53 protein-coding genes and 2 tRNA genes (1 of these 55 running past the window's edge) are annotated in these 57,671 nt (G+C 50.9%); 26 read left to right on the forward strand and 29 right to left on the reverse strand.

The window, feature by feature from the left end:
• Nucleotides 1–92: 92 nt before the first annotated feature.
• From FC43_RS02440 to yycF, 8 genes are all read right to left on the reverse strand, one after another.
• Nucleotides 93–1,265 carry an iron-containing alcohol dehydrogenase gene (locus tag FC43_RS02440; RefSeq protein ID WP_056953815.1) on the reverse strand — a complete coding sequence of 391 codons (1,173 nt, stop codon included), beginning with the start codon at nt 1,263–1,265 and terminating at the stop codon, nt 93–95.
• A gap of 183 nt (nt 1,266–1,448) precedes the next feature.
• On the reverse strand, nt 1,449–1,928 hold the full coding sequence (gene rlmH, locus FC43_RS02445) for a 23S rRNA (pseudouridine(1915)-N(3))-methyltransferase RlmH (RefSeq protein ID WP_056953818.1): 480 nt from the start codon (nt 1,926–1,928) through the stop codon (nt 1,449–1,451).
• Between the two features lie 396 nt (nt 1,929–2,324).
• Nucleotides 2,325–3,512 (reverse strand): S1C family serine protease, encoded by a 1,188-nt coding sequence (locus FC43_RS02450; RefSeq protein WP_056953820.1) that lies wholly within the window; start codon nt 3,510–3,512, stop codon nt 2,325–2,327.
• 96 nt (nt 3,513–3,608) lie between these two features.
• The gene (locus FC43_RS02455) at nt 3,609–4,418 is read right to left on the reverse strand and encodes an MBL fold metallo-hydrolase (RefSeq protein ID WP_056953822.1); all 810 of its coding nucleotides are present in this window, start codon (nt 4,416–4,418) and stop codon (nt 3,609–3,611) included.
• 32 nt (nt 4,419–4,450) lie between these two features.
• A complete protein-coding gene (locus tag FC43_RS02460; RefSeq protein ID WP_056953825.1) occupies nt 4,451–5,254 on the reverse strand; it encodes a two-component system regulatory protein YycI in 804 nt (267 codons plus the stop codon).
• On the reverse strand, nt 5,251–6,558 hold the full coding sequence (yycH, locus tag FC43_RS02465; RefSeq protein WP_056953826.1) for a two-component system activity regulator YycH: 1,308 nt from the start codon (nt 6,556–6,558) through the stop codon (nt 5,251–5,253). The genes FC43_RS02460 and yycH overlap by 4 nt, the downstream gene beginning before the upstream one ends.
• The gene (walK, locus tag FC43_RS02470; RefSeq protein WP_019206248.1) at nt 6,536–8,410 is read right to left on the reverse strand and encodes a cell wall metabolism sensor histidine kinase WalK; all 1,875 of its coding nucleotides are present in this window, start codon (nt 8,408–8,410) and stop codon (nt 6,536–6,538) included. Before walK ends, yycH begins: the two co-directional genes overlap by 23 nt.
• A 12-nt stretch (nt 8,411–8,422) precedes the next feature.
• A complete protein-coding gene (yycF, locus tag FC43_RS02475) occupies nt 8,423–9,127 on the reverse strand; it encodes a response regulator YycF (protein ID WP_019206249.1) in 705 nt (234 codons plus the stop codon).
• Between the two features lie 199 nt (nt 9,128–9,326).
• On the opposite strand from yycF, the gene FC43_RS02480 reads away from it, so the two are divergent.
• The 3 genes from FC43_RS02480 to FC43_RS02490 all read left to right on the forward strand — a co-directional run bounded on the left by FC43_RS02480 (nt 9,327) and on the right by FC43_RS02490 (nt 10,167).
• Nucleotides 9,327–9,399 (forward strand) — tRNA-Lys (locus tag FC43_RS02480).
• A gap of 112 nt (nt 9,400–9,511) precedes the next feature.
• On the forward strand, nt 9,512–10,027 hold the full coding sequence (locus FC43_RS02485; protein ID WP_056953828.1) for an SA1002 family membrane protein: 516 nt from the start codon (nt 9,512–9,514) through the stop codon (nt 10,025–10,027).
• A gap of 67 nt (nt 10,028–10,094) precedes the next feature.
• A tRNA-Lys gene (locus FC43_RS02490) sits at nt 10,095–10,167 on the forward strand.
• A gap of 153 nt (nt 10,168–10,320) precedes the next feature.
• On the opposite strand, the gene FC43_RS02495 is transcribed toward FC43_RS02490, so the two are convergent.
• From FC43_RS02495 to dnaA, 14 genes are all read right to left on the reverse strand, one after another.
• Nucleotides 10,321–10,641 carry a hypothetical protein gene (locus tag FC43_RS02495; RefSeq protein WP_056953830.1) on the reverse strand — a complete coding sequence of 107 codons (321 nt, stop codon included), beginning with the start codon at nt 10,639–10,641 and terminating at the stop codon, nt 10,321–10,323.
• Nucleotides 10,642–10,653: 12 nt separating this feature from the next.
• Nucleotides 10,654–11,835, reverse strand: a complete 1,182-nt coding sequence (locus FC43_RS02500; RefSeq protein ID WP_056953833.1) for an MDR family MFS transporter — start codon at nt 11,833–11,835, stop codon at nt 10,654–10,656.
• Nucleotides 11,836–11,953: 118 nt separating this feature from the next.
• Nucleotides 11,954–13,354, reverse strand: a complete 1,401-nt coding sequence (gene dnaB, locus FC43_RS02505) for a replicative DNA helicase (RefSeq protein ID WP_056953835.1) — start codon at nt 13,352–13,354, stop codon at nt 11,954–11,956.
• A 24-nt stretch (nt 13,355–13,378) separates the two neighbouring features.
• Nucleotides 13,379–13,831: a 50S ribosomal protein L9 gene (gene rplI / locus FC43_RS02510; protein WP_019206254.1), complete on the reverse strand. Its 453-nt coding sequence runs from the start codon at nt 13,829–13,831 to the stop codon at nt 13,379–13,381.
• 7 nt (nt 13,832–13,838) lie between these two features.
• Nucleotides 13,839–15,818, reverse strand: coding sequence for a DHH family phosphoesterase (locus FC43_RS02515; RefSeq protein ID WP_051014614.1), 1,980 nt, complete (start codon nt 15,816–15,818; stop codon nt 13,839–13,841).
• A gap of 154 nt (nt 15,819–15,972) precedes the next feature.
• A complete protein-coding gene (rpsR, locus tag FC43_RS02520; RefSeq protein ID WP_003682305.1) occupies nt 15,973–16,209 on the reverse strand; it encodes a 30S ribosomal protein S18 in 237 nt (78 codons plus the stop codon).
• Nucleotides 16,210–16,261: 52 nt separating this feature from the next.
• A complete protein-coding gene (ssb, locus tag FC43_RS02525) occupies nt 16,262–16,912 on the reverse strand; it encodes a single-stranded DNA-binding protein (protein ID WP_019206256.1) in 651 nt (216 codons plus the stop codon).
• 40 nt (nt 16,913–16,952) lie between these two features.
• The gene (rpsF, locus tag FC43_RS02530; RefSeq protein WP_019206257.1) at nt 16,953–17,243 is read right to left on the reverse strand and encodes a 30S ribosomal protein S6; all 291 of its coding nucleotides are present in this window, start codon (nt 17,241–17,243) and stop codon (nt 16,953–16,955) included.
• 312 nt (nt 17,244–17,555) lie between these two features.
• Nucleotides 17,556–20,045 carry a DNA gyrase subunit A gene (gyrA, locus tag FC43_RS02535; RefSeq protein ID WP_056953837.1) on the reverse strand — a complete coding sequence of 830 codons (2,490 nt, stop codon included), beginning with the start codon at nt 20,043–20,045 and terminating at the stop codon, nt 17,556–17,558.
• A gap of 38 nt (nt 20,046–20,083) precedes the next feature.
• On the reverse strand, nt 20,084–22,000 hold the full coding sequence (gene gyrB / locus FC43_RS02540; RefSeq protein ID WP_056953917.1) for a DNA topoisomerase (ATP-hydrolyzing) subunit B: 1,917 nt from the start codon (nt 21,998–22,000) through the stop codon (nt 20,084–20,086).
• Between the two features lie 55 nt (nt 22,001–22,055).
• The gene (gene recF, locus FC43_RS02545) at nt 22,056–23,174 is read right to left on the reverse strand and encodes a DNA replication/repair protein RecF (protein WP_056953839.1); all 1,119 of its coding nucleotides are present in this window, start codon (nt 23,172–23,174) and stop codon (nt 22,056–22,058) included.
• Between the two features lie 2 nt (nt 23,175–23,176).
• The gene (yaaA, locus tag FC43_RS02550) at nt 23,177–23,398 is read right to left on the reverse strand and encodes a S4 domain-containing protein YaaA (RefSeq protein ID WP_019206261.1); all 222 of its coding nucleotides are present in this window, start codon (nt 23,396–23,398) and stop codon (nt 23,177–23,179) included.
• Nucleotides 23,399–23,630: 232 nt separating this feature from the next.
• Entirely contained in the window at nt 23,631–24,770 is a 1,140-nt protein-coding gene (gene dnaN, locus FC43_RS02555) for a DNA polymerase III subunit beta (protein WP_056953841.1), read from the reverse strand.
• A gap of 172 nt (nt 24,771–24,942) precedes the next feature.
• Entirely contained in the window at nt 24,943–26,277 is a 1,335-nt protein-coding gene (dnaA, locus tag FC43_RS02560; RefSeq protein ID WP_056953843.1) for a chromosomal replication initiator protein DnaA, read from the reverse strand.
• Nucleotides 26,278–26,782: 505 nt separating this feature from the next.
• On the opposite strand from dnaA, the gene rpmH reads away from it, so the two are divergent.
• From rpmH to lepB, 9 genes are all read left to right on the forward strand, one after another.
• Nucleotides 26,783–26,917 (forward strand): 50S ribosomal protein L34, encoded by a 135-nt coding sequence (gene rpmH / locus FC43_RS10755; RefSeq protein ID WP_006917488.1) that lies wholly within the window; start codon nt 26,783–26,785, stop codon nt 26,915–26,917.
• Nucleotides 26,918–27,043: 126 nt separating this feature from the next.
• A complete protein-coding gene (rnpA, locus tag FC43_RS02565) occupies nt 27,044–27,400 on the forward strand; it encodes a ribonuclease P protein component (RefSeq protein ID WP_019206264.1) in 357 nt (118 codons plus the stop codon).
• 32 nt (nt 27,401–27,432) lie between these two features.
• Nucleotides 27,433–28,266, forward strand: a complete 834-nt coding sequence (locus FC43_RS02570) for a YidC/Oxa1 family membrane protein insertase (protein WP_019206265.1) — start codon at nt 27,433–27,435, stop codon at nt 28,264–28,266.
• Between the two features lies 1 nt (nt 28,267).
• The gene (gene jag, locus FC43_RS02575; RefSeq protein WP_056953845.1) at nt 28,268–29,044 is read left to right on the forward strand and encodes an RNA-binding cell elongation regulator Jag/EloR; all 777 of its coding nucleotides are present in this window, start codon (nt 28,268–28,270) and stop codon (nt 29,042–29,044) included.
• Nucleotides 29,045–29,205: 161 nt separating this feature from the next.
• Nucleotides 29,206–30,594: a tRNA uridine-5-carboxymethylaminomethyl(34) synthesis GTPase MnmE gene (gene mnmE / locus FC43_RS02580; RefSeq protein WP_056953847.1), complete on the forward strand. Its 1,389-nt coding sequence runs from the start codon at nt 29,206–29,208 to the stop codon at nt 30,592–30,594.
• Between the two features lie 7 nt (nt 30,595–30,601).
• A complete protein-coding gene (mnmG, locus tag FC43_RS02585; RefSeq protein ID WP_019206268.1) occupies nt 30,602–32,500 on the forward strand; it encodes a tRNA uridine-5-carboxymethylaminomethyl(34) synthesis enzyme MnmG in 1,899 nt (632 codons plus the stop codon).
• Between the two features lie 138 nt (nt 32,501–32,638).
• Nucleotides 32,639–34,552 (forward strand): asparagine synthase (glutamine-hydrolyzing), encoded by a 1,914-nt coding sequence (gene asnB / locus FC43_RS02590; protein ID WP_056953849.1) that lies wholly within the window; start codon nt 32,639–32,641, stop codon nt 34,550–34,552.
• 164 nt (nt 34,553–34,716) lie between these two features.
• Entirely contained in the window at nt 34,717–36,255 is a 1,539-nt protein-coding gene (locus FC43_RS02595) for a UDP-N-acetylmuramoyl-L-alanyl-D-glutamate--2,6-diaminopimelate ligase (RefSeq protein WP_056953851.1), read from the forward strand.
• A 65-nt stretch (nt 36,256–36,320) separates the two neighbouring features.
• Nucleotides 36,321–36,923, forward strand: coding sequence for a signal peptidase I (lepB, locus tag FC43_RS02600; RefSeq protein WP_056953854.1), 603 nt, complete (start codon nt 36,321–36,323; stop codon nt 36,921–36,923).
• Nucleotides 36,924–37,078: 155 nt separating this feature from the next.
• Here the strand turns inward: lepB and thrS are convergent, their stop codons facing one another.
• The 3 genes from thrS to FC43_RS02615 all read right to left on the reverse strand — a co-directional run bounded on the left by thrS (nt 37,079) and on the right by FC43_RS02615 (nt 41,724).
• On the reverse strand, nt 37,079–38,887 hold the full coding sequence (thrS, locus tag FC43_RS02605; RefSeq protein ID WP_056953856.1) for a threonine--tRNA ligase: 1,809 nt from the start codon (nt 38,885–38,887) through the stop codon (nt 37,079–37,081).
• A 319-nt stretch (nt 38,888–39,206) separates the two neighbouring features.
• Nucleotides 39,207–40,001, reverse strand: a complete 795-nt coding sequence (locus FC43_RS02610; RefSeq protein WP_056953857.1) for a hypothetical protein — start codon at nt 39,999–40,001, stop codon at nt 39,207–39,209.
• Nucleotides 40,002–40,146: 145 nt separating this feature from the next.
• Nucleotides 40,147–41,724 (reverse strand): Nramp family divalent metal transporter, encoded by a 1,578-nt coding sequence (locus tag FC43_RS02615; RefSeq protein WP_019206275.1) that lies wholly within the window; start codon nt 41,722–41,724, stop codon nt 40,147–40,149.
• A 400-nt stretch (nt 41,725–42,124) separates the two neighbouring features.
• On the opposite strand from FC43_RS02615, the gene FC43_RS02620 reads away from it, so the two are divergent.
• The 6 genes from FC43_RS02620 (at nt 42,125) to FC43_RS02645 (ending at nt 48,246) form a co-directional block, all read left to right on the forward strand.
• Nucleotides 42,125–43,135 carry a zinc-dependent alcohol dehydrogenase family protein gene (locus FC43_RS02620; protein ID WP_056953859.1) on the forward strand — a complete coding sequence of 337 codons (1,011 nt, stop codon included), beginning with the start codon at nt 42,125–42,127 and terminating at the stop codon, nt 43,133–43,135.
• Between the two features lie 217 nt (nt 43,136–43,352).
• Nucleotides 43,353–43,895, forward strand: coding sequence for a TetR/AcrR family transcriptional regulator (locus tag FC43_RS02625; RefSeq protein ID WP_056953861.1), 543 nt, complete (start codon nt 43,353–43,355; stop codon nt 43,893–43,895).
• Complete coding sequence (locus tag FC43_RS02630; protein WP_056953863.1) at nt 43,879–44,931, forward strand: ABC transporter permease; 1,053 nt, start codon at nt 43,879–43,881, stop codon at nt 44,929–44,931. Before FC43_RS02625 ends, FC43_RS02630 begins: the two co-directional genes overlap by 17 nt.
• Before the next feature lie 21 nt (nt 44,932–44,952).
• Nucleotides 44,953–45,624: an ABC transporter ATP-binding protein gene (locus tag FC43_RS02635; RefSeq protein WP_056953865.1), complete on the forward strand. Its 672-nt coding sequence runs from the start codon at nt 44,953–44,955 to the stop codon at nt 45,622–45,624.
• A 96-nt stretch (nt 45,625–45,720) separates the two neighbouring features.
• Complete coding sequence (locus tag FC43_RS02640; protein WP_056953867.1) at nt 45,721–47,694, forward strand: ABC transporter ATP-binding protein/permease; 1,974 nt, start codon at nt 45,721–45,723, stop codon at nt 47,692–47,694.
• A gap of 93 nt (nt 47,695–47,787) precedes the next feature.
• Nucleotides 47,788–48,246 (forward strand): arginine repressor, encoded by a 459-nt coding sequence (locus FC43_RS02645; protein ID WP_056953868.1) that lies wholly within the window; start codon nt 47,788–47,790, stop codon nt 48,244–48,246.
• A gap of 55 nt (nt 48,247–48,301) precedes the next feature.
• On the opposite strand, the gene FC43_RS02650 is transcribed toward FC43_RS02645, so the two are convergent.
• Nucleotides 48,302–48,604 carry an ArsR/SmtB family transcription factor gene (locus tag FC43_RS02650; RefSeq protein ID WP_019206282.1) on the reverse strand — a complete coding sequence of 101 codons (303 nt, stop codon included), beginning with the start codon at nt 48,602–48,604 and terminating at the stop codon, nt 48,302–48,304.
• Nucleotides 48,605–48,687: 83 nt separating this feature from the next.
• Nucleotides 48,688–50,661: a LysM peptidoglycan-binding domain-containing protein gene (locus tag FC43_RS02655; protein WP_056953871.1), complete on the reverse strand. Its 1,974-nt coding sequence runs from the start codon at nt 50,659–50,661 to the stop codon at nt 48,688–48,690.
• A gap of 397 nt (nt 50,662–51,058) precedes the next feature.
• On the opposite strand from FC43_RS02655, the gene FC43_RS02660 reads away from it, so the two are divergent.
• The gene (locus FC43_RS02660) at nt 51,059–52,009 is read left to right on the forward strand and encodes a LacI family DNA-binding transcriptional regulator (RefSeq protein ID WP_056953873.1); all 951 of its coding nucleotides are present in this window, start codon (nt 51,059–51,061) and stop codon (nt 52,007–52,009) included.
• Nucleotides 52,010–52,061: 52 nt separating this feature from the next.
• Here the strand turns inward: FC43_RS02660 and FC43_RS02665 are convergent, their stop codons facing one another.
• Nucleotides 52,062–52,250 carry an LBP_cg2779 family protein gene (locus FC43_RS02665; protein ID WP_019206285.1) on the reverse strand — a complete coding sequence of 63 codons (189 nt, stop codon included), beginning with the start codon at nt 52,248–52,250 and terminating at the stop codon, nt 52,062–52,064.
• 153 nt (nt 52,251–52,403) lie between these two features.
• On the opposite strand from FC43_RS02665, the gene FC43_RS02670 reads away from it, so the two are divergent.
• Together FC43_RS02670 and efp are read left to right on the forward strand one after the other, a co-directional pair.
• The gene (locus FC43_RS02670; RefSeq protein ID WP_056953874.1) at nt 52,404–53,024 is read left to right on the forward strand and encodes an LVIS_2131 family protein; all 621 of its coding nucleotides are present in this window, start codon (nt 52,404–52,406) and stop codon (nt 53,022–53,024) included.
• A 126-nt stretch (nt 53,025–53,150) separates the two neighbouring features.
• Entirely contained in the window at nt 53,151–53,708 is a 558-nt protein-coding gene (gene efp, locus FC43_RS02675; protein ID WP_019206287.1) for an elongation factor P, read from the forward strand.
• Between the two features lie 56 nt (nt 53,709–53,764).
• Here efp and FC43_RS02680 read toward each other — a convergent pair whose 3' ends face one another.
• On the reverse strand, nt 53,765–54,400 hold the full coding sequence (locus tag FC43_RS02680) for an NAD(P)H-hydrate epimerase (protein WP_155818327.1): 636 nt from the start codon (nt 54,398–54,400) through the stop codon (nt 53,765–53,767).
• Between the two features lie 134 nt (nt 54,401–54,534).
• On the opposite strand from FC43_RS02680, the gene FC43_RS02685 reads away from it, so the two are divergent.
• The 5 genes from FC43_RS02685 to FC43_RS02700 form a co-directional block, all read left to right on the forward strand.
• Nucleotides 54,535–54,861: a DUF7671 family protein gene (locus FC43_RS02685; protein WP_056953876.1), complete on the forward strand. Its 327-nt coding sequence runs from the start codon at nt 54,535–54,537 to the stop codon at nt 54,859–54,861.
• Nucleotides 54,858–55,541 (forward strand): NAD(P)H-dependent oxidoreductase, encoded by a 684-nt coding sequence (locus FC43_RS02690; RefSeq protein WP_056953878.1) that lies wholly within the window; start codon nt 54,858–54,860, stop codon nt 55,539–55,541. The genes FC43_RS02685 and FC43_RS02690 overlap by 4 nt, the downstream gene beginning before the upstream one ends.
• The gene (locus FC43_RS11225) at nt 55,541–55,714 is read left to right on the forward strand and encodes a hypothetical protein (protein ID WP_164478918.1); all 174 of its coding nucleotides are present in this window, start codon (nt 55,541–55,543) and stop codon (nt 55,712–55,714) included. The genes FC43_RS02690 and FC43_RS11225 overlap by 1 nt, the downstream gene beginning before the upstream one ends.
• Before the next feature lie 162 nt (nt 55,715–55,876).
• Nucleotides 55,877–57,187, forward strand: a complete 1,311-nt coding sequence (locus FC43_RS02695) for an NCS2 family permease (RefSeq protein ID WP_056953880.1) — start codon at nt 55,877–55,879, stop codon at nt 57,185–57,187.
• A gap of 122 nt (nt 57,188–57,309) precedes the next feature.
• A protein-coding gene (locus tag FC43_RS02700) for a M13 family metallopeptidase (protein WP_056953882.1) crosses the window boundary here: on the forward strand, nt 57,310–57,671 show its 5' end (the start). The gene runs 1,534 nt beyond the window's last position; the window shows 362 of its 1,896 coding nt (coding positions 1–362); the start codon lies at nt 57,310–57,312; its stop codon lies off the right edge, out of view.

A 57,671-nucleotide genomic window follows, 5' to 3' on the forward strand; every position in this document is an offset into this window, starting at 1 on the left:
TCAGGTGAGATCGAATTTTACATAATTCGTTTCTCCACCTAAAAGGGAGCATATCATAATTGGTGCTCTTTTTTTGTCGGATTGAAACGGGGTTAGTAAATCCCGTCGTAAGCCTTTTGGTATAAGGCCACCACTTCTTCTTTGGTCCCCTTGCGTGGGTTGGAGAAGGCATTTCCGTCCTTTAAGGCATTTTCGGCCATTAATTCAAAGTCTGCTGGTTTGGCCCCAATTTCTTTAATCGAAGCCGGAATCCCTACGGCCTTGCACATTTCCCGCATTCCTTCGATCGCCAGGTGGGCCGCTTCAAAGGTCGTCTTGCCGGTCGTGTCGTAGCCCATGATTTGCGCTAATTCAGCAAAGCGATCTGGGCAGGCAATCAAGTTGTACTCTTCGACCGTCGTCAACAGCAAGGCACAGCAAATGCCGTGTGGCGCATCATACTGGCCGCCCAGTTGGTGGGCCATCGCGTGAACATAACCCAGGTTGGCGTTGTTAAAGGCCATCCCAGCCAACATTTCGGCTTCCACCATCTTGGTCCGGGCGGCCACGTTTTGTCCATTGGCCACCGCCTTAGGCAGAGCATCTTGAATCAATTGAATGGCTTCCTTACACTGACTGTCCGTAATTGGGTTGTGATCAACCGAAACATATGGTTCGATCGCTTGCACGAAGGCGTCCATCCCCGTGGCTGCGGTAATGGCTTGGGGAATCCCCAACATCAACATCGGATCGTTAAAGGAAACCAACGGAATGTTCCGCCAGGAAACTACCACAAACTTCAGGTGGGTTTCTTCATTGCTGATCACGGCGTGACGGGTTAATTCGGAGCCGGTCCCGGCGGTCGTATTAACGGCCATCAGTGGTGGCAGGGGCTTGCTTAAGGTTTCAATCCCGGCCAACTTGGTAATGTCATCGCCGTTGGTCAGAATAATCCCGATCCCCTTCCCACAGTCATGGGAGGAGCCCCCACCAACCGTGATGATCGAATCACAACCTTGGGCTAAGTACAGTTCCTTACCGGCTTTGATGTTGCGAATCTTCGGGTTTGGTTCCACCCCATCAAAGACCACGTAGTCAACCCCAGCTGCTTCCAAGGAAGCCAAGGTTTGTGCCACCGGCCCATTCGCTAACTTGGTCAGGCCCTTTTCGGTAACCACTAAAACCTTGGTCATGTTTAACATCTTGGCCCGCTCCCCGATCTTGGCGATGACCCCTGGCCCGAAGAAATTAACACTTGGCATTAAGAAATCAAATTGACGTTCCATTTTTTCACCCTCCAATTTTTCGGAAACGTTTTCATCGATCATTTTGTGCTTTTAATCACGAAAAATCAAGGGAATATCTTTACGTATTTTAAAAAACGGCCCCCATTCCTTGGCGCCGTTGCGTTCACAAAATTGAACTAATTTGTGATAATTGCCTTTTTTGCTAATTTTTTACGTTTCCCCTTATTTATGGTAAGGCAAGCCATTGATAATCGTAAAGGCCCGGTAAACCTGCTCACTTAAGACGACCCGCATCAGTTGGTGGGGCAGGGTGAAGCGCCCAAACGAAATTTGCTGGTTGGCCCGTTGCAGCACCGCCGGGCTCAACCCCAAGGAACCCCCAATCACAAAGGTAACGTCGCTGTTGCCATAGGTGGCTAATTGATTCAGTTCTGCCGCAAAATCTTCTGACGTCCGTTCCTTACCCTTGATAGCCAAGGCATAAACGTACTCTTTCTCCTTAATTTTAGCCAGGATCCGGGCCCCCTCTTTTTCCATCACCGCCGCCATTTGTGCGGGACTTAAATTTTCGGGTGCTTTTTCATCCGGGACTTCGACCACCTCAAATTTGCAATACCGGCCCAGCCGCTTCGCGTATTCGGCGATCGCCGCCCGATAAAACTTTTCTTTGATTTTGCCAACCCCGATAATCTTAATGTTCATAACTTCCTCCTTTTCAACAGGTTATCCACAACTTATCCCCAAGCCAGGGCCGATAGGGCCGAATCATTTTCCTTGAAACCTTTTTCATTCATCTGTTCCACGCAGAGTTATCCACAATTGTCCACACCAACAGCCGTTCGCCTCCGCTGCTCTCAACCCGCGTCATGACTAGGTTTCGAGTTCTTTAGTTCCTTTTTTATCCACTTATCCACGAATTTCCCGCCACGTTGTGGATAACTTTTCCCACCGTACTAAGCCAGTTTTAGCGCCATTCACAGCTTGTGGATAAGTCTGGGGATAAGTTCTCCACACCCCAGGGCTTTTGCCGCGCGCCCCTGGCGCAAAAAAACGCATGGCCGATCTGTTGGGATCCCTTCCATGCGCCCTATGTTCCGGTTAATTCGTTAATTTCGCCGTTGTGGTCCGTAATTGACCATCCCGATAGTAACTGATCTTGACGGTGTCGCCAACCTTAGCCTTGTACAGTTGGGTCTTTAATGCCCCAACGTTGGCTACCTTATGGTCATTAATCGCGACGACTACATCGTATTGTTGGAGCCCGGCGGCCGCGGCCGTCCCGCCATTTTCCGTTTCCATTACCACGACCCCGGTCGTTACCTTGGTTGGCAATTTCAGGACTGATTGACGTTGGGTCGGTTCCACCCGGCTTAAATTCAGGGCACTGACCCCCAGTGACGGCCGCTCAATCTTCCCGTTTTTCACCAGCTGGTTGATGATGGTCACTACTTCATTGCTTGGAATTGAAAAGCCAATCCCTTCCACACTGGTCCCGGAGCCATCCGACGACAGCTTCATCGAGTTGATCCCGATCACCTGCCCGGCCATGTTCACCAAGGGCCCCCCGGAATTGCCGGAGTTAATGGCCGCATCGGTTTGGATAACGTTGGTCGTGACCGCGTTGCTGGAGGCTTTTACGGCCCGGTTCGTGGCTGAAATGATCCCCTTGGTAACCGTGTTGGCATACTTGGTCCCCATCGGTGAACCGACCGCTAAAACATCCTGGCCGTCCTGCAGCTGACTGGAATTACCGAAGCTGGCCACGGTCGTCACGTTGGCCGCATTAATCTTTAAGACCGCTAAATCCGTCGTGGCGTCCTTGCCGACCAAGCTGGCACTGACCTTCTTACCGTTGCTTAACATCACCTTAATTTGCTTGGCCCCGGCGACGACGTGGTTGTTGGTCACCACATAAGCGGCTTGCCCGCTCTTTTTATAGATGACCCCGGATCCTTCGCTGGCTTCTGTTAAGCTGTCTTGCTTGGTTGCACTGTTCTGGTTGAACAAGTCGAGGGTCTGACTGCCCCCGGCTGATTCATACGTAATAATCGAAACCACCGCGTCTTTAACCTTAGCGTAGGCCTTCGTAGCTTGCGTGCTGTCCGGGGCCGCATTCTCTTTGACCTTGGCACTGCCACTCTGGTTTGACCCGGTTGGCACTTGGGTACTGGTATTTTCCCGCCACGCTTGCCAACCATGCGCAATGCCAAGGGTCGCTCCACCGCCAATCAGCCCCGCGGCCAGGCCCACCCCAGCTACTTTCAGCCAAAATTGATCCAATTTCATTAGCGTTCCTCCCACTATGTTAGTTGCTAACCCTAAAATCTTAGTCCTATTTTAACAAGTTTGCGTCCCCGCCCCTACTCAGCGGCTGAAATCTTATCAAAGGCTTAACAGTGCCGTCGGTTCGTCTTGGTCCGTATCTTGGAGGGTAAAATCGTGATCCACCCCGTAATCTTGGGCGCTTAACATCGAGGCGACCGTCAAATGAGCCAAGGACTTTGTGTTGTTTTCGTGACTGCGGTGCCCCAAAAAAACCGTCTTGGTCCGCACACCGATGACATCCATCAAGGCATTGGCCCCGTCTTCGTTTGACAGGTGGCCTTCCGTCCCTAAAATCCGTTGCTTTAACGGCCAGGAATAACGTTGCCCCGCTAACAGCATCTCGGGATCATGGTTGCATTCCATTAAGTAGGCATCCGCATTCCGCACCGTGCCGGCAATTTTATCCGACACATAGCCCGTATCGGTCAGAATACACAGGGCCTGCTGATCATGGTGCAACTGGTAAAACTGCGGCTGGGCCGCATCATGTGACACCGCAAAGCTTTCTACCTGTAGATCGCCAAAATCTTTGACCGCCCCGGGGGCCAAGAGATACTTTTGTTCCGGAGCAATTTTACCCAGTTTCGGGGCCATTGCCTGCCACGTCCCCTGGTTGGCATACACCGCCAAACCATAGCGACGTGCCAAGACCCCGACGCCATGAATGTGGTCACTATGCTCGTGCGTCACAAAGATGGCTTCCACGTCCGCAAGGGACCGGTTAAGCTTGGCCATCCGCGCCTCTAATTGCTTGCCACTCAAGCCGGCATCAATTAAGATCCGGTGCTTTGGCGTTTCAATGTACGTCGCATTGCCCCGACTGCCGCTGGCTAAAATACTGTATCGAAGTGAATCCCGTCCTTGCACTTCCCTGTCGTCCTTTCTTCATTGCTGTTATTTTACGGCACCTTAATCAGGTTTTCCCGAAAGGCGTTGACCCGCAACAGGTGCCCCGCACCTGATGTTTGATTTTTGACTTCTGCGACCCAAGCGGGAACGTAAATCAATTGGTCATCACTGCACTGCAGCTTGGTATACCCGAGCTTAACCCAACGCACCTTGCTGTTATTGGCGAGTTGATTATTCTTATACAACCAGTTCACGGCTTCGAGCTGCGAAATGGTTGGTTGCCGTGACCGTAACAACTTGCTGTTACTTAGCCGTCCCTGGGTATAGCCAGTAATCGCCCCACTGGCATTGCGAAAAATGCGCAACTCCCCCGCGCTGTCCAAAAGCGGCCGGCCTTGCAGTTCCTGACTGTATACCAGGGTTTTACTGGTCGACAAGTCGGGGTGATAGAGATAGTGATTCCCGGCCACCAGCCGTTTTTGATGGGTTAGTTCGGGGGCGACCTTCGCTGGGGCGGTCGTCTTTGAATTCAGGACCACCGGTTTGTCATAGGTCACCGTCACCAGGTTTTCATTCTCTTGAATCGTAGCATTCTTTAAAGGCGCCAAATTCTGCGTTTGCTTGACCAAGTTTTGGTCCGGCGTCACCAACACGTAATAACCACTTTGGCGCTGATCGCTCAGCAAGGGCAATTTAATGTCATCAGCGCGCATCTGCCGGCGCAAGGCCACCTGCTGATTTTGGTGGGAATTAGTGACCATGGGTTGACTGCCCCAGGCATAAGAAGCCAACAAGAAGAGATCCAAAATCACAAAGGCCACAATAAAGATGGTCTGAATCCGTTTAAAGTTCATGCTGGCTGGCCCCCTTCATGCATTAACGTTTGGTAGGGCACCCATTCCCCCTTGTACTTGACTAAGTAAGTCGGCCGGACGGTGACTTCCTTGGCGGTTGGGTCGCTATGCCACCAATACCCCAGCCGTAAACCTTGGACATCCTTTAGTTTGCCCACCGCTTGCAGGCCATTGAAGACCACCGCGGTCGCTGGTAAGGTCAGGGCGGATTGCTTGGTCGGCAACGGCGTCGTTAAACTATAGCAAGAAAACCGCAGCGATTCGACCCCGGTCTCACTTTCCCGTAACCGGACGGTTCCATAATTGTCTTCATTGTATACCGGAAAACCTTCGACCGTAGTCCGGTAGGTGATCTGCTGCTTGGCATGATCAAAGGTGTCAAATTGCAGTTGATCCTGGATAATCCCCGTCTGCTGCAAACGCCGGAAAAAATGGGCATACACCGTTTGCAAGCTGTAACGGGTCGGTTGACTCAGGTAATTTTCAAACGTCAACGTTCCTTGCGCTTGGTCGTACACCAAGCGCTTATCACTCCCGTTGTGATAGATCCGTTGGTTGCCTTCCACCCGTTGGGCCAGCCGCTTACCCTTGGCCGAATTTAACAGCGTTTGGGCCAGACTGTCCACGTTTTGCTGCTCAATTGCCGCCCGGTAGGTGGGCAAAGTAATCGCGTGGGGGTAGGTTAACACCAATTGATTGTTCAGCCACCGGTATTCGACTGGTAGCCGTCGGCCCCCCAGGAGTGAGGCTTTTAGCTTCGTTAAGCGTTGCGCGTTGACTTGATAACGATACACAACCGTCCCTTGGTCACGCAACAAATAGATCCGCGCTTGGCCCGTCAAGGGAATCACGATGCGATTCACCAAGGTTAAATCCTTGGCTGACAACTTCTGGTTAAAGGTCGTATTAAACGTCGCGATCGCCACGGCGCTAGGATAAGACAAGACCAAGGCATTGCTTTGCCGGAGATATTCCCGGTAAGCCGTCGGATTGTCCGCACTGACCTGCTTTCCCTTTTGCAAGGTCCATTTCCGAAGGCTCTCGCGCGCCGTCAACACCACATTTTGGGGTTGATTAAACAAGAGGTGCTGTTCGCGGTCCGGGCCCGTCTTCACCACCATAGTCGGCACGTATAGGTTTTCTTGCGCCATAGTTGCGACTGAAGTCACCCGGGGCGCGGTGGCTTCATTCGGGTGTTCATAGCGGTAGGGCATGACCCACACCAGACCAGATAAAATGACGCTGATCACAAGGACGACTGACAAAAGGCCGATCCGCCAATTAGCCCGTAATTTCTTGCTCATCGCTCCAGTCATCCCCTTCATATGGTACGTACGGCAGGGAAATGTAGAAGGTCGAACCCCGCCCTTCAATGCTATCGACCCAAATTTGGCCGCCTAAGAGATTCACCACTTCTTTTGAAATCGCTAGGCCCAGCCCGGTCCCCCCTTGCTTGCGGGAACGCGCCTTGTCCACCCGGAAGAAGCGATCAAAAATGTGGCCCAAATCCTTGCGCGGAATCCCCAGGCCCTGATCGGCAATGCTTAAAATCACGTGGTTGTGCGTTTCAAGCAAACGGGCCGTAATAATGCCGCCGTCCGGCGAGTACTTAATCGCATTGTTCATAATGTTATCAATTACCTGGGTGAATTTGTCAGTATCAATTTCCACCCATAAGTCCCGCTTGGTAAAATGGCGTTCAATCGAATACTTCTTCTTGGTGGGATCATCCGCTTCTTTTTGGATAATCATGTCAAACCGGTCCAGAATATAGCTAAACAATTCATTGATGTTAACATACTCCAAATTGAGCTTCACGGTCCCGGAGTCCATCCGCGACAAACTTAACAGGTCGTTGATCATCCGGATCATGCGCTCCGTCTCATCTTCGACCACCTTGAGAAATTGGGGGGCGACCTCCGGATTTTGCCAGGCCCCATCCGCCAACGCTTCCACGTAGGACTTCACACTGGTCAGCGGCGTTCTTAATTCATGAGAGACGTTGGAAACAAATTCTTTTTGTTCGCGTTCTTCTTTTTGTTGGCTGGTTACATCATGCAAGACACACACCAACCCGGAGACAAAGCCGGATTCTCGTTGAATTGGCGAGAAAAAGACACTCAAAATCGGCGCGGTTTGGTCCGCTTGGTTATCCAAGATCAAGTGATCCAACTCATTGTCCACCAACTGTCGCACCGTGTATTTGCGCCGCAATCCCAACACGTCCAGAATCGAAGTGTTGAGAATTTCGTCTTCACTTTCGATCCCCAACAATTGGAGGGCCATACTGTTAACGGTCACCAAGTTGCCCCGGCGATCGGTCGCCAAGACCCCATCTGACATGTGGGATAAAACGCTGTTCAACCGCCGCCGTTCCGCGGCCGAAGATTCTTGGCTTTCTTCAATCCGCACTGACAGGTTGTTCACCGCCCCGGCCAGTTGCCCCAACTCATCATTGCCCGCGACTTCCAGCCGCCCGGAATAATCCCCCCGGGCAATCTGCAGGGTCTTTTTGCGCATCTCTTCAATTGGCCGGGTAATTTCACGGGCAATTAAGATCGCGAGACCCAACCCAAAGATGATCGTCAACAGGGCCGAAGCAAAGTAGATCAACGAAATATTGTTGATACTGGTATAGACCCCCTCGAGGTTCGCTTTTAAATACGCAACCCCCACAACTTCATTGGCGTTATTAGGGTTGACGAGCGGAACGACGTTCACAAAGTAGCGATCATGGGTATTGTTGTCATACAAGTGCTCCGTATGAGCGCGGTTGGTAGCCAGGGTCGCCTTGATCGTTTTATCCGTCGTTCGCTGGCCCACGCTGCCTTGGGTATTGGCCAGACTGGTCCCCCGAATTACGCCCTTCCCGTCGATCACCCGGATCTCCGTAATCGTATTGTTATTGATCGAAGCTAAGATCGCCTTGATTTGCTTATTGGCTTGGGACTCATTGGGCTTGGTCAGCTGGCTGGCCAAGGAATTGTTGACGTAGGTCGGCAGTTCGACTTGTTGTTTGAACGTCGTCATATTCTGGCGTTCCAACTGCCGGACGAAGACGGCGCCGACCACCTCTAAAGTCAACATCAGCATTAAGGCAAAGACCAAGGCGATTTTAAATTGAATCGACTGATAGAATTTAATCTTCGAATTCACGGTGTCAGATCCTTACTCTTGGTTCGGGTTGGCTAAGTAGTAACCTACCCCCCGCCGGGTGACCAGCCATTCGGGGTGACTCGGGTTGTCTTCAATTTTTTCCCGCAACCGCCGGACCGTCACGTCAACCGTCCGGACGTCGCCGAAGTAATCATACCCCCACACCGTTTGTAAGAGGTGTTCACGGTTGATTACTTGGCCTAAGTGGCGTGCTAAGTAGTGTAACAGTTCAAACTCCCGGTGGGTCAGGTTGATGTTTTCGCCCCGCTTGGTCACCGTGTAAGCATCCGGGTGGATCGTCAAGTCGCCGACCTTAATGTCCGCCTTCCGGTTGTCCGCCGCCGTCGTCACTGCCTCTTGGCGCCGTAAGTTAGCCTTGACCCGCGCCACTAATTCCCGGTTTGAGAAGGGCTTGGTGACGTAATCATCGGCCCCCAGTTCCAAGCCTAAGACCTTATCTAATTCCGAATCCTTGGCCGTAACCATAATGATCGGGGTACTGTGCTTGACCCGGACCCGCTTGGCCACCTCTAACCCGTCAATTTTAGGCAACATCAAATCCAAAATGATCAGATCAGGATCATCCGCTTCAACCCGGGCCAAGGCTTCTTCGCCGTCGTAGGCGATCAGCACTTCATAGCCTTCCTTCTCTAAATTAAATTTGATGATATCAGAAATTGGTTTTTCGTCATCGACGACCAATACTTTCTTTGCCATATTTTTCACCTATCCTCAGGATTTTTCTTTTACTGAATTTATTTGATAACTTTGGAAACTGCCGTAATTATACCACACTGCCACGCCGCCCGTTGCCAGCCCGCTTAACGCCGGCTGCGCAAAAAAATTTAAGTTTTTTCCGAAAAAAGCTTGCCTTCCCCCGGGGTTCTTGTTATTATTATAAACGTCGTCAAGACATGGGCAGTTAGCTCAGCTGGCAGAGCAACGGACTCTTAATCCGTGGGTCCAGGGTTCGATCCCCTGACTGCCCATCAGAGGTTTACACAGTCGCGAGATTTCTCGCGGCTGTTTTTTTTGTTTAAAATTGACCCGCCCTGGGATCGTGCGTAAACTAAAAGCAGCAAGCAATTTGGGAGGATTGTCATGACAATTACGTGGCTGTTGTTGGTGATTATGGTGGCCGTTGGCATCATTGCCGAACGGCGCAAAAAGGAACGCTTTGCCTTCTTCAAAGCCTTGTTACTCTTAGCCTTTTTGGTCGTTTTGAGCACGCTGTTCTTCATAATTGCTATTATTTTGTTCTACTTCTTTAGCACGGCGGTCCTAAAAATGGCGATGGGGTCGTTATTTGTCTTGTACGGGTTGATTATTATCCTCGCCGGCATCTTTTTATTCGTGGTCCTCAAAGGCGTCGCCCGGTGGCAGCCCTTGTCCAATACCGTGCTAACCCTGATTGAATACTATATTCAATGGAGTCTGATCTATGCAACGATCTATCAGCTCATCTTTGACAACTTATTAAAAACCCTCCAGATTGTCAAAAACGTCTCCGCCCTCACCACGATTAGTTCCAACGTGGTCTTGGTCGCGGTCCTGTCATCGTTCATCGCTTCGTGGCTGGGGATTATCCTTTACAAATTTACCAAGGAAAAAATTTGATTTTTCTGCCCGAAGGGGTTGTCTTTCCCCCGCATTCTTGGTAAGATAATACCTGTTGTTAAGACATGGGCAGTTAGCTCAGCTGGCAGAGCAACGGACTCTTAATCCGTGGGTCCAGGGTTCGATCCCCTGACTGCCCATTTTCACCATCGCTTTGGCGGTGGTTTTTTTGTTCCTGTTGTCGGGCGGCTGGAAAAGGCTTTAAAACTTAAAAGGGTGCTAGAAACTACGTCAGAAACGTGGCTTCCAGCACCCTTTTTGTTATTGTCGTCCTCGAATTACCAGCCGCACAGTTAGTTGGCTTGCGGGCGTAAATCCGTCGGTTGGGGCACTCGTTTACCAGCTTTCAAGGCACTATTGACGCCTTCGCGGCCGACGTTGACAACGAACTCGTCGACGGCCCCACAATGCAAGCACGCGACTACAATTTGATAGCGTTGCGAATGATCAGCGTTGGTCGCCATCCAATTGCGCTCCGCGATTACCAGCGGTTTTTGCTGACATTTCGCACATGCGAGGTCCAATTGACGCTCCTCACGAAAGGGATCGCCCACTTGGCCAACCAGCCCCCAGCGGTCTTCGCCATGAACGTTATCGTAATTATTGTAAAACATTGCCCTTCCCTCCTAAAAGTGTTGCACGGCCCCCTTCTTTTCTTGGGTGACAATGCCGACAACTGCCGTAATCACCAAAGCCACGGCTAGGCACAGCACAAACAGTAACCGGTACCCCAGGGCTTCAATTACCAGACCGCCGGCTAAGGGCCCCAATGCCTTGCCCACGGCAATCATCGCATTTAATAAGCCCTGGTACTTGCCTTTGGCCTCGAGGGGGGTCAATTGGTTGACTAAGGCCGGAATCATCGGAAAGGCCGTTGTTTCCCCGAGGGTTAGGACCACCATCCCCAAAACAAACCAGACGTAGTTGTTGGCGACCAATAAAATTGCAAAGGATAAAGCAATCGTGGCTAACCCAAAGTAAACATAATGATAATCATTCTTGATCCACTTATTGAGCCAGTTGATCACGAGCTGGAAGGTGATCACCAATAGCCCGTTGATCGTCCATAACAAGCTGTATAAGGTCAACGAAACCCCCTTGCTGGTAATGTAGACCGACATATTACTCGACCACTGGGCATACACCAACCAGGTCAGCATCAACCCTAAGCACAAAGTCCAAATTACCTGGGCGTTGACCCGGGGTAAAGCCACCGCTGGGCGGTCGGCTGACGCATGCTGACTTGGCGTGACCGGCAAGCGGTAGTAACGGATCACGACTAAAATAAAAATGGCGTACAGGCTGGCCGTAATGATAAACAGCGGCCCGACTTGATTCTGCGCCAGTTCATAGATGGGCCCGGCAATCGTTGTCCCAAAGACCATTCCCAGATTATTGAAAAAATAAATCATATTAAAGATAAACCGCCCGTCATGGCCCCGCAAGCGGGTCCCAAAGGAGTTCAACAAGGTTAACAGCCAGCCGTTGAAAAAGCCAATGATCGTCAACAACAAGGGATAGGCTGGCCACTGGTTCCAAGCCACCATCGCCAGCATCGTCAAAATGGCTCCCAACAGCCCGGCTACCATCAACCGTTGGGGTCGCACCCGGTCAAAAAACATGCCGGCCAAGACACTGCCTAAGACATTGGCCCCGGAGAAAAACATCAGGACCAACCCCGCCACCGTTAGCGATTGATGTAACTGGTCGTGGATATATACCGTGGTCAACGGCCAAACAAAACTGTTGCCAAAGCTGGTCAAAAACGCCCCCAACAACAGCCACTGTAATTTCAATTCTCTTTGCATCTCCCCATGCCACCTTTCATTAATTTAATTAATCAGCACCTTTCGTTTTACCCACAAAGAAAGAGCTGTGATCAAGTTCGCACTTGCTCGCAGCTTTACGTCGTTTTTCATTTAATTCTTAGCCTTCATGCTCATAGTCAATCGAGGCAAATTTGTTATAGGTCTTATTAAACAGTAACCGGACCGTCCCCCGGGGACCACTCCGGTTTTTTTCGATGATGACTTCAACCTCACTCAAGCTCGGCAGCTCTTCATTGGCTTGGGCTGGGGCCCCATTGCCGGGCCCGGCATCTTGTTCTTGGCCCTGTTCGCGGGTGTAGTAATCATCCCGGTATAAGAAACTAACGATGTCGGCGTCTTGTTCAATTGACCCGGATTCCCGGATGTCAGAAAGGACGGGCCGCTTATCTTGGCGTTGCTCGACCCCCCGCGACAGTTGGGACAAGGCAATCACCGGGCAAGCCAGTTCCTTGGCAAGCTTCTTGAGTTGCCGCGAAATCTCTGACACTTCTTGTTGGCGGCTTTCTGCATTGCCCCCTTCGATCAGTTGCAAATAATCAATCACAATCAGCCCCAAATGCCCGGTTTTCTTAGCAAGCCGCCGGCACTTGGCCCGGATCTCCGCTACCCGAATCCCGGGGGTATCGTCAATATAGATATCAGCTTTGGAAAGGGACTCTGTGGCAACCCACAGGCTTTGCCATTCGTCACTGCTAAGGTTCCCGGTCCGGACGTGGTTGGCATTGATACTGCCCTCGGCACACAACATCCGGTTAACCAGGGACTCCGCCCCCATTTCCAGGCTAAAAATGGCGACCGTAGTGTCATTTTTCACCGCCACGTTTTGGGCAATATTCAGGGCAAAGGCGGTCTTCCCCATCGCCGGCCGGGCCGCTAAGATCACTAATTCGTCGGGGTGCAGCCCCGTTGTCATCTTATCCAGCTGCGGATAGCCCATCGCCAAGCCGGTTACCGCCGTCGACTGCTTGGACAGCTCATCGATGTGGGACGTAGCGTCGTAAAGCAAATCCCTCATCAGCTTCATTTCCGACTGGTTATTGCTGTCCGCTACGCTTAAGATTGAGCGTTCAGCCTCATCCAATAAATTGGTCAGGTCTTCGCTGTCCTCATAGCCTTTCCCCGCAATCGTCGTTGCCGTATCGATTAACCGCCGGGCGACGGCCTTATCCTTGACCAGCTTAGCATACGAGGCCACATCCGCTGCCGTTGGGGGAGCAGCTGCTAATTTGGCCAGGTACTCAATCCCCCCAATGTTGGCCGTTTGCTTTTCTTTATCCAGCTCGTTTTTCATCGAAACAATGTCGATGGGGACATCCTGGTCATTGAGCTTGAGCATCGCCGCAAAAATAATCTGGTGGGCGCGGGTATAAAAATCCTCCGGCTGGACATACTCCATCGCCGTGACAATCGCATCCTTAGCCAAAAATACGGCCCCTAAAACCGCCTGTTCCGCTTCTAAGTTCCGCGGTGGGGTCCGGTTGATTGGTGTATTTTCCATCAAATTTACCCCCGCTGTTGGTCGCTACTTTTCCGCCACGTGAACGCGCATCTTGGCTTCCACTTCATGGTGTAATTTTACCGTGACCGTGACGTAACCCAACGCCTTAATGGGGGCCGCTAATTCAAGTTTGCGCTTGTTTAGCTTGATTTGGTATTGGTCAGCCAACGCCGTGGCGATTTGCTTCGTCGAAATCGAACCAAACATCCGCCCGTCGCTACCGGCCTTCCCCTTCAATTCAACCACGGTGTCATCAGCTTCCAAAACGGCCTTGATCCGCTTGGCTTCGGCCAATTCTTCGGCTTCGTGCTTTTCTTTGGAACGTTCTTGGCCCGCTAACTCACTGAGGGCTTTTTTCGTGGCTTGCTTAGCCAGCCCCCGGGGAATTAAAAAGTTTTGCGCGTAACCATCGGGGACATTCTTGACTTCCCCACGCTTACCACGGCCTTTTACATCTTGAACAAAGATTACTTGCATTCGTAAATCACTCCTTTGGTACACTATCCGGCTGTGCCGGTTGAATAATTGACTTTAGCTGAGCGGCCACTTGCGTTACGCTGACGTCCGTCAATTGAACGGCCGCGTTGTTTAAGTGACCGCCACCCCCCATTTTTTCCATGATTAATTGGACATTAAACTCACCTTGTGACCGAGCAGAGACCCCGACGACTTCATTACTTCGCCGGGCAATGACAAACGAGGCCACAATGCCTTCCACGCCTAAGAGCATATCTGCTGCTTGCGCGACCGTGACCGGATCGTAGTTGCGATCATCTTCACCGACACACAAGGCTATTTTATCATCAACATAGCTGACATTTGAAATTAAGTGATTGCGCTCCATAAAATCCGTCCGATTTTCTTTCATGAAGGCTTCAATCAATTCACTATCCGCTCCGGCCGAGCGCAAGTACGAAGCCGCATCAAAGGTCCGCGTCCCGGCGTTGCGCGTAAAGGACTTGGTATCAATTTGAATCCCCGTCAGCATAACAGTAGCTTCCAACTTATTGAGGGCCTTGCTTTCCCGGGGCTGGTATTCAAACATCTCCGCAATCAATTCACAGGTTGACGAAGCATAGGGTTCGATGTAAACCAGGAGCGGATTTTCCGGAAATTCTTCCCCCCGCCGGTGGTGATCAATGATGACCGTCCGGTTCTTCAAGCGTTGATAAAGTTGCGGCGCCATGGACATTGAGACCTTGGAATGATCAACCAAGACCAGCAAACTCTGCGGCGTCGCCAATTCCAGCGCCTGCGCCGGTGTAATCATATGCTCAGCAATGCTTTGGTAATCTTGGACTTGCGTCAGCAACCGGGCAATATCCGTGTGGACCCGTTCTTGATCAAACACCACGTAACACTTCTGGCTGTTCATCTCACTGATCCGCCGAATCCCTAAGCAAGCCCCCATCGAATCCATATCGGGCTTCGCGTGGCCCACGACAAAGACTTGGTCCGCGCCAACCATCAGTTCCTGCAGGGCCTGCGCAATCATCCGGGCCCGGACCCGGGTCCGCTTTTCCATTGGGTTGGTCTTGCCCCCGTAGAAACGCGCCGGTTGGTCCTGCGCCTTGACGACGACTTGATCGCCCCCCCGGCCGAGGGCCAAATCCAAGTTGCGTTGTGCCATATCAGCCAACTTAATCAAATCGGCTTGGCCATCCGCAATCCCCACACTTAACGTCACGGGGGAATTCAATTTGGAAGTGTTTTCCCGAATGACATCTAAAACTTGGAATTTTTCGGCTTCCAGCTGCGCTAAGGCGTGTTGGTGCCCCAACAATAAGTAGTTATCGTCATCAATCACCTTTAGCAGCAATTCATGCGCGCTCGCCCACTTGCTGAGCTCCGACGTGACGTAATTATGCAAATTCGAAACATCCGGGTCACTCATTCCTTGGGTCAATTCAATATAATTATCCAGGTAGATATTCCCGATAAAAAGCCGTTCGTTTAAGTAGCGCTGGTTAATTTGTTCATAGTCCGTTACGTCCAATAAGTACAGGGTATGATAACGCGCTTGATAACGAAACTCAAATTGCCGCTTTTGCCAAGTCACCACCACCGGGGCTTCTTCATTGGCATGGGCGGTCACTAATTGGGCCAAGGTTTCATCAACCTCTGCCAACGGTTGGCCCACTACTAAGCGCATCAAAAAATACTTTGCCATGTACGGATTGATCCACTTAATGATGCCATGCTCATCCAACATCACCAAGCCAATTGGCATTTCCAGCAGCGCTTCTTGCTGGCCCCGTTGGATCTGATAGGCCAAGTCATTGATGTAGCTCTCCGTGTCGGCTACTAAATTTTGCAACTGGTATATGCTGACCAAAAAAGCCGCGACCGAAAGGACCAAGGCCCCCAGCCCCCACCGCCAGTCAACAATAAAGGCCGAGCTCACCCCCAACAAGACGACAAAGGTCACCGCCGCAAACGTCCAAGCGACCCGCCGGTGTTGCATGAACTGGGATAGTTTTAAGTATTTTGTCCACCGCAAGCTTTCACCTCCCTAATTGCCATTATTATGTCTATCTTAACTTAAACCCAACGGTCATGAAAGCACAAAAAAATCGCTTCGCACATCTACGAAGCGATTTTTGACTGAGCCAACCAGCTTAGTCTTCGGCAACGAATGGCAAAAGCCCCATGATCCGGGCCCGCTTGATCGCAATCGTTAACCGACGTTGGTTCTTAGCGCTCGTCCCCGTTACCCGACGTGGTAAAATCTTACCCCGTTCAGAGATGAAACGACGCAATAAGTCAGTATCTTTGTAGTCAATGTATTCGATGTGGTTTGCGGCGATGAAGTCGACCTTACGACGACGACGGCCACCACGACGTTGTTGAGCCATGAAATTACCTCCTTAATAAACTTCCTGTTTTAACCAGCAAGTGTGATGTAGATTAAAATGGAACATCGTCAATTGACGGATGGTCCCCCTGGTCATCCGCGCTGGATGCCGGTTGATTTTGATTGGCGCTCATCGCGCTTTGATCGTTGATGTTAACGTTGGCCTGGCTGCTGTCCGCGGATTCGCTAGCAAACGGCAAGGAGTTAAGATCAACATTATTATCGCTTTCAAACACCCGGTTTTCATTGCCAAAGGCATTGTTAGCGGGCTGTTGAGGAGCGGCGCCGCCAAAGTTGGCGTTGCTAAAAGCATTGTTATTAAAGGCCTGGTTGTTGTTAAACCCAGCATTTTGGTTAAAGTTACCTTGGTTATTCGGGTTGGCACTGCGCGGCTCTAAGAGCGCAAAGTTATCAACCGTCACTTCCGTAACGTAAACCCGTTGTCCTTGGTTGTTTTCGTAATTACGCGTTGACAGCCGCCCATCAATGCCGACCATCGCCCCTTTGTGGGTAAAGTTGGCAAAGTTTTCAGCGGACTTGCGCCAAATTACACAGTTGATAAAGTCAGCATCCCGGTTCCCTTGTTGGTTCCGGAATTGCCGGTCAACTGCCACCGTAAAAGAACAAACTGCCGTGCCGCTTCCAGTGTACCGCAACTCTGGATCCCGAGTAAGTCGTCCAGTCAATACTACACGATTTAACATGGGCTATCGCACTCCTCTCAATAAACAAACGTTAAGCTGATTAGCGCTTAACGATCATGTGACGCAGAATGTCGTCGCTGAACTTAGCCAGCCGGCTGAATTCGTTCAAAGCTTCATCAGAATCCGCTTCGACGTTTACCACGTGGTAAGTACCTTCCGTGTACTTAGCAATTGGGTAAGCAAAACGCCGCGTGTCCCAATCCTTTGAGTCAACGACCGTTGCACCATTGTCCGCTAAAATCTTGTCGAAGCGAGCAACCAATTCTGCCTTAGCTGATTCTTCGAGATCAGGACGAATGATGTAAGTAATTTCATATTTGCGTGTTTCCATGAATGTTACACCTCCTTATGGACTCTGGTCCCTTCCCACCTAAAATTTCGAAGGGACAAGGAGAGTAGACGATTTACGTATACTCACAAGCAAACATGTTAGCACAATTTTCAACAAATCACAAGTTCTAAATTCTTGGTCTGATCCGACCAGGTTAATTTTGACCCTCGTGATCCAGGGTTGCGGTCCCTACTTTATATATACGCGTTTTTAGCCCAAATGCACTTTTTTTCTAAAAAAATTTGCGCCGGAACCAAAAAACACCGCTCACCCCAGCGTGTGAACGGCGTTTCGGCCTTAAGAACCATTTAACTAGTCTAAGGTTGGCAATGGGGCCTGCTCGGCGGCGGTTGCCATTTCATCTGTTTCTTTAGCAACGGTTGCCATCGTGGCGACCTTGGAGTCAGCGGCCATCTTAATCAGCCGGACGCCCATCGCGCTGCGGCCGGTCGTTGAAACCGTCTCAGCCCCAAAGCGAATAATGACCCCCTTATCGGTCACCAGCATGATGTCTTCATCGCCGTCAACCGTGGTTAAGCCCACCAAAGGTCCGTTCTTCGCTGTGACATTAACCGTCTTGATCCCCATGGTTCCCCGGCCCTTAATTGGGTATTCGGCGGCTGGAGTTTGCTTGCCATAACCATTTTCACTTAAGACCAGGACCTGACTGTCAGCGTTTAGTGGCGCTGCCCCGATCAGGTAGTCCCCCGGCCGCAAGCGCGCGCCCCGGACCCCGGCCGCGGTCCGGCCCATCGCCCGGACGGCCGTCGCTGGGAAACTGACCGCATACCCCAGGTGGGTCCCCAGGATCATGTTTTGATCGTGATCAATAATGTCCACGGCAATCAATTCATCGTGGTCGTGCAGATTGATCGCTTTCAGGCCGTTACTGCGAATGTTGGCAAATTCGCTGACCGCCGTGCGCTTGACTACCCCCAGCTTGGTGGCAAAGAACAAGTCTTGGTCGTGGTGATCTTGACTGCGTTGAACGTTGATTACGGCACTGATCTTTTCGTGGCTGTCAATCCCCAGCAGGTTGATCACTGGAATCCCTTGAGCCGACCGACCATATTCGGGTACCTCATACCCCTTCATCGCAAAGACCTTCCCGGTATTGGTGAAGAAGAGCAGTTCATCGTGCGTCGAGCTGGTAATGAGGTGCTCAATAAAGTCGTCACTGTGCACGCCCATCCCCTTAATGCCCCGGCCACCCCGGTGTTGGGACTTGAACTCATCGACCGGCAAGCGTTTGATGTAACCGTTATGGGTCAGGGTCACGACGATCTCTTCTTCTTCGATGAGATCTTCATCCTCTAAGTTGGTAATGTCGCCCACTTGCAACTCTGTCCGCCGGGCATCGCCAAAGCGCTTTTGCAATTCCAGCAGTTCTTCATAAATAATCGCTTGGATGCGTTCCGTGTGCGCCAAAATGTCCTTAAAGTCGGCAATTGCGGCCACCAGCTTTTCGTATTCGGCTTCGATCTTTTCCCGTTCCAAGCCGGTTAACCGTACCAAGCGCATATCCAAGATCGCTTGGGCCTGGCGATCCGACAGCCCGTAGCCCTTCATCAATTCTTCCTTGGCCAATTCACTCGTCGCTGACTGGCGGATAATCTTGATAATGGCATCAATGTGATCTAAGGCGACGCGCAACCCTTCCACAATGTGGAGGCGACTTTGCGCCTTTTTCAAATCAAATTCAGTCCGCCGCCGCACCACTTCTTCTTGGTGGGCCAGGTAGTGTTGCAGAATTTGCTTTAAGCTCAAGACCTTCGGCGCCCCGTTGACAATCGCCAACATGTTGAAGTTGAAGGTAGTTTGCATCAAAGTCAACTTGTAGAGGTTATTTAAAATGACTTCCGCACTGGCGTCCCGACGAACGTCAATGACGATCCGCATCCCTTCGCGGTCCGTTTCATCATTGACATCGGTGATGCCATCAATTTCCTTTTCCCGGGCCAAGTTGGCAATCCGTTCAATTAACTTCGCCTTGTTGACCATGTAAGGAATTTCGTGCACGACGATTTTTTGCCGCCCATTCTTGGCAGTTTCAATTTCAACCTTGGCCCGCACGACAATTGAGCCTTGGCCCGTTTCGTAAGCCTTCCGAATGCCGGCCTTGCCCATGACAACCCCACCCGTTGGGAAGTCTGGGCCCGGCAGAACCTTCATCAACTCTTCGGTCGTCGCGGCCGGATTATCCATCAAAACGTGCAAAGCGGCAATGACTTCCCCTAGGTTGTGGGTGGGAATATTCGTTGCCATCCCCACCGCGATCCCTGCGGCCCCGTTAACCAACAGGTTGGGGAAACGCGATGGCAATACCTGGGGTTCTTTTTCCGTTCCATCGTAATTATCTTGGAAATCGACCGTATTCTTGTTGATATCACGCAACATTTCCACGGCAATTTTGCTCATCTTGGCTTCGGTATACCGCATGGCGGCCGCGCCGTCCCCGTCGACCGAACCAAAGTTACCGTGACCATCGACCAGCATGTAACGATAGGAGAAATCCTGGGCCATTCGAACTAACCCTTCGTAAATCGACGAGTCCCCGTGCGGGTGAAACTTCCCCATGACATCCCCGACAATCCGGGCCGATTTCTTGTACGGCTTATCGGGAGTGACCCCTAATTCATTCATCCCGTACAAAATCCGGCGTTGAACTGGCTTAAGCCCGTCGCGCACATCTGGCAGTGCCCGGGAAACGATGACGCTCATCGCATAATCCAAAAACGAATTCCGCATTTGACTGGTCAAATTGACCTCCGTAATGCGACTTGGCAATTCTTCTTGTGCCACAGTTTTTCCTCCTTGCTATTGTCCCCTTTGCTGGTTGCCTACAGGTCCAAATTCTTAACGAACGTCGCGTTTTCTTCGATAAATTCGCGCCGCGGACCGACCTTCGTCCCCATCAACATCTGGAAAATCGCGTCTGCTTCCTTGGCATCATCCAACTTAACGCGTAATAACCGGCGCCGCTCTGGATCCATGGTGGTTTCCCAAAGCTGTTCGGCGTCCATTTCCCCGAGCCCCTTGTAACGTTGAATAACCGGTTTGGGACTTGGTTGCAGTGAATTAACCACTTGTTCTAATTCTTCGTCAGAATCAATGTACTTCACAAATTTACCTTGGCGAACTTGATACAGTGGTGGTTGGGCGATGTAGACGTACCCCTTTTCGATCATCGGCCGCATGAAGCGGTAGAACAAGGTTAATAACAGGGTGCGAATATGGGCCCCGTCGACATCGGCATCCGTCATAATAATCAACTTGTGGTAATTAGCTTTTTCAACGTCAAAATCATCGCCAAAGCCCGTCCCCAAGGCCGTAAAGAGGGAGCGAATTTCATCGTTGGCTAACACCCTATTCAGACTCGCCTTTTCGACGTTCAAAATCTTCCCCCGGATTGGCAAGATCGCTTGGGTCAAGCGGGAGCGCCCTTGCTTGGCACTCCCCCCGGCGGAATCCCCTTCGACGATAAATAATTCCGAAATGCTAGGATCCTTACTGGTATTATCAGCTAATTTCCCCGGCAGGTTGGAAATTTCCAGCCCGCTCTTTTTCCGGGTCACTTCCCGGGCCCGCTTGGCGGCCACCCGGGCCTTGGAAGCCAATAACCCCTTATCAACGATCTTGTGGGCCACTTCCGGATTTTCCATCATAAACCGGGTCAATGTTTCACTAAAGATCCGGTCCGTGGCCGTCCGTGCGTCGGAATTGCTGAGCTTGGTCTTGGTTTGGCCTTCAAATTGCGGATTGGGGTGTTTGATGGAAACGACCGCCGTCAGCCCTTCGCGGACGTCATCCCCGGATAAGGTCGCATTGTTGCCCTTGAGCTGCCCAGACTTTTTCCCATAATCATTGATCACCCGGGTCAAAGCCGTCTTAAAGCCCGTCTCGTGGCTGCCCCCTTCATAGGTGTGAATATTATTGGTAAACGTCAAGAGGTTGCTGCGGTAGTCATCCGTGTATTGCAAGGAGACTTCCACGGTAATCCCGTTATGCGTCCCTTCAACGTAAATCGGCGGATCAAACAAGGCATCGTGCCCTTCATCCAAGTATTCAACGTAGTGACGAATCCCCCCTTCATAGTGGAAAGATTCCTTGGTTGGCACTTCGGGCCGGCGGTCTTCGATCGTGATCTTTAAGCCCTTGTTCAAAAAGGCCAGTTCCCGAATCCGGTCGGTCAAAGTTTTAATATTGTAAACCGTCGTTTCGGTAAAGACATCCGGATCGGGTTTGAAGTGGACCACGGTCCCGTGTTCCGTCGTTGGCAAACCGTCCGCCACTTCTTGCATCGCTTGGGCGACGTGCCCCCGGTTAAACTGCATCGTGTAACGCTTGCCTTGCCGCGTCACCGTTACGTCCAATTCCGTTGACAGGGCGTTCACCACCGACGCCCCCACCCCGTGGAGCCCCCCAGAAACTTTGTAACCACCGTTGCCAAACTTCCCGCCGGCGTGCAGCACGGTAAAGACGGTTTCAAGGGCGGGCTTCCCGGTTTCTTTTTGGATATCAACTGGAATCCCCCGGCCGTTATCCGTCACCGTAATACTATTATCAGCTTCAACCACAACATTGATTTCATCACAAAAACCCGCCAGGGCTTCATCAATCCCATTATCGACAATTTCCCACACTAAGTGGTGCAACCCTTGGACCGTGGTGGAACCAATGTACATCCCCGGGCGTTTCCGCACCGCTTCGAGGCCCTTTAAAACCTGAATTTGACTGGCATCGTACTTACTAGCCATCGCCGCTTTTTGTTCTGCTAATTCCTCGTTACTCACGCTCGTTCCTCCTTAAAGCTCACCCTTCACGTTGTAGATGGCCAGCTTGGATCGTGTAGATTGTCGGGGTTTTGATTAATTGTCGTGCTACCCCGCTCAAACTGGTCGTTGTCAAAAAGGTCTGGACCTTGTCTTGAATGGCCGTCAATAAATGGGTCTGACGATCATTATCAAGTTCGGACAAGACATCATCCAACAAGAGCAAGGGATATTCCCCGGTTTGCTCTTGCATTAAGTCGATTTCCGCCAATTTGACCGCCAAGGCGGTTGTCCGTTGTTGACCTTGGGAACCAAATTGCTGCACATTATTGCCATTCACTAAAAAGTGGAGATCATCCCGCTGGGGGCCAGCCAACGTCGTCCCTGCGGCGATCTCCTTATCTACCTTTTCCCGTAAGCGGGCTTGCAATTGCTCTTTTAGATCCGCCACGGTACTTTCTTCATTGATCGTCAATTGACTCACGTATTGCAATTGCAGTTGCTCTTTTTGCTGGGAAATTTCCTCATGCACCGGCTGGGCCCATTTTTCCAATTGTTTCACCAACTGGTACCGAATAGCCGCTACTTCACTGCCAAACGTTGCTAATTGATCCGACAAAACTTCTAACAACAATCGGTCACTGGCCTGGCGTTGGCGTAATTGTTTCAGATACTGATTACGTTGGTGAAGCGCATCATTAAAGTGACTTAGATTATAAAGATACCGGCTGCTCATTTGCCCAAATTCAACATTCATAAACTGGCGCCGAATGACCGGGGCGCCTTTCACCAACGCCAAATCCTCCGGGGCAAACAAAACCACGTTTAAATTGCCAATGTACGCCGACAACCGACTTTGGGGTAAATGGTTAACTTTGACGCGTTTGCCCCCTTGACCAACTTGGATCTCCAAGGGTAACTTGCCCGTGGCTTTAACTACCACCCCTTTGACTTGCGCAACTTTAGCCTGCCAATTGACCAACTCTTTGTCCTTATTGGTCCGGTGACTGCGCGTTAAAGCCAATAAGTGGATAGCCTCTAACAAATTCGTCTTGCCCTGGGCATTTTCCCCAATCAAAACGTTAATCCCCGGATTAAATTGCACCGCTAACTGCTCATAGTTGCGAAAGTCCTGTAATGACAACTCCTCTAGTCGCATAGCTAGTCCGTAATGGTAATGGTCATGACCCCAACAATCGTCACTTCATCACCGGGGTACAACTTCTTGCCCCGCCGATCTTCAGCTTGCGCATTGACCGTCACGGCCTGTTCCTTTAAAAACCACTTGGCTGCGCCCCCCGTCGGGATAATGCCTTCTTCTTTTAATAATTGCCCGAGGGTAATAAAGGGCTGCTCAAGTTTAAACGTTGCTTGCTTTTCCAATCATCTCACCTACTTTGTATAGCTCTTCTATTATAGCTTTTTCACCCCGCAAACACAAATTTAAAGCGGTTTTAAGCCAATTTCAGCCCCTTTTAAGCTTGCGAACCATTTTTGGGTTTTTTACCCCAAAAACGCGCAAACTGCCGTTTACAAGATCTGACTTGCCCAACGCCGAAACAAAAAAGCAGCAGCCCACAACGGGGCCACTACTTTGAGCTGGAAAATTAAGTTGTTAGAACGTCCGCACCGGGGTAATCAATTGCACAAAGTTGGCCTGGTCATCAACTGGCACCAAAGTAAACGGCCGCAGCGGTGACGTAAAGGCCAATTTTACCTTTACTCCCCCAAAGGACTTGAGGGCATCGCCCATGTAATCCGGGTTAAAGGAAATTGCCAGCTCTTGCCCCGTAATGGCATCGAATTGTAATTCTTCTTCGACGTTCCCCACGTCAGCGGAATCCCCACTGATCTTTACCAATTCTTGGGTCGGATCAATCGTCAGCTTGACCACATTATTGCGCCCTTGATGCGACAACAAGGAAGCCCGCGAAATCGCGGCTAATAAAACATTGGCATCAATCGTCAGGTCGGTTTCAGAAGTTTCCGGAATCAAGCGGCTGGTGTCGGGGTACTTCCCTTCTAACAACCGAGAGTAAAAGAGGGTGTGGCCAAATTTAAAGAGCACTTGATTTTCCGCAATCAGCAGGTCGATGGGGTCCTTTTGGTCTGGAATCATCCGGGCCAATTCCGTCATCGAAACCCCCGGAATCACCACATCCGCTGCAGTCGCCACCGGTGCTGGCAGGGTCACTTTGCGTTGGGCCAAGCGGTGACTGTCCGTGGCAATGGCGGTTAATTGATCTTGGGTTAAGAGAACGTGGATTCCCGTTAAAATTGGTCTACTTTCTTGCTTAGAAACGGCAATCCGGGTTTGATCAATTACTTCGCGCAATAAGTCGGGGGCTAATTGGACGGTTTTATCGCTTTCTAATTCCGGCAGTTTCGGGTAGTTGTTAGCATCTTGCCCGTTGATCTTAAATTCCGCCGGACCAGACGTAATCGTCGTCAAAAAGCCCGTTTTGACCTCTAAGGTTACGGTTTCCGCCGGCAACTTTTTCACAATTTCATTAAACAAACGCGCTTGCAACACAATGGCACCGGGTTCTTCAACTACTAAGCCGAGTTGCCCTTCGCTGGCCGCTAACGTTGATTGAATGGTGATATCAGAGTTGCTTCCCGTTAAAACCAGTTGGTCATCCGTAACCACCAACTTTACCCCAGTTAAAATGGGAATTGTAGTTTTGGATGAAATCGCACGTAACACATTGGCTAATTCGTTGGTAAACCCAGTTCGATTAATCGTAAATTTCATGTTTAACTCCTCGCTATAAATTAATATAAATGTATATAATTAAAAATAGTAGTGGTAGTAGGACCTGTGGAGACTGTGGAAAACTAAATCAAAGCATTTGGACAACAGAGTTTCCCCCTTGTGGACAATTTGGGGAAAACTGTGGAAAACGTAAAAGTTATCCCCAAGGCGCTTACGGGGTCAGGGTAACTTTCAACTGATCGATGTCATGCTGTAATTGTTGGTCAGTTTGCAGCAGTTTCTCGATTTTATCAATTGCATGCAGCACCGTCGTGTGATCTTTGCCGCCAAATTCCTTGCCGATTTTGGGCAGGGAGTTATCGGTTAATTCCCGGGCCAGATACATGGCGATTTGGCGGGGGATGACGATATTTTTGACCCGTTTTTTGCCAGTAATGTCGGCTTGGGTAATGCCGTAGAAATTGGCGACCTTGCGTTGAATCAAGTCAATGGTTAACGCAGTGGTCGGGGCATCACCAATGCCTTGTAAGGCTTCCGCAGCAATGGCGGTCGTGATGGGGGTCTTATGCAGGTCAGCATAGACGCGGACGCGCATCAAAGCCCCTTCCAATTCCCGGACGTTGGTATTGATTTTGGTAGCAATGTAATTTAAGACCTCACTGGGCACGCCTTGAATATTTTCTTCTTCAGCTTTCCGGTTCAAGATCGCAATCCGGGTTTCTAACCCGGGGGAAGTGATTTCAACCGTCAGCCCCCACACAAAGCGCGAAACCAAGCGCTCCGTCAGGTTCGGGATTTCCTTGGGGTTTTGGTCAGCCGTCAACACGATCTGCTTGTTGTTATCGTGCAAGACATTAAAGGTATTGAAAAATTCCAGCTGGGTTTCGTTTTTAGAGGCTAAAAACTGGACGTCATCCACGAGCAGGGCGTCTAAATCGCGGTATTCGCGCCGAAATTCTTCTTGGGTCCGGTTCTTAATGGAGTTGATATAGTCATTCATGAAGTTTTCACTCGTGACGTACTTAATCTTGGCGTTTGGGTTATGGACCAACATGTTATTGGCAATCGCTTGCATCAAGTGGGTCTTACCCAGGCCAACGCCCCCATAGATCAGCAGGGGATTGTATAAGCCCCCGGGTTGTTCCGAAGCAGCGTAAGCGGAGGCGTAGGCAAATTGGTTGCTGCGGCCTTCGACAAACGTTTCAAAAGTATATTCCGGATTGAGGGGCGTTTGGGTTTGAAAAGTTGGAACAGGCTGCGAAGCGGGCGTTGCCGGATTGCCAATTAAGTTCTTCGTTAACAGGTAGCGGGGTTCAATCTCTTGCCCCGTTTGTTCTTGTAAGATTTGCTTTAATTGGGCATTTAATCGCTGTTTCCACCAGTCTAAATGGTAATCCGTTGGTACGACGACCGTTAATTGGTGGTTGGACAGAGAATATGCTTTTGCCGGAGCAACGACGTTTTCATAAGTCGGACCGGTGATGGTCTGCTTAAACGCGTTTTGGACCGCTTCCCAGAGTGAATCAAGAGAAGAGAGCTCAGTCAAAATAATTCCTCCTAAAGTTGTGGATAATCATAAAGCCAAACGATATTTTATCATTACTTTTCCGAGTTTTCCACAGGGGTGCGGAAAAAGGATCCCCAAAAGACACAACGCTGTGTGGAAATTGTACCCAGGGGTGGTGAAATTGCGGATAACGGAGCCGCAATGGCAACTTATCCACAATCAAATGGGGATATCAACAGCCCTGAAAGCCGACCTACCAAGGTATTAGAAACTTCTCCACACCCCTGTGGAAAACTAAAATCACAGGGGTGGGCAAAAGTGGCCGACCGGGGAAAAACGTGTGGAAAACTGCTGATCCAGGGTGGATAAAAAACAACGCTGTGGATTATTTTTGGTTAACTGTGGAAAACTAAAAAATTTTTTCGGTGAAATGAAGCTTTCTTCTGGCCGAAAAGTATGCTATACTTCAACAGTATGTTTAAAGAGTTTGTCTTTTTGGACTTAAAAAAAGAAATTTAAATTAGCTACGAGGAGGTGCAAACCGATGAAGCGTACATTCCAACCAAAGAAGCGTCACCGCGCTCGTGTTCACGGCTTCCGCGCTCGGATGAGCACTAGCAACGGTCGCAAGGTATTAGCTCGCCGCCGTCAAAAGGGCCGCAAGGTATTATCTGCATAACCAGTGGCCACTATTAAGTTAGTGGCTTTTTTTAAACGAAAGTAGGGGGCAGGGCGTCCGCTAAGGCTAGCTTCAAAAGCTGTCGTGCGCCCGGCCCCTTTTTTGATACAAACAGGAGCGCAAACTATGCGAAAATCATACCGCGTTAAGAAGGAAAGTGAATTTCAACGCGTTTTTGAAACGCACCAATCAGTGGCCAACCGGAAATTCATCATCTATCAGATGGCGAAACCGGGCCAACCCCATTTTCGGGTTGGCATTTCGGTGGGTAAAAAGGTCGGCAATGCTGTAAACCGGAACTGGGTCAAGCGGCGGATTCGCCAAACCTTACTTGAGGTCAAACCGCAGTTAAAAGCGGAAGTAGACTTTCTGGTGATTGCCCGGCCAGCGGCGCGTGGCTTAGAGATGGCTGAAATCAAGCGGAATTTGGTGCATGCTTTAAAGATGGCGGATTTGTTAGTTGAAGAACCTACGGCAGACTAGCATTACTGGTCGAAATGAAGGAGGAAGCCGGTTTGAAAAAACAAGGAAAAAAGGCCCTGAGCCTGACGGGAATCGGACTGCTGGCTGTTTTGCTGGCGGCGTGTTCCAACCAACCTGTCACCAGTCATAGTACGGGGATTTGGGACCACTACATTGTCTACAATGGTTCGCAATTCATCCTATGGCTCGCCAAGCACTTTGGCGGTTACGGCATGGGGATTATTATCTTTACTATTCTAGTGCGGATTTTGATCCTGCCGTTGATGCACTACCAAACGAAATCGATGCTTAAAATGCAAGAATTGCAGCCCCAATTAAAGGCCCTGCAGCAAAAGTACCCGGGGAAAGACCGGGTCTCCTTGCAAAAGATGCAAACGGAGCAACAAAAGCTCTATAAAGAAGCTGGGGTGAACCCGTTTGCTTCAATGCTGCCATTATTGGTGCAATTGCCGATTATGTGGGCGTTGTACCAAGCAATTTGGCGCTCGCCGGAATTAAAGACGGGGTCCTTTTTGTGGCTCCAACTCGGTCACACGGACCCGTACTTCGTGATGCCACTGCTAGCGGCGTTGTTTACCTTTATTTCTTCCTGGCTGTCGATGGCTTCTCTACCAGAAAAGAACAGTATGTCCACGACGATGACCTATGTGATGCCAATCATGATCTTCGTCATGGCGCTGAACTTCTCGGCGGCCATTACCCTGTACTGGGTGGTCACGAACGCTTTCCAAGTGGTGCAAACGATGCTTTTGCAAAATCCGTTTAAAATCAAGCGGGAGCGTCAAGCCCGGCAACGGCAAGAACGGCAACGCAAAAACCGCCTGGCGCACGCCAAAAAGAATGCCTACCGGGGTAAGAAGCGGTAAGATGGCAACGTTTAAAGGGAAGACGCTCGCGGCGGCCAAACAAGCTGCTGCCCAGGCCTTGGGCTGCTCGGTCGCGGAGTTGACGGTAACGATTAAGCAAATGCCAACCAAGGGCTTTTTTGGCTGGGGGGCCCGGTTAGCTGTGATTGAAGCCCAGCGGCGGCCTAAGCCAGTCTTGGCCCCAATGCCGGCCCAAGTGGCAGCGCAGCCTACTCAGTCAGCTGTGCCGCAGGCGAAACAAGCCGCGCCCGCCACACGTCCCGGGGCAACCGCAGCGTTGTCACCAGCGGAGTTGGCCGCGCGGCAAGCAGCCAATTTAGCTAAAATGACGGCTGCCAGCTTGGCGTTGCAGACTTATTTGGTGGATGTTTGCCACCAGTTAGCGCTTGAAGTGCAACCGCAAGTCCAAACGCAGACCGGGCATGAGTTGAGCATTGATTTAGTGACCCCCACCCCGGGGAAGTTAATTGGTTATCATGGGCGGCGGTTGAATGCCCTGGAAGTGTTGGCGACGACCTTTTTGGTCTATCAAGGGGTCAAGGATCCCCAGGTAACCTTGGACGTGGCCGACTACCGGGCCCGGCGGCAAGTGGCCTTGGCCAAATTGGCGCAGCGCAGCGTCACGGAAGTGATTGCGACGCAACAAGCGGTCTTTTTGGCCCCAATGCCCGCCCGCGAGCGGAAGTTTTTGCATCAGTATTTGGAAACTGAGCCGCAAGTCAAGACGTATTCGCACGGGCGCGAGCCGTACCGCAGCTTAGTGATTGCGCCTAAATAACGCCTTTTGGTTGACAAGCCCAGGGGAGCTGACTAAAATAACGGTGTTAAAAACGAATTATCAAATTACGTTAGAGTAGTGAAAGTGCTTTGACCATGTGTGCTGGGGGACCAGCCGATCGTGGACGGGCACTTTTTTTGTAAGCAGGAAGGATGACGATTGTGGCAAATTCAGAATTTGATACGATTGCGGCCATCTCGACCCCAGTGGGTGAGGGGGGGATTTCAATCATTCGCATCAGCGGCTCGGCTGCGCTGGCTGTTGCCAACCAGTTGATTAAGGGGCCAGACTTAACCCAAGTAGCCAGCCACACGATTAACTACGGGCACTTAATTGATCCGACCACCGCCGAAGAAGTTGATGAAGTGATGGTTTCGGTCATGCTGGCGCCGCGGACCTATACCAAAGAAGACGTCGTGGAAATCAACTGTCACGGGGGTTTGTTGGCGACCAACCGAACCTTGCAGTTGGTTTTAAGTCATGGGGCGCGCTTGGCCGAACCAGGCGAATTTACGAAACGGGCCTTTTTAAACGGGCGCTTGGACCTTTCACAAGCCGAGGCGGTCATGGACTTGATTCGGGCCAAGACGGATCAATCCATGCAAGTGGCCTTAAATCAGTTGGATGGGGATTTATCGCGCTTGATTAAGCGGCTGCGTCAGGATATTTTAGACGTCTTAGCGCAAGTCGAAGTCAATATTGACTACCCCGAATACGATGCGGTTGAAGAAATGACCAGCCAGATGCTAAAAGAAAAAGCCCAGAGCGTCAAGCAACACTTGGTGGCCTTGTTACAGTCAGCCAAGCAAGGAAAGGTGCTGCGTGACGGGTTGGCCACAGCCATCATTGGGCGGCCCAATGTCGGAAAATCGAGCTTGTTAAATACTTTATTACATGAGGACAAAGCGATTGTGACCAACGTTGCGGGGACCACCCGGGACGTCATTGAAGAGTATGTCAACGTCAATGGGGTTCCCCTGCGGCTAATTGACACGGCCGGGATTCGCCAAACGGACGACCAGGTCGAAAAAATTGGGGTCGCGCGCAGCAAACAGGCGTTAGACGCAGCGGATTTGGTCTTATTGTTATTGGACAGCTCCCGGGAATTGACGGGGGAAGACCGGGCTTTGATTGAAGCCACGGCGGCCAAACCCCGGATTGTGATCCTCAACAAGACGGATTTGCCGAGTCAAATTGATACCGGCCAAGTTCAAGCGATGATTGGTGATACGCCGTTATTAAAAACTTCCATTACCGACCACACCGGGGTCGATCAATTGGGAGCCTTAATTGCGCACCTCTTCTTTGAGCAAGGCATTGAAAGTCACCAAGGCGAAGTGATGGTGACTAACGCCCGCCATATCGGGCTCCTGGCCCAAGCCAACGAAGCCTTGGATGAAGTATTGAGTGGGTTAGCGGCCGGGATGCCGGTTGATTTAGTGCAAATCGACATGACCCGCTGCTGGGACTTGCTGGGGGAAATCACCGGGGACAGCTACCAAGATGAATTATTGGATCAACTTTTCAGTCAGTTCTGTTTAGGAAAGTAGGAAAACGATGGAAGTATCAAGTGCAAAACAATACGAAGCTGGATCATATGATGTGATCGTGGTTGGGGCCGGGCACGCCGGCAGTGAAGCGGCCCTAGCCGCGGCCCGGATGGGCAATCGGACCCTCTTGGTTACCATTAGCCTGGAAATGGTGGCCTTTATGCCATGTAACCCTTCCTTAGGGGGGCCAGCAAAAGGGATCGTAGTACGCGAAATTGATGCCTTAGGGGGCCAAATGGGGAAAAACATTGACCAGACCTATGTGCAAATGCGGATGCTCAACACCGGGAAGGGGCCGGCGGTTCGCGCCTTGCGGGCCCAAGCAGATAAGCATGCTTACCACCGGCAGATGAAGCTGACGATTGAACAAGAACCGAATTTAACCCTCCGCCAAGCCACCGTGGACGATTTGATTGTTGAAGACGGGGTTTGCTGCGGGGTAATTACCAACACCGGGGCCCGCTACCGGGCGAAGGCGGTCGTGTTAACGGTCGGCACCGCCGCCCGGGGGAAGATTATTATCGGGGAATTGCAATATGAATCCGGACCGAATAATTCGAAAGCTGCCGTGAAGCTGTCAGAGGCCTTGGAACGGCTGGGCTTTGAATTAGAACGCTTTAAGACCGGGACGCCGCCGCGGGTCAACGGGAACACGATTGATTATGCGGCAACAGAAGAGCAACCCGGCGATGAAACGCCGCACCACTTTAGCTTTGATACCCCGGACAGTGCCTACCTGCCAGTTAAAGACCAATTGTCCTGCTGGTTGACCTATACCAATCCCGCGGTTCACGACCTGATTCGGGCCAACTTAGACCGGGCCCCGATGTTTTCCGGCTTAATCGAAGGGGTTGGGCCCCGTTATTGTCCATCGATTGAAGACAAGGTCGTCCGCTTTGCGGATAAGGATCGTCACCAATTATTCTTAGAACCCGAGGGTCGCGATACGGATGAATACTATGTGGATGGATTATCAACTTCCTTCCCGGAAGAAATTCAACAACAATTGCTCCACCAGATTAAGGGCCTGGAGCACGTTGAAATGATGCGGCCTGGTTACGCGATTGAATATGACGTTGTGGCCCCGCACCAGTTGCACCCTACCTTGGAAACCAAGTTGATCAAAAACCTCTATACGGCGGGCCAAACCAACGGGACGTCTGGTTACGAAGAAGCAGCCGGCCAAGGCCTGATTGCGGGGATTAACGCGGGCCGGCGGGCCTTGGGCTTAGCCCCGTTTGTCTTGAAGCGTTCGGATGCCTACATTGGGGTCATGATTGACGATTTGGTCACGAAGGGGACCAAGGAGCCATACCGGTTGTTAACCAGTCGGGCCGAATACCGCTTGATCTTGCGGCATGACAACGCGGATTTGCGGCTGATGGCGATGGGGCACGCCTTGGGCCTGGTTTCAGATGAACGGTTAGCGGCGATGGAAGCCAAGAAAGCGACGGTCGCGGCGGAAATTAAGCGGCTGGCAACCGTGCGGCTCAAGCCAGGTTCAGCGGCCGATGAGTTTATCCAAGCCCATGGGGACCACGCGTTGAAGGATTCCCTGACGGCGGCGGCCCTTTTGAAGCGGCCGTACGTTTCATACGACCAGCTCTTGGAATTTATCCCGGCCCCAGCGACGCCGTTGGATCGCCAAGCTAAGGAACAAGTGGAAATTCAACTGAAGTACGAAGGCTACATTAAAAAAGAAGAGGTTAAGGTCAACCGGCTGAAGCGCATGGAAGCCAAGAAGATTCCGGCCAACATTGATTACGATCAAATTGACGGTTTGGCAACGGAAGGGCGGCAAAAATTGGCGAAGATTCGGCCTGAAACCTTGGCCCAAGCCTCCCGGATTTCGGGGGTCAACCCGGCGGATCTGGCCATTTTAAGTGTTTACATCCAACACCACTAGAGATAAATTAGCGGCCGGGAAGAACGGGCCGTGGTATGATGATTAAATGAACTGAAACGATTGAATCTCGTGGGGAAACCCGTTATGATTGCCTTTTAGGGTCAAAACCATAATTAGAGTGAATGGGAGTTGAAATAAATGTGTGGAATCGTTACCTTTGTGGACAATGAAGCGCCACAAGTCAAGGATAGCTTGATCCAAACGATGATGAACCGAATTATCCACCGGGGACCCGATGATGCCGGCCACTTTGTCGACCAAGGGGTGGCAATGGGTTTTCGGCGGTTGAGCTTTATTGATGTAAAGAGCGGGGCTCAACCAATCTTTAATGAAGATGACTCCAAAGCGATTACCTTTAACGGTGAAATTTATAACTTTAAGCCGCTTCGGGAAGAACTGATTGAATTAGGGCACCATTTTACGACCCATGCAGATACGGAAGTTATTTTGCATGGTTACGAAGAATGGGGCGCTGAGGTTACCAAGCGGTTGCGGGGGATGTTTGCCTTCTTAATTTGGGACCGGGAAAAGCAAGAATTGTTTGGGGCCCGGGACCACTTTGGGATTAAGCCCTTGTATTACGGGAAGATGAATGGGACCTTCTTTGCGGGGTCAGAAATCAAATCATTCTTAGACCACCCGAACTTCAATAAAGAGTTAAATAAGGCTGCGTTAAAGCCGTTTATGACCTTCCAGTATCCGGCCCTTGATGAAACCTTCTTTAAGGGGATCTTTAAGTTGCCAGAGGGGCATTATTTCTACTACCGGAATGGTGAATTTTCAATGGCCCAGTACTGGGACGCGGAATTTGCGGCGGAAGATGAAAGCTTTGAAGAAGCCGTTGACAAGATTGAAGCGGCCGTGAGCGAATCCGTTAAGGCCCACTCCTTTGCCGATGAAGGCATCAAAGTGGGGTCCTTTTTATCCGCCGGGGTTGACTCCAGTTACGTTACGGCCATGATGCGCCCCGATGAGACCTTCTCGATCGGCTTTGATCAGGGGTATGATGAAACCAAGCAGGCCCGGGAGTTGGCTCAGAAGCTGAACTTAAAGAATACGGATGCAACTTTGACCAATGACGAGGCCTTTCATACCTTCCCGTTGATCCAATACTACTTGGATGAACCGGATTCCAACCCGTCGGTCGTACCGCTGTACTTCTTGACCAAACTGGCTAAGGATCACGGCTACAAGGCAATGCTTTCTGGGGAAGGGGCCGATGAACTTTTCGCGGGTTACACGGCTTATGGCTACAATACCAATTCCAAGGCCATTAAGTGGTTGACCAACCGGTTGGCGAAGTTACCAAAGGCTAAGCGGGAACGGGTGGCCAACTGGCTGAAACACCACAAGAATTTCCATGGGCGGCTGCACATGTACAATAACTTGGCAGCGGCGCGGGATTCCTTCATTGGCCAAGCCCGTGTCTTTACGCCAGAAGAAGCCGAAGCGATTTTGCAACCAGCTTACCAACAAGCCCCAAGCGTGCAAGAAATTGTTGACCGGACGTATGACCGGATCGATGATCAAGACGTGCCAGAACTATCCAAGAAGCAATACCTGGACATTCACCAGTGGATGCCTGGTGATATCTTGCTGAAGGCGGACAAGATGAGTATGGCTAATTCCTTGGAACTGCGGGTGCCATTACTGGATAAGGAAATGATGAAGGTGGCAGGGCACACGCCAGCGAAATACTTGCTAACGGATCAAGGGACGAAGTGGGCCTTCCGGATGGCGGCCAACCGGCACTTACCAGAAGAATGGGCCACCCGCGAAAAGCTGGGCTTCCCGGTTCCGGTGCGGGAATGGCTGCGGCAAAAAGATTTCTATGAAGAAGTGCTCGAAATTTTTAAGCAGGATTTCGTGGGAGAATTTTTTGATCAAGCCAAGTTGTTGGCGATGGCGCAAGCCAACTTTGAAGGCAAAACGGATGACCGGCGGAAACTGTGGACGATCTATACCTTCTTGGTTTGGTACAAGCTTTACTTCATTGACAACTTTAATCCGCATGAGGAAGTTGAATTAGTCAAGGAAGGCGCTAAGGCCTAATCTTTCGGCGAAGAAAGCGACAGCCCGGAAGAAGGAAAGCGTCGGCAAGGCGACTTTCCCTTTCGCTGTGTCACACTTGGAAATCGAACAAGAGGCCGCGGAAAAACAGCGTTTTTCCCGGCCTTATTTTGTAGCGCTTAAACTAAATTTGGAGGATCATGATGATGCGTTTAACCCTAACTCAAGCCGTAACCTTGCTCAAGGAGCACGATTTACTGGTTAAAGTTGTCAACCCGCAGGTAACCGAATTTACAGCGGTGACTTATGACTCCCGCCACATTCCGGCGGGACAGCCACTCTTTTTTTGCAAAGGGGTTGGCTTTAAGGCGGACTACTTGGCAATGGCAATCGATCACGGGGCGGTAGGGTACGTGGCGACCCAAGCTTATGAGCAGCCCGTCACGGGGATTGTGGTCAAGGATGATCAAAAAGCGATGGCCCTGCTAGCGGCAGCCTTTTATGATTATCCGCAAAACGATCTGTTCATCGTGGGGATTACGGGTACGAAGGGGAAAACGACCACTGCTTACTTTACGCATAATGCCCTGACGGCCAGTGCCGGCCCCCAAACGGCCCTGTTGTCGACGTTGAACACGATCTTAGGGCCGCAACCCGATCAGACCTTCAAATCCCACTTAACGACCCCAGAATCGCTGGATCTCTTTGCTTACATGCGCCAAGCCGTTGATAACAAGATGACCCATTTGGTGATGGAAGTGTCGTCGCAAGCCTACCTCAAGCACCGGGTCTATGGCTTGACGTTTGACGTGGGCATTTTCTTAAATATCAGTCCGGACCACATTGGGCGCAATGAGCACCCAACCTTTGCCAACTACTTATTCTGTAAAGAACAACTGCTGGTCAACGCCAGGACCTGTTTGATCAATGCGGATATGCCGTACTTTGCTGCGGTCCAGCAAGCGGCCCAAACGACGACGGCGCCTGAGCGCATTTTTACCTTTGGGCAAACGGCGCCGGAAGTTGATTTCCGCTACCAATCAGTGCTGAGTGATTTAGCGGAATCTAAGTTTCAACTGCGCGCGGAAAGTCCGAAAGCGCAGGCCCTGCAAGTGGCCGGTGAGTACATTGCCAGTGTGCCCGGGGACTACAACGAAGGCAATGCGACCGCGGCCGTGATTACGGCTGGCTTGGCCGGGGCTAAAGCGGCGGCCATTCAAACGGCCCTGCAAAAGACGCACATTCCGGGCCGGATGGAGGTCTTGCCGACCAAGGGCCACGGGACCGTCTACGTTGATTATGCGCATGATTATGCCAGCGTGAAGCGGTTAGTGGCCTTCTTACGTTCGCAAACGCCAGCCGGGGGGAAGGTAATTGTTGTCTTGGGGGCCCCCGGTGATAAGGGCATTTCCCGGCGGCCGGGCTTTGGGAAGGCCTTATCCGAAGAACGAGCCGACGAAGTGATTTTGACGACGGATGACCCAGGTTTTGAAGATCCCAAAGCAATTGCTGACGAAATCGCCGCTCACATTGATCCGCAAAAGGTGGGACATGTCCAATACATTGCGGACCGGGCCCAGGCCATTGCAACGGCGATTACGATGAGTCACAACGATATGGTCGTCATTGCCGGCAAAGGGGCCGATGCCTACCAGAAGGTCAAGGGGCAAGACTTACCGTACCCGAATGATTTGGTCGTTGCCAAGCAAGTCATTGAAAAGTTAGGGGCCCAACCGGAAAAATAGTGGTCAAGGGCGCTTAGGCGGACTATGATGATAATAAATGTTGCAAAGCGCAAGGAGCGAAAATTATGAAAACCATGAAACAAATCATGAGTTGGGTTGTGCCGATTGTGATTGGGTTATTGATTGCGGTCTTGATTCGGACCTTTATCATGCAACCAGTCCGGGTGGATGGCCCCTCAATGTTACCGAACTTACAAAACAACGAGCGGGTTTTGACCTGGAAGTTGGCCAAGATTCACCGCGGCAGCGTGGTCGTCTTTAATGCCGATGGGGTTGATCCGCAGGTCTCCCAGCGGACCTATTACGTTAAGCGGGTCATTGCTGTCCCCGGGGATACGGTAGCTGCTAAGGAGGGCAAGCTTTACGTTAATGGCAAGGAAGTGCGCCAGCAATACATCAATCGGTACCAACGGACCCAAGGGACGGGGAATTGGACCCTCAAGTCGATCTCGGTCCAAAACAGTTGGCTCAAAAACAGCGGCGCGACCAAGGTGCCTAAGGGGGAATACTTTGTTTTAGGTGACCACCGGAGTGTTTCCAACGACAGCCGTTACTACGGCTTTGTTCCGAAAGAAAAGGTCTTAGGGGTCGTGCAAGTTGGCTTCTGGTCCGGCAACCAAAGCAAGAAGAATAACGTTAACCACGAATGGCAACACTATTTTGAATAGGGCCAAGTGAAGTTGGGAAAAAAGGCTTAAAAATTCAAAAGCGCTAGAAACCACGTTACTGAAAACGTTGATTTCTAGCGCTTTTTGTTGTTGCTTGCTAAGTTTTAGCCGAAAAGATAGTTTCTTCTCAGCCTCACTCACCGTTACCCACCGAATTAGTTTTTCCGGGAGTAGCTGGCAATGTCGGCTAAGATTTCGTTTAAGAATTCTTGCTTGCTCAGGCTGGTTTGGTCTTTTTCACCGTATTTACGGACGGAAACCGACCCGTTGGCTTGTTCATCTTCCCCTACGACCAGCGTGTATGGGACTTTTTGGGTTTGAGCTTCCCGGATCTTGTAGCCCATCTTTTCGTTGCGGTGGTCAACTTTGACCCGCACGTTAGCGGCCTTTAATTGAGCGGCCAATTGGTCGGCGTAAGCCCCGTGCTTGTCATCAGAAACCGGAATGATCGTTACTTGTTGTGGCGCTAACCAAGTTGGGAAGGCCCCCTTGTAGATTTCCGTCAGGTAGGCGATGAAACGTTCCATCGTGCCGACAACCCCCCGGTGGATCATCACGGGCCGGTGTTGCTTCCCGTCTTCGCCAACGTAGTGCAGATCAAAGCGTTCTGGCAACATGAAGTCGAGTTGGATCGTCGACATCGTTTCTTCGTTGCCTAGGGCCGTCTTAGTTTGGATGTCCAGCTTTGGTCCGTAGAAGGCGGCTTCCCCTTCGGCTTCGTAGTAGTCTAAGCCGAGGTCGTCCATGGCACCCTTTAACATGGATTGGGCTTGTTCCCACATTTCATCGTTTGCGTAGTACTTATCGGTGTTCTTAGGGTCCCGGTAGGACAGCCGGAAGGTGTAATCCGTGATGTCAAAGTCTTCGTAGACACTCATGATCAACTTTAAGATCTTGGCAAATTCCTTTTGAATTTGGTTTAAAGCAACGAAGGTGTGACCATCGTTCAGGGTCATTTCCCGGACCCGTTGCAAACCAGACAGGGCCCCTGATTTTTCGTAACGGTGCATCATCCCCAGTTCGGCAATCCGCAATGGCAGATCCCGGTAGGAACGAATGTGGTGCTTGTAGACTTGGATGTGGGATGGGCAGTTCATTGGCCGCAGTTCCAGCATTTCGCCGTCCCCCATGTCCATTGGTGGGAACATGTCATCGCGGTAGTGTTGCCAGTGGCCCGACGTCTTGTAGGCATCCAGGTTCATTAAGACTGGCGTGTAAACGTGTTCGTAATCGTCAGAAACTTCCCGGTCGATGATGTAGCGTTCAATCGTCCGCCGGATCGTCGACCCCTTTGGCATCCAGTAAGGCAAACCGGCGCCGACCTTTGGATCGACAAAGAAGAGGTCGAGTTGGTTCCCGATCACCCGGTGGTCGCGTTCCTTGGCTTCTTGGCGAGCCTTTAAGTCCGCGGCCAGGTCATCGCCGTTAAAGAAGACCGTCCCGTAAATCCGTTGCAGCATCGGGTTGGAAGACATCCCCTTCCAGTAAGCCCCGGCCACGGACAGGAGTTGGTAGTGCTTAACGACGTTGGCATAGACCAGGATCGGTGCTTCAGCAACAATCGCTGCATCCCCCAAGCGGTAGAGGGCCACTTTGCTGTCGTGGGCGTGTTCCTTTAACAGTTCGTTGGTGAATTGATCATCCCCGGCTTCAGCTAAGGCCGCATCCAGGTCAACTTCAGCAAATTCTACCTTTAAGCCGTCCTTGGCAATTTGCTTCATGGCGGCGGCCAGGTCGTCCAGTTGGTCGGCGGAGACTTGTTGGTCGTCCTTATCTGAATCAACGTAGAATTGATCGTCTTCGGCAACGGCCGCGCCTAAGCGAATGCCGTCAAATTCGTGTTGTAAAGCCGCCTTTAACATCAAAGCGGCCATTTGCCGCAGGGCAGCCAGTGCGGCGGGATTCCCATCGCGTTCAATCTTTTCAACTTGGCCATCTGGGGCCATTACTGCTACTTGTGCCATCAAATCGCTCCTTTGTAAGAAAAAAATAAATAAAACGCCCCCTTGACCAAGGCTTGGTCAAAGGGACGTTGGTTAACATAACTCAGCGTGGTTCCACCCAAATTCAGAATCAAAGCATGATTCTCTTTGAAGGTGTGGTAACGGACACGACCCGGAACACCTTATTTCGGTATCAAAATAGAAGGTGGTATCCCCAGTGGGGCTAACGATTCTTCCAGCCTAGGAACCGCTCCCTGGATAACTGACCACTGGTGACATGTCCTTCCAATTAGTGCTGATTATAGCATTTTGGTGGGTGGTGTCAAGGGGAGTGACTTAATTATTGTTCTGCCGGTGCCCCGGTTCCATCACTTGGGGTTGCTTCACTTTGGGCGCTACCACCGTTACCAGAGGTTGTTCCAGTATTACCATTGCCCGTGCCGCCGTTACCATTATCAGTATTCCTCTGAGGTTGACTAGGTGTGGATTGGTAAGTCGACTGGTTATCGTTGCCGTTGGTAGTCGTTTGGTCATCCGTCGTGGTACTGGTGGCCTGCGAAGTCGTAGTCGGAGCCGTCTGGTAGCTGTCCTGGACGTCCGTGGCAGTCGACGAAGTGGAATGGGACCGCTTCTTGTGGCTGCTAGAGGACTTGTGACTGGAAGTCTCACTCGAGGAGACCGTCTCGTCGGAAGTCGTATTGACCGGGTTTTGTTGTTTGATCAAGAAGACCACAAAAAAGACTACTAAAGCAGCGATCGCGACCCCTAAAATGGTTTTGTAAATCCGGTGTTTCTTACGGCCGCCAGCTGGCCGGGAAGCATGGTGGCGCTGTGGCTGGCTGGCCGTTGGGGCGGTATAGACCGGCGGGGTGGGTTGGCTCGGTTGGGCCGTCGTTGGCCGCGGGGCGTCATAGCTAGCGGTCTTTTCCACCCGGGTGGGGGTGGCGGTTTGTTCTTGCCGGACGGCGGCGCGGCTGCCCGGGGTGGGAGCAGACTTTGATTCTTGATCTAAGACCCCTTTGAGCTTAATTTTCAGCGGCTTATCTTTTAAGCGCCGTGCTTGTTCGCGCTTGTGCTCGGGCGTGTCGTAGAGTTCGACCCGACTGAGCTGCTTTTTGCGCTCTTCATTGTTCAAAGCAATCACCTCTTCGTAATTTCAGTCAGTTTTAGGACCATTATATCATCTTGCGTCGGGAAAGGATAATTTCTCCAGGGACTGCGCCCAACAAAAAACGACCGAGTTTTCCCCGATCGTTGTCATATTATTATTTCCTGGGAAATTATTCCGCCGTTGCCACGGTTTCCCACGGGTGGGCATGATGTTCGGCCGCAAAGCGCTTATTACCCTTGTGTAATTCATAAATTGTCCAAGCCAACAATGCCAAGATCGCGATAATTGTAAGCCAAGCTAAAACATCTGCAGTTCCTTTGCTCCAAATGCCAAAGCCTTCATACGTGGCTGGCATATTCAAGAGATTTAAGAACGTCAGAACAATTACCGATAACCACCCTAACACTTTGGTCCAAGTAGCATTCTTAAATTGCCCCATTTCAACCTCACTGTTGGTCATCATCAATAATGGCAGCATTGAGAAAGGTAAGGCAAAGGCCAAGAAGACTTGAGAATTTTCCATCAACATGTTGATAGCTTGGTGTTGTTGTAAGTCACTTTCACCAGCGGTCATGGAAACACAGATTAAAACTGGTACAACAGAAATTAACCGGGTAATCAAGCGCCGGGCCCATAATGGCATCCGCATGTGCACAAAGCCTTCCATGATAACTTGCCCAGTTAAGGTCCCAGTAATTGTTGAGTTTTGACCAGAAGCCAATAAGGCAACGGCAAATAAGGTGGATAAAATACCAGATTTTGCCACTGCAATCAACACACCATTACTCAGCATTGAAGTGTTATTTAATGCTTCATACAATCCAAAGAATGAGGTATCTTGGACAGCCCCAGACTTGAAGACGGCAACCCCCATGATTAACAAGAGGGCGTTGACAAAGAAGGCCGCTGTTAATTGAATGTTGGAATCCCATGCGGAGAAGCGAACCGTTTGCTTGATGTCTTCAGCTTTAGTGTGGTCGAGTTTGCGCGTTTGGGAAATTGCGGAGTGAAGATAGAGGTTGTGCGGCATAACGGTTGCCCCAATAATCCCTAATGAGCCACTAAGTGGAGAAATCCCCATTTTTTCAGGTCCTTGTGCAACTGCGGCAGTAGAAGGCACTAAGCCAACTAGCGCTGCGCCCCAATCCGGATCAGAAAGCAGGACTTGATAAACGAAGACAAAAAGAATGACTAAAATTAAACAAACCACAATTGCTTCAATTTTGCGGAAGCCCACTTTGGTTAAGAGCAACAGTAGTAAAACGTCTAAGACCGTAATAAAGACGGCAATTACTAATGGAATATGGAATAAAAGATACAAGGCAATCGCTGCCCCAATAACTTCGGCAATGTCGGTGGCCATAATTGCCAGCTCAGTCATAATCCAAAGGACAATTCCTAACGCCTTCCCGGTCCGCGCCCGAATGGCCTGAGCTAAGTCCATTTGGCTGACGATCCCAAGTTTGGCTGCCATGTATTGAAGCAACATCGCGATCAAACTTGAAATCAGGATGGTCGTCATTAAAGTGTATTGAAATGCTTGCCCCCCGGTAATCGAAGTTGCCCAGTTACCAGGATCCATATACCCAACGGCAACTAAAGCGCCGGGGCCAGAATAAGCAAAGAGAGTTTTCCAGAAACCCTTGCCATGGGGCACTTCAACGGAGCCGTTGATTTCTTCGAGTGATTTCCCGTTTGCGTATTCAATTAATTTGTGCTTGCGGGGTTGGTTTTGTGTGCTGTCCACGCCAAATCCACCTTTCTGTCATATGCTTTCGACGGTTCTCAATTTGAGATTCACCGATTGAGAACACCTTTGTTAGGTTAGCATAAAAAATAATATCCCGCAATAAAAAATGCCGCATTTTCGGCGTTTTCACGGACATTTATGCCGAAATATCCTAAGCCAAGCTCGAAATCGGTTTCAACTTGCGGCTGAAGTAAAGAAAATAAAAAGTTTGACTACTCACAAAGCAAAAGAAAAAACTTGGGGAAATTTACCAATCGACGAAAAGGTTGTTAAATCAAATGTTTTCAGAAAAATTACGGGGCGCAAGTTTATGACAAGCGGTTGACATAAATGAGTCAAACGACTATACTTACAATCGTCAAATGATATTTTTCACAAGAGAGAAGGAGCAAAAGTTATGAAGGCACTTGTATTACAAGGAATTAAGGATTTAGCAGTGCAAGATTACGAAATCCCAAGCATTAAGCCAGATGAAGTGCTGGTGCACACGGCCTTTGCCGGGATTTGCGGGACTGACAAGGCCCTTTATGCCGGGTTGCCAGGTTCTGCTTCAGCGGTGCCACCGATTGTTTTGGGGCACGAAAACTCTGGGGTAGTGGCCAAAGTTGGGGCGGCCGTGACGAACGTTAAGGTCGGCGACCGGGTAACGGTTGACCCGAACATCTACTGTGGCCAATGCCAATACTGCCGGACCCAACGTCCCGAATTGTGCGAACACCTGGATGCGGTGGGGGTAACGCGTGACGGGGGCTTTGCCGAATACTTTACCGCCCCAGCCAAGGTGGTTTACCCAATTCCAGATAACGTTTCCCTCAAGGCCGCGGCGGTCATCGAACCAATTTCATGTGCGATGCACGGGGTGGACTTATTAGAAACTCACCCATACCAAACGGCTCTGGTAATCGGGGACGGTTTTGAAGGGCAACTCTTTGCTCAAATCCTGAAAGCCCGGGGGATTCATGAAGTAACCCTGGCGGGCCGGTCGGACGAAAAGCTGGCCAACAACCGGAAGCACTTTGGCGTTAAGACGATCAACACCACCAAGGAAGAAATTCCAGCGGATCACTTTGACGTGGTTGTCGAAGCCGTTGGTTTGCCAGCCACCCAAGAACAAGCCCTGGCCGCCGCTGCCCGGGGGGCCCAAGTGCTGATGTTTGGGGTCGGAAACCCGGACGACAAGTTTAGCGTCAACACTTACGATGTTTTCCAAAAGCAACTGACGATCCAAGGGGCCTTTATTAACCCTTACACCTTTGAAGATTCAATTGCCCTGTTGGCAGCCGGGAAGGTTGACCCGCTGCCACTGTTCTCCCACGAATTGGATCTGAACGGGGTGGAAGACTTTGTCGCCGGGAAGTTAGGGAAAGTTTCCAAGGCGATCGTAAAGGTTGGTGGCGAAGAAGCCTAATTTATTTACCAATGCTTCGCCTTCGCGTGGCCGCCGCTCCAACGGCCAGGCGAACTTAATCTGTGTAAAATCTAACCCCATTAATTTGTCCCGCCCTAGTGCGGGATTAAGTTCCCGGCCGGACCGGGAACTTTTTTTACACTCTTGTTGACACGGTGTCACTCGAGGGGTAAAGTTAAGTCGTTGACACGATGTCACTAAGAACGGAGGAACCAGAATGCCAAGTCAAACCTTTTTAAATTTGAAGCCCGAAAAGCAAGCCCGGATTTATGCCGCCCTCCTGACGGAATTTAGTGCCTATCCCTTAGCCAAGGCTCAAGTTGCGCGGATTGTCAAGGAAGCCCAGATTGCCCGGGGTGCCTTTTATAAGTACTTTGCCGATTTGAACGATGCTTACCAGACCCTCTGGCGGCGCTCGCTTCACCAGATCCACTCCCAAGAAGAGTTAGCGGGGCAATTGGCGCAAACCCCAGCGGATTATACCAATCAGGTGCGCCAGTTTTTGACCACCGGAGCCCAGCAAGGGTTGCGAGAGTTGTTGCGGCTGCATTATTCCACGAATGAAGCTTACTTGGGGCTAGCGGCAGTGCCAACGATGGGCCCACGTTTTAATGCGCAAACTTGGGCGGTTATGACCCTGACCCACCAAGCAATGAAGGAATGTTTGATGGAGCCCGACCGGGAGGATGCGATTTTAACCCGGTTAGAGCAAGCCTTGACGGCGTTGATGGGAGGGCAGTCCCATGTTTCTGGCGATTAAAGAGATCAAACACGCTAAAGTTCACTATGGCTTGATTATCGCGATGGTGACCTTGATTGGGTACTTGATTTTTATGCTGCTCGGCCTCATGTTAGGCTTGGCAAATGAAAATACCGCGGCAATTGATGCGTGGTCGACCAAGACGGTGATCTTAAGTAAGGGCGCGAATGTCAATCTCAATCAATCGCTGATTAAAACGGCGGATTTGCCCCCGTTAAAAGCTGGTGACAGTTTGGTCGGCCAAAGTCCAGTCGTGATCAGCCGCCAAACGGGCGCGACTCACAAACAAAGCGCCCAGTTAATTGGTCTGCGCGCCGACCAGCCGATTTACCAACATTTGGAACTAGTCAGTGGTCACCGGCCCCAAAAACCTCGGCAGGTCGTTTTGGCGGCGAACCTGCGGACCAAGGGCTACCGCTTAGGCGATCGCATTAAGCTGGCGGGGCAGAAGCAGAGTTTAACGGTAGTTGGCTTTGCCAAAGATGGGATGCTAAACATGACCCCGATCGTCTACGGGAACTTGCAATTATGGCAAGCCGTTAAAGGGGGCCCGCAATTTGCGGCCAGTGCGATTTTTTCCCAACGCACCTTTCAATTGGATACCACTGCTTTAAAGGCCTACCCGCGGGCGACGTACGTTAATAAATTGCCGGGGTACACGGCCCAAAACAAAACTTTTGCGGCGATGATTGGTTTCTTAATGATCATTTCGATGATCATCATCGGGGTCTTTTTGTACATTTTAACGATGCAAAAGCTGCCGAACTATGCGGTTTTGCGGGCTCAAGGGATTCCCGGGCGGACACTAACGGTGGCGACGGTCAGCCAGGCGGCGGTGCTCATGGTCAGCGGGGGGCTCTTAAGCCTGCTTTTGACCCGCTTGACCATGCTGGGCTTGCCGGCCAGCATGCCGTTCCAATTGTCATGGCCACTGGCGGCGGGGTTGACGGGGGCGTTGGTCCTGTTGGGGACGGTCGGCGCGTTAATTCCCGTGAAGCTGATCCAACGGGTCCAACCTTTAGATGCACTGCGCTAGGCTCACCAGGAGGATACAAATATGAATTTGATTGAATTAAAGCAGGTCAGTAAGGTTTACGGGCACGGTGTCAGTCAGGTGCAAGCGTTAAAGGAAGTTAACTTTGCGGCGGCCCCGGGGGAATTAAATTTGGTGATTGGTCCGTCGGGGTCAGGTAAAAGCACCTTTTTAACGATTGCGGGGGGCTTGCAAACCCCGACGAGCGGGCAGGTGTTGATTAACGGTCAAGATCCAGCTCAATTAACGGCTCAACAGCGGGATCATTTGCGTTTGACCCGGCTGGGCTTTATCCTGCAGGCGTATAATCTCTTACCGTATTTAACGGTTCACCAGCAATTTGAACTGGTCGACCGGGTGAAAAAAGATCATTTAACGCCGGCGGCTCTGCAAACCTTACTGACCGAGTTAGGCATTGACCAACTGCAAGCCAAGTATCCGGACCAATTGTCAGGGGGCCAAAACCAACGGGTGGCCATTGCCCGGGCGCTTTATGCCAACCCGGCGATTGTGCTGGCGGATGAACCAACGGCAGCCTTAGACAGTCAGCGGGTCCAAGGGGTCGGACAATTGTTTAAGACTTTGGCCGTCAAGCACCACAAGGCGGTGGTGCTTGTGACCCACGATCAGCGCTTGTTGGCCTTTGCGGACCATTGTTACCAAATCGAAGATGGTCAAATGACGCAATTATCATAACGGTACGGGGATTTCCCGGGAAATAACTGGCTTGGCCAGGTGAAATTCGGTATCATAAAAAGCAAAGTATTGCTGTAGTTGGAAAGGGGATATCACATGGCTTTTTTAGAACTGGCTGCAATCCGGAAATCCTATTATTTAGGTAAAGAAGAATTCCCGGTCTTAAAGGGGATTGATCTGCGCTTTGAGCGCGGAGAATTTGTCTCGATCCTCGGTGAATCCGGGGGCGGGAAGACGACGTTGATGAATATTATTGGGGGCTTGGATCGTAAGTTTAGCGGGACGGTGACGGTTGAAGGCACCCCCTTAGACCATACCAAGGAAAAACAAATGGACGAGTACCGCCGGGCGACGGTTGGCTACATTTACCAGTCCTATAACCTGGTTCCCCATTTGACGGTGTTGGATAATGTGTTGGTCGCTTTAGAGATGACGACCCTCGCGGCTGCGGAACGGAAGGAACGGGCTTTAAAACTATTAGCTGAAGTCGGGTTGGCGGACCACGCCAAAAAACACCCCCGGCAATTATCGGGCGGGCAAAAGCAGCGGGTGGCGATTGCTCGGGCCTTGGCGGCTGATCCGCAAATCATCATTGCCGACGAACCAACGGGGGCACTGGATGCGCAGAATACCAAGGAAGTCCTGGCCATTTTGGACCAAATTGCCCAAAGTGGTAAATTGGTGATTGCCGTTACCCACTCCCAAGCGGTCGCTGATTACGGGACCCGGGTCGTTCGGTTGGCGGATGGCCAGATTGAAGCCGATGAACGCTTGCGGCCGGCCTACCCCACCCAAGCGGCGCCACAGTTGAAGGCGCGTCCGTTGCCGGCTTTAGCTAGTTACCGGACGGCCTTTAAACACTTAATGTATAATTTTTGGCGCAATTCTTTGATTATGCTCGGTGTTGGGATTGGGCTGTTTGCGGTAATTTTATTTGCCGGTTTGGGGAACGGCGTTAACGGGTACTTACAAAATCAGATTAATCAGGTTGCCAATCCCCAGGTAATTTCCGTCTTAAAGAATCCAACGGGGAAAAAGATGTCGATGGAACGGCTGCAAATGGCGGTACAAAACATGGGCGCCAACCTGAAGGACGCCACGATCAGTGAGCATGATCAAGCCCGGATCAAAAAGCTGGCGGGGGTCCAAAAAGTGGAAGCCAACTACATTTTGCCGACCTACCGGTTAACGAACCAAGCCAAGCAACAAAGCGGGGCGATGATGCAGACGTGGTCGTTGAGTGATAAAAAGAATCTCTTGAAGGCCGGCCACGTTCCAGGCAAACAAGAAGTGGTCTTAAAAAAGCAAGATGCAATCGAGCTCTTTGGTGAGCATGCCAACAAGGCCTTGATCGGCAAGCAGGTCACGTTGGAATTCCAATGGGTGGATTCAAATAACCAGCCGGTGGTCATCAAGGTGCCGCTTAAAGTAGCCGGGATTACGGAGGGCACCAGCAGTGCCACGTTGGTGAATGCGCAGACGATTAAGGCGGCCTTACAGGCGCAAAATGCGCTCACCGCCCCGAATATGCTGGCGGTTAAGGTCCACCACTTGGACCAAGTGGAAGCCGTCGCCACGAAAATCAATCGCTTAACCACGGATAACAAACGGGTAGTCGGCGCCATTACGATTGGGTCGGCCCTTAAGCGGGTGAACACTTACGTGAAGTTAGCGGCGAACCTCTTAGCTGCTATTGCAGGGATTTCCTTGCTGGTATCAGCCCTGATGATTATTGTTACGATGTACATGTCAGTTTCGGAACGGACCAAAGAAATCGGGATTCTCCGGGCCTTGGGGGAACGCAAAAAGGACATTCGGCGGCTGTTTACGGCTGAATCGCTGTTAATTGGGCTGTTTGGGGCGCTGTTTGCCCTAGTCTTAGCTCTGTGCGCCGCGACGGGCATCAACCACGCGGTTGCCCACCTGATTAAATATCAGATTGTGCAAATCCAAGTCGGCAACGTGGTGTTTGCCTTTTTAGCGGCGATTGTGATCTCCTTTTTGGCCGCCGTCCTGCCGGCCCGGCGTGCGGCCAAACTTAATCCGATTGACGCCTTAGCCGAAGATTAGAAAGGGATAAAAATTCACCAAAAATCCCCCTGTAAACGGCTTGACTGAATGTTAATTATGATAAGATTGAGGTTGCTAAAAGGGGTGTTGAAAATGGGAAATAAGGAACGACGAAAGTTAATTAAAAATTTGATTGCGGCCGAAAAAATCAGCACGCAAGATGAACTATTAAAGCGGCTCAAAGCGGCGGGGGTGGAAGCAACCCAAGCGACCATTTCACGCGATCTGCATGCGCTCAACGTCGCCAAAGTCAGCGATGGCAATGGCCGTTCTTATTACGCACAATTAGAAGTTGCGGCCCCCAAGATCGATCAGCGCTTGTATGATGCGATTGAAAATACGGTCGAGTCGATTACGATGGTTCAGTTTATGAACGTGATTAAAACGACGCCGAATTCCAATTATGCCACGATTCTGGCGGGCTTGTTTGATGACAGTCAAATGACTGAAATTACGGGGACCTTGGCTGGAAATGACACTTTAATCACGATCAGCAAGTCACCAGAAGAAGCGCAAGTCATCAATCAATTAGTCTTAGATCACATGAACTAACAAAAAGCCTGGTTTACCTCACTGCGAAGTAAACCAGGCTTTTTCGATTAGGTGGTTAGCGACCGAGGTTGCGATCCTCAATCGCATCGGCAATTAAGGCCATAATTTGCGGGCTGGTTAATTGGTAGACCATATTTTTTCCCCGCCGGCTGGCCGTGACCAGCTTTTTTTGTTTCAACAATTGCAATTGGTGGGAGACCGCCGACTGTTCCCAATCCAAGGCTTGGCTGATTTCTGAAACGGTCATCCGGTTTTGCATCAGTAAGTAGAGCAATTGCAATCGCTTGGGGTGGCCAAGAATTTTAAAGAGCGAACTGACCCGTTCGAGCTCATCTTGCCGTAATGATTGATAGTTCATCGCCAGTCGTCCCTTCTTAATTGGAAAAGACAGCCGCTGTATTTGACAGCTGCTGTCTTAAGGTTGTCCGTCTCAGCTCAATGCTAGAAAGCTAATTTTTGTCCGACGTAGATGGTGTAAGGCTGGCTGATGTGATTGGTTTGTGCTAAGTGTTGCCAGTTGACCCCGACTTTTTGGGCAATTTCATAGAGCGTATCCCCCGCGGTCACGGTGTATGCCCCCCGTTTCGCTGTCGTGGTTGTGACTGACGTGGTCCGGGTAGGAGCCGTAAACTTTAAGGTTTGCCCAACGTAGATTTCGTTGGGATTGCTGATCCCATTTGCTTGGGCCAGGGCTTCGTAACTGGTACCGTGAGCGGCGGCAATAGCTGATAAGGTATCGCCCGCCTTAACGGTGTAAGTCCCTTGGTTAGTTGAAGCGGCCGGGGTCGAGGTTGTCGTTTGGGTAGAGGTATTGGTGGTAGCTTGCAACTTTAAAGTTTGGCCAACGTAGATTTCGTTAGGGTTGCTCAAGTGGTTGAGGCTCGCCAAGTTTTGGTAAGAAGTTCCATGGTTGGCGGCGATTTGACTTAAGGTGTCCCCCGCTTTAACGGTGTAAGTAGCTGTCGGGGCAGGTTTAGCCGGCGTAGCAGTGGTTGATTGACTTGCCGAGGTGGCTTGCTTAATCGTCAGGACTTGGCCGACGTAAATCAGGTTGGGGTTGGCCAACTTATTTAATTGCACCAATTGGTTGACGCTCGTTTGATGGTTGGCAGCAATTTGACCCAAGGTGTCCCCCGCTTTAACGGTGTACGTTGCAGCCGTGGTCGTGCTGGTGGCTGGGGTAGTGGTTTGCGGTTGGCTTGGGGTCGCAGCTTGTTGGACCAAAAGCCGTTGACCGACGTAAATCAGGTTCGGGTTGGCCAAGTTGTTCAAACGAGCCAAGGTATTCACGGTCGTTTGGTAGTTATTGGCAATCCCAGATAAGGTGTCGCCTGCTTTAACCGTGTAGTAACTGGTGCCCCCCGTTGACGTGCTGGTGCCATTGCCAGTGTCACTAGTGTTGTAAGCATCGTTATTGGCGGCCCCGTTGCCCTTGTTGTTAACGGCGGTTGCCCCCGACAGCGCAATTGAATCTAAGCGGTCCAACCCGTACGTTTGGACCAGGTTAATCAAGGCGCTGGCGTAGTTTGGATCGGTCGCGTACCCGTCCGCCCGTAACTTGTTGGCCACGCTGACGTAGCTGGTGTCCCCCAACAGATTGTGGTAACGACTGTTTTGGTTTAAGAACGCCCCGTGGTCTTCAACGGATTGATCGTTGTTAGCGTAAGCTCGGAAATTGTCATAGATGTAGACACTTTGGCCATTGTAGACTTCCCGGGTTTGGAGCCGAATCGAGTTCCCGTTGTAGCTCCCCTTGATCCCAAAGAGGTTGTGGGCGGCTGTTGACAGGTATGACGATCCCCAACCACTTTCCAAAATGGCTTGGGCAACCGTCACCGACGGGAGAACTTGGTAGGTATGCCAACCGTTGATTGCCCCTTGAGCCACACTTTGGATAAAGGCTTGGCTCTTTGCATTGTTGGAGAAGGTAATGGTGCTTAAATCCACGTTGTTTGTCGTCGCAGCGGCTTTGTACATGGCAACACTGGCCTGGCTGGCTTCAACGGGGGCGGAAGCAGCGCTGGTGGCAGCTTGGGACGTGGCACTAGCTGCACTTTCATTGGCGCTTTGGGGGGCTTGACTGGCCGCTTCACTGGCACTGGTTAAAGTGACCTGATCAGCCGTGGCTGCCACTTGCGCTAATGAAGCTTCACTGGTAGCCGCCGCACTGTTGCTGTCAGCGGCACTGTCATTGCCTGTTGCGCTGGTGGTTTGATCCGCCGTGCTGGTGGCATCACTGCCGTTTGCGTTCGTAGTTTGTGCTTGGTCCGGCGCAGCTGCTTGATCATCGGCGTGGGCCACCGCCCCGCTGGCCGTCAACAGCGTTAACGCACAGACGCTGGCAAAGACCCATTTTTTCCCATTTTTGTACATTTTGTAGTGTAGGTTGTTTAACTCGTAATTATTTTTCTGCATAAGTTTAGTCCCCTCTTGATATTCCCAGTTTTTGTGTGAATAGCTTTAATTTCAAACGTTGTGGTGATCCCCAAAATTTAAGAAAATCATAAGGATGCTAACACCTTCAAACTAGCATGATTCCGGGTTCAGGTCAACGAATTTTACCAGCCTTTTTTGCGATCTTAGGCACGGTGAGGTAAAGTGCTTAATAAGTTTCGAAAAAAGCGGCAAATTCGCCAATTTTGTCAATTTGTGGTTGGTGATTAAAGCGGAAGCAAACGGACGCAGGAAGGCAAACAGCACTGGTAATGGGCCGACGGGATTGGTATACTGATGATTGATTGGAAATGATAACGCCACCATGCGTTGGTTAAGTGATTTCCCCAATAATTTTTGGTGAGTGGAGTTTGAAAAAATGGTAGCGAAGTTAAAAGACGTAGCCAAGTTGGCGGGGGTGTCGGTCACGACTGTCTCCCGGGTAATTAACAACTATGGTTCGCTAAGCAAAAAGACAATTTATAAGGTGCACCAGGCGATGCAAGAGCTGAATTATCAGCCCAATGCTTTGGCCCGGGCGATGCAAGGAAAGCCGTCCAACTTTATTGGCCTCATCTTTCCTAATTTGACCAACCCCTTTTACGCGGAATTGGTCAATGAATTAGAGTCCCGGCTGTTTGCTAAAGGATACAAAACAATCATTGCCTCAGCCGCAGAAAATGAACAAATTGAGCACGAATACTTGGGGATGCTGATGGCTAACCAAGTTGATGGGATTATTTCCGGTTCGCATAATTTGGGGATTGAAGAATATAAGCAGGTGGGGGCCCCGATTGTTTCTTTTGACCGGTATTTGGCAGAAGGGATTCCGATTGTCACGTCAGATAGCTACAGTGGTGGGCGCTTGGCGGCCGATTATTTGGTGAACTGGGGTTGCCAAAACTTAGCGGTCTTAATTGATGAAGACACCTCTTCGTCACCGACCATCAACCGGGTCCAAGGGGTGGTTGATTACATGAATGAGCATGACTTTGAATACACCCCCCTGGATGTCAATGAAATTCAGGTCGAAGAAGTTTTCCCGGGTGATTTTGACGGGGTCTTGGCACCGGATGATGAATTTGCTTTGCAGATTCGCAGCTTAGCCGAGCGAGCGGGGAAAGTCTTTGGAAAGGACTTTATTGTTACCGGCTACAACGGCTCACACCTGGTTCAAAAAATTGCCCCCGATTTGCCAACGGTAGTCCGACCCGTTGACAGCTTAGCAGATGAATTGATTGATACCTTATTAAAACGGATTGCCGACCCCACCAAGCCTTTGCCATCAAAGGAATTACCGGTCCGGCTGGCTAATCCGTTGCCAAATTAAAAAGCACAGGGGCCGCAGCGGCGTTCCCTGTGCTTTTGGTTTTTGAGCGGGCTTAACGTTGGGAGTCCATGAACTTGCGCAATAATCCGGCTTCTTCTTCGGTGGCTTGGCTGGCTTGGGACTTGATATCGTGGACCCGTTCAACTGACAGTTGGCTGCCAAAGGCAACTTGATTGTCAATCAGATCAAATTCCTTTTCAAAATTAATGATTTCCATTGACAGGTTGTTTGATTCGTCCATTATAAGGCCTCCTGGAAATTTCCGTAAAAGTGATAACTTTTATCATTTTACCCCATTGATCTCGGATTGGCCAATCTTAAATTCAGGGTAAGTGTGGTACAATGCTAACATAACGGCAGAATGCTGACTCTGGTAAAAGGATGGAGACAAATAATGACATGGAATTGGTTAGGCTGGTTGCTTTGGCTTGGGGCCTTGGTATACCTGTGTTGGGTCATTCACTATATTCGGGTGCACCAATTGATGCTGATTGCCAAGACCGGGAATCGCTTAGATAAAATGTTGATGGCCAAATACGTGGGCTTTTTATTGGTAGCCTTTTGCTGGGTTGGCGGGATGTATTATTTAACGTTTGCCCGGTCCGTTGATTACCGGGATCAAGCGGCAGTTAAAGTCACGACCCAGTATGCGCCGTTGCAATTAAGCAGTGCGGGGGGCGATTATTACTACGTGCTGGGGAATAAGAGTGCTGGTGGCAAACACCAGGTGGCTTCGTATACGTACGCCACGGCTACCCGCAAAAATACGGTCAGTGCCCGCTATGCGACGGTGGTCACAACGGATGAACTAATTCCGGCGGAGGCCCGGGATTATCCGTGGCAAGCTGCCCGGTTGCAAAAAGAAGACCGGAATACCACCCATGCCTTTGTTGCCACGATGGATGTTACTTACCGGAATACGGTTTTAAACGGTTTGGGCTTGCGTGTGAACCGGCCCGCCGGTCAGTACACACTGTTGCGAATTCCCGCACCGGGGTTGTTGAAAGAACAATAACTCTGGTCAGGAACGGATTGCATGATATAATTGTAAAGAATGCCCTGGTTGGGATAAAGCAGCCAGGAACTGAGCATAATTAACGTCGGCTCGTCAGCTTGGGGAGCCTAATGAGGAGGAAATACAATGATTCAAACGATTGATTTGAAGAAGGGCATGGTTTTTGAACGCGACGGTAAGTTATTACGGGTCTTAGCCATTAACCACCACAAGCCAGGGAAGGGGAACACCCTGATGCAAATGGATATTCAAGACTTGCGTTCTGGTTCCATTGTGCACACGACGATGCGGCCATCCGAAAAGGTGGAACAAGTCAACGTTGACAAGCGCAATGCCCAATACCTCTACGATGAAGGGACCACGTCAGTTTTCATGGACTTGGAAACGTACGAACAATACGAAATTGACCAAGCCCAAATCAAGGAAGAAAAGAAGTACTTGGTTGAAAACATGGAAGTCTTAATGGAATTCGTGGGCAGCGAATTAGTTGGGATTGAATTGCCAGCGACGGTTACCCTGGAAGTGGTTGACACGCAACCAGAAATCAAGGGGGCCACGATTGATGGTGGGGGCAAGCCAGCCACGCTGAACACTGGGTTGGTGGTGAACGTGCCATCCTTCATCAAGAATGGGGACCAAATCGTGGTTAACACGGCTGATGGGGTTTACAAGTCCCGGGCCTAATCGCCACTTAAAGCAAGGAAAAAGGGACGCTACTCAGCGTCCCTTTTTTACTTGCTTTATAGATCATAAATTCCAATGTGATCGGCGACGATGATGTGCCCTGCCTGTGCTTCTCCGGCCGGGGTCGTCAAGCCAACTTTCAGGTAGGCTAAGGTGACGGTGGAGGCGGCCGTAACAGCGGTTCCCATGGCTTCGCCAGTATCGGTGTTCATTCCCGAAGGAAGGTCAATGGCAACGATCGGGGCCGCGGCTTGGTTCATGGCATCGATCAAGTCAGCATAGTGGCCCTCAACTGGGCGATCAATGCCGATCCCCAAGAGGGCATCGACGATGAGGGTGGCTTCGCTTAACACGGCGGGATCGGTCGTGACCGGCAGTTGGTAATATGCACAGGCGTGCTGTTGAACCCGGTTGGCCTCACTGGCTTGGGTTGGCGGCAGAGCGAACAGCAACTTGACGGGGGTCCCGGCTAAGTGGAGCAGGCGGGCAACCGCTAAACCATCGCCCCCGTTATTCCCGTTGCCAACGACCACCACTACTTGGTGGCGTTTTTCCTTTGGCAACGCCAAGATGTGGTCGGCCACGGCCAGGGCCGCCCGTTCCATTAAAACCAGGGCCGGAATCCCGACTTCTTCGATGGTGTGGCGATCAAGGGCTTGCATTTCTTTGGCAGTAACAACTTTGGTCATCAGCTTCATCCCTTCCTAAAGCGGGCGGTGGGGCATTCGCGTGGCGCCCGTCAATCCTAAGTGGTAAGATACCTTTATCTTACCACGGAATGAAGCGCTTGCAGATCGCCAAACGAAATTAAATGAGGTAAATCAAGATGAGCAAAAAGAATCAATATGAGGTACAACGGTTCTATGGGGTGCCCGTGGAAGCTGATGCCAACGGGACGTACCAGTTAAAATTAGATCCCCATGGTGAGTTTAAAGTCCATACTTGGCGGACCGGCAAGCACACCAAGGGGAAATTCACGGGGGTTGGACAATTAATGCTAACGGAAAACAACTTACCGGTGGTGATTTTAAAGGCCGAGCCAATGGCGTTTAAGGATCGCCACACGGAAACGCCTTTGCAACGCTTTTTAACGGTGGCAGTGACCCCAGCGGTTTTAGCGATGGCACAACACGAGTGGGGGGAACCGCAATGAAAACGTTAGTTGTCGTGGGGCACCCGGCCTTGGCGGACTCAAGCACCCAGCCTTTTTTAAAGGCGTTGAGTCAGGATTTAGCGCTTTGGCACCCGTTAGCGGCACCGTTCGACCCCTACAATGAGCGGCAAGCATTATGGCAAGCCGACCGGATTATTCTCCAGTTTCCCTTGTATTGGTATAGCGTCCCGGCGATTATGAAACAGTGGCTGGATGAAATTTTTGATGACGCTTTGCTCGGACCGGATCATACCCGTTTAGCGGGGAAGGAATTAGGGGTAGTCGTGAGCTTGGGCCGGCCTAGGGATGAATTTGGCGCCGGTCAAAAGCAGGGGTTTACGATCGATGAGTATTTGCGGCCCTTGCAAGGCTTGGCTCAAGCTACCGGGATGGGGTGGCTGCCACCGCTAGTGATCAGCCAATTTGCCTATCAAACCGAAGCTCAGCGCCAAGGTCTGGCGGTGGCCTACCAGCAGTATCTAACGCTGCCCCAACCCAGTCGGTTTGCGGATCGCGTACAGTGGTTGGCCACGCGGTTAGACCAGTTGGCCCAGCAAGTGACGGCCCCAAAAGAGCGCCAAAAATTGGCGCAACTGCGCGCGGTGCTGTTGGCTCAACAAGCCGAATTGGATGATTTAACCGCGAACCTGCGCTTGGTACGTGAAACGGAGGAATTTTAATGAATGAGGAATGGGTGAACCAAACGGTAGCGGAATTACAAGCCGCGTTGCCAGCTTATGCGGACCGGGCGCTTTTGGCCCAATTGCAGGTGGTATTAGCTGAGCAACAGCACCGGTTGGATTTGGCCGCCGCCGAATTGGATGGCCGGGCGTGGAGCAAACGGAATTGGTAAAGCCAAACCAAGCCGGCCCACTGGCTGGCGATCCCAACGGATGACCAAAAAGCTGAAGGGCTGCAAGCGAAAAAGTTTCATTTTTCCTTTACAAAGTTAAGCGAATATTATAAGATACTTAACGTGATTTTGTTCGTTAATAATTGGAAAGGGAGAGAAACTGTGACTTGGTTGAACAGCTACTTTCAGTTAGATAAGCTTAATACTACGATTAAGCGGGAAATTTTGGCCGGGATTACGACCTTTATTTCCATGTCGTATATTTTATTTGTAAACCCGAACGTTTTGGGAGCAGCGAAGATGGACACGGGGGCAGTCTTTACAGCGACAGCCTTGGCTAGTGCGTTGGGCTGTTTGTTGATGGGCTTCTTAGCGCGGTACCCGATTGCGACGGCGCCGGCGTTGGGGATTAATGCCTTTTTCTCCTACTCCGTGGTGATTGGCATGGGGGTGGACTGGCAAACTGCCCTGGCTGGGGTCTTTGTTGCGTCGTTAATCTTTTTGCTGATTACGATCTTTAAGTTGCGGGAAATGATCATTAATGCGATTCCCAGCGATTTAAAGTACGCCATTTCCAGTGGGATTGGCCTCTTTATTGCTTTTTTGGGCTTGCACCAAGGGGGCTTGGTCATAGCGAATAAGTCGACGGTCGTTGGCCTGGGTTCTTTTACCACGCCAACGACTTGGTTGACCATCTTTGGTTTATTGGTGACGACGATTTTGATGATCCGGAAGGTACCAGGGGCGATTTTCATTGGAATGTTTTTGACGGCCGGCCTGGGCCTGGTAACCGGGCTGATCAAAATGCCGGCGCGGTTGATTTCGGGTGCGCCAAGCTTAGCCCCAACCTTTGGGGTAGCCGTCAAGCACGTCGGCGAAATTAATACCCCGCAAATGTGGGTTGTGGTCTTAACCTTCTTATTGGTAACCTTTTTTGATACCGCGGGGACATTAGTTGGCTTGGCCCAACAAGCGGGTTTCATGCGCAATAACCAAATGCCCCGGGTCGGGAAGGCCTTGATGTCTGATTCGACGGCGATGTTAGCTGGGTCGATTTTTGGGACTTCGCCCGTGGGGGCCTACGTTGAATCCTCAGCGGGGATTGCCGTTGGGGGGCGTTCAGGATTAACGGCCGTGGTTACAGGGATCTGCTTCTTGGTGGGGACGTTATTCTCACCGTTGCTGACGGTGGTCACCGACCAAGTGACGGCGCCGGCCTTGATTATTGTCGGGGTCTTAATGGCCCAATCACTGAAGTACGTCGATTGGGGTCACTTAGAAGTGGCCGTGCCATCATTTTTGATTGTTTTGGGGATGCCACTGACTTACAGCATTTCTGACGGGATGGCCTTAGGGCTGATCATGTACCCAATTTGTATGATTGCCGCTAAGCGCGGTCGGGAGGTCCACCCGATTATGTACGCCCTGTTCTTTATCTTCATTATTTTTATGTGGGTTTTGACGGTGGGATAACTTGATTGACAAAGGGGACTAGTGAGAGAAGGATCTTTTCTCACCAGTCCTTTTTTGGTATTTTGGGCCGGATTTTTCTATAATAAAAAGAAAAGTGTTTTAGCAGCAAGGAGGAAGTTGAAATGACAATTGATGTAGCAGCCGTCCGGCAAGATTTATATCAAGCCGTCAATGGCGATTGGGTCAAACAAGCGCAAATTCCGGCCGATAAGCCCGCGACCGGCGGCTTTAACGACTTGGTCGATGGGATTGAAAAGCAATTGATGGCCGATTTGGATGCCATGCTGACGACCCCACCAACGGATGCTAAATTACAGCAAGCGGTCCAATTGTATGCGTTGGCGAAAGACTTTACGCGCCGGGAGCAAGAAGGGGTGGCCCCCTTGCAAGCGCGACTGGCCGAGATTGAGGCCCTGGATTCGTATGCAGATGTGCAACCCCACTTGGTAGCGTGGACCTTAAGCGGGGAAGCGCTCCCCGTCGC

Origin of the sequence: Limosilactobacillus ingluviei DSM 15946 (assembly GCF_001435775.1) — a bacterium.
Classification (GTDB): domain Bacteria; phylum Bacillota; class Bacilli; order Lactobacillales; family Lactobacillaceae; genus Limosilactobacillus; species Limosilactobacillus ingluviei.

What these genes read in the sequence shown, in the direction of transcription:
- ssb (WP_019206256.1), bottom strand. Translation starts at nt 16,912, where the DNA reads ATGTTAAATCGTGTAGTATTGACTGGACGACTTACTCGGGATCCAGAG.
- FC43_RS02450 (WP_056953820.1), bottom strand. Translation starts at nt 3,512, where the DNA reads ATGAAATTGGATCAATTTTGGCTGAAAGTAGCTGGGGTGGGCCTGGCC.
- FC43_RS02685 (WP_056953876.1), top strand. Translation starts at nt 54,535, where the DNA reads ATGAGCAAAAAGAATCAATATGAGGTACAACGGTTCTATGGGGTGCCC.
- asnB (WP_056953849.1), top strand. Translation starts at nt 32,639, where the DNA reads ATGTGTGGAATCGTTACCTTTGTGGACAATGAAGCGCCACAAGTCAAG.
- yycH (WP_056953826.1), bottom strand. Translation starts at nt 6,558, where the DNA reads ATGAGCAAGAAATTACGGGCTAATTGGCGGATCGGCCTTTTGTCAGTC.
- jag (WP_056953845.1), top strand. Translation starts at nt 28,268, where the DNA reads ATGGCAACGTTTAAAGGGAAGACGCTCGCGGCGGCCAAACAAGCTGCT.
- rlmH (WP_056953818.1), bottom strand. Translation starts at nt 1,928, where the DNA reads ATGAACATTAAGATTATCGGGGTTGGCAAAATCAAAGAAAAGTTTTAT.
- FC43_RS02650 (WP_019206282.1), bottom strand. Translation starts at nt 48,604, where the DNA reads ATGAACTATCAATCATTACGGCAAGATGAGCTCGAACGGGTCAGTTCG.
- FC43_RS02625 (WP_056953861.1), top strand. Translation starts at nt 43,353, where the DNA reads ATGCCAAGTCAAACCTTTTTAAATTTGAAGCCCGAAAAGCAAGCCCGG.
- mnmG (WP_019206268.1), top strand. Translation starts at nt 30,602, where the DNA reads ATGGAAGTATCAAGTGCAAAACAATACGAAGCTGGATCATATGATGTG.
- FC43_RS02620 (WP_056953859.1), top strand. Translation starts at nt 42,125, where the DNA reads ATGAAGGCACTTGTATTACAAGGAATTAAGGATTTAGCAGTGCAAGAT.
- rnpA (WP_019206264.1), top strand. Translation starts at nt 27,044, where the DNA reads ATGCGAAAATCATACCGCGTTAAGAAGGAAAGTGAATTTCAACGCGTT.
- thrS (WP_056953856.1), bottom strand. Translation starts at nt 38,887, where the DNA reads ATGGCACAAGTAGCAGTAATGGCCCCAGATGGCCAAGTTGAAAAGATT.
- FC43_RS02515 (WP_051014614.1), bottom strand. Translation starts at nt 15,818, where the DNA reads ATGCAACACCGGCGGGTCGCTTGGACGTTTGCGGCGGTGACCTTTGTC.
- rpmH (WP_006917488.1), top strand. Translation starts at nt 26,783, where the DNA reads ATGAAGCGTACATTCCAACCAAAGAAGCGTCACCGCGCTCGTGTTCAC.
- yycF (WP_019206249.1), bottom strand. Translation starts at nt 9,127, where the DNA reads ATGGCAAAGAAAGTATTGGTCGTCGATGACGAAAAACCAATTTCTGAT.
- FC43_RS02485 (WP_056953828.1), top strand. Translation starts at nt 9,512, where the DNA reads ATGACAATTACGTGGCTGTTGTTGGTGATTATGGTGGCCGTTGGCATC.
- efp (WP_019206287.1), top strand. Translation starts at nt 53,151, where the DNA reads ATGATTCAAACGATTGATTTGAAGAAGGGCATGGTTTTTGAACGCGAC.
- dnaN (WP_056953841.1), bottom strand. Translation starts at nt 24,770, where the DNA reads ATGAAATTTACGATTAATCGAACTGGGTTTACCAACGAATTAGCCAAT.
- FC43_RS02640 (WP_056953867.1), top strand. Translation starts at nt 45,721, where the DNA reads ATGGCTTTTTTAGAACTGGCTGCAATCCGGAAATCCTATTATTTAGGT.
- gyrB (WP_056953917.1), bottom strand. Translation starts at nt 22,000, where the DNA reads ATGGCTAGTAAGTACGATGCCAGTCAAATTCAGGTTTTAAAGGGCCTC.
- FC43_RS02500 (WP_056953833.1), bottom strand. Translation starts at nt 11,835, where the DNA reads ATGCAAAGAGAATTGAAATTACAGTGGCTGTTGTTGGGGGCGTTTTTG.
- FC43_RS11225 (WP_164478918.1), top strand. Translation starts at nt 55,541, where the DNA reads ATGAATGAGGAATGGGTGAACCAAACGGTAGCGGAATTACAAGCCGCG.
- FC43_RS02630 (WP_056953863.1), top strand. Translation starts at nt 43,879, where the DNA reads ATGTTTCTGGCGATTAAAGAGATCAAACACGCTAAAGTTCACTATGGC.
- FC43_RS02595 (WP_056953851.1), top strand. Translation starts at nt 34,717, where the DNA reads ATGCGTTTAACCCTAACTCAAGCCGTAACCTTGCTCAAGGAGCACGAT.
- recF (WP_056953839.1), bottom strand. Translation starts at nt 23,174, where the DNA reads ATGCGACTAGAGGAGTTGTCATTACAGGACTTTCGCAACTATGAGCAG.
- FC43_RS02645 (WP_056953868.1), top strand. Translation starts at nt 47,788, where the DNA reads ATGGGAAATAAGGAACGACGAAAGTTAATTAAAAATTTGATTGCGGCC.
- FC43_RS02665 (WP_019206285.1), bottom strand. Translation starts at nt 52,250, where the DNA reads ATGGACGAATCAAACAACCTGTCAATGGAAATCATTAATTTTGAAAAG.
- FC43_RS02440 (WP_056953815.1), bottom strand. Translation starts at nt 1,265, where the DNA reads ATGGAACGTCAATTTGATTTCTTAATGCCAAGTGTTAATTTCTTCGGG.
- FC43_RS02660 (WP_056953873.1), top strand. Translation starts at nt 51,059, where the DNA reads ATGGTAGCGAAGTTAAAAGACGTAGCCAAGTTGGCGGGGGTGTCGGTC.
- FC43_RS02495 (WP_056953830.1), bottom strand. Translation starts at nt 10,641, where the DNA reads ATGTTTTACAATAATTACGATAACGTTCATGGCGAAGACCGCTGGGGG.
- dnaB (WP_056953835.1), bottom strand. Translation starts at nt 13,354, where the DNA reads ATGGAAAATACACCAATCAACCGGACCCCACCGCGGAACTTAGAAGCG.
- FC43_RS02460 (WP_056953825.1), bottom strand. Translation starts at nt 5,254, where the DNA reads ATGAACTTTAAACGGATTCAGACCATCTTTATTGTGGCCTTTGTGATT.
- FC43_RS02655 (WP_056953871.1), bottom strand. Translation starts at nt 50,661, where the DNA reads ATGCAGAAAAATAATTACGAGTTAAACAACCTACACTACAAAATGTAC.
- FC43_RS02690 (WP_056953878.1), top strand. Translation starts at nt 54,858, where the DNA reads ATGAAAACGTTAGTTGTCGTGGGGCACCCGGCCTTGGCGGACTCAAGC.
- rpsR (WP_003682305.1), bottom strand. Translation starts at nt 16,209, where the DNA reads ATGGCTCAACAACGTCGTGGTGGCCGTCGTCGTCGTAAGGTCGACTTC.
- rpsF (WP_019206257.1), bottom strand. Translation starts at nt 17,243, where the DNA reads ATGGAAACACGCAAATATGAAATTACTTACATCATTCGTCCTGATCTC.
- lepB (WP_056953854.1), top strand. Translation starts at nt 36,321, where the DNA reads ATGAAAACCATGAAACAAATCATGAGTTGGGTTGTGCCGATTGTGATT.
- rplI (WP_019206254.1), bottom strand. Translation starts at nt 13,831, where the DNA reads ATGCAAGTAATCTTTGTTCAAGATGTAAAAGGCCGTGGTAAGCGTGGG.
- FC43_RS02670 (WP_056953874.1), top strand. Translation starts at nt 52,404, where the DNA reads ATGACATGGAATTGGTTAGGCTGGTTGCTTTGGCTTGGGGCCTTGGTA.
- FC43_RS02635 (WP_056953865.1), top strand. Translation starts at nt 44,953, where the DNA reads ATGAATTTGATTGAATTAAAGCAGGTCAGTAAGGTTTACGGGCACGGT.